The organism is Laribacter hongkongensis DSM 14985 (genome assembly GCF_000423285.1).
Classification (GTDB): Bacteria; Pseudomonadota; Gammaproteobacteria; order Burkholderiales; family Aquaspirillaceae; genus Laribacter; species Laribacter hongkongensis.
In genome coordinates, this window is record NZ_AUHR01000002.1 from 112430 (window position 1) to 168574 (window position 56145).

Annotated in this window: 53 protein-coding genes and 1 riboswitch (2 of these 54 only partly in view); of the genes, 32 read left to right on the plus strand and 21 right to left on the minus strand. The window is 63.9% G+C overall.

All coding sequences use genetic code 11. The features are described from left to right. From G542_RS0102070 to G542_RS0102090, 5 genes are all read left to right on the plus strand, one after another. Positions 1-1087, plus strand: the 3' portion of a protein-coding gene (locus tag G542_RS0102070; RefSeq protein ID WP_012697674.1) for a hypothetical protein. It extends 248 nt beyond the left edge of the window; the window shows 1087 of its 1335 coding nt (coding positions 249-1335); the start codon falls outside the window, past its left edge; the stop codon is at positions 1085-1087. Between the two features lie 12 nt (positions 1088-1099). Further along, positions 1100-1891 carry a TrmH family RNA methyltransferase gene (locus G542_RS0102075; RefSeq protein ID WP_444542961.1) on the plus strand — a complete coding sequence of 264 codons (792 nt, stop codon included), beginning with the start codon at positions 1100-1102 and terminating at the stop codon, positions 1889-1891. A 63-nt stretch (positions 1892-1954) separates the two neighbouring features. After that, a complete protein-coding gene (locus G542_RS0102080) occupies positions 1955-2413 on the plus strand; it encodes a DUF4442 domain-containing protein (protein ID WP_027823252.1) in 459 nt (152 codons plus the stop codon). A gap of 347 nt (positions 2414-2760) precedes the next feature. Continuing rightward, positions 2761-3462 (plus strand): response regulator transcription factor, encoded by a 702-nt coding sequence (locus G542_RS0102085; RefSeq protein WP_027823253.1) that lies wholly within the window; start codon positions 2761-2763, stop codon positions 3460-3462. Continuing rightward, the gene (locus tag G542_RS0102090) at positions 3459-4925 is read left to right on the plus strand and encodes a sensor histidine kinase (RefSeq protein WP_027823254.1); all 1467 of its coding nucleotides are present in this window, start codon (positions 3459-3461) and stop codon (positions 4923-4925) included. The genes G542_RS0102085 and G542_RS0102090 overlap by 4 nt, the downstream gene beginning before the upstream one ends. Here G542_RS0102090 and G542_RS0102095 read toward each other — a convergent pair. The 4 genes from G542_RS0102095 to G542_RS0102110 all read right to left on the minus strand — a co-directional run bounded on the left by G542_RS0102095 (position 4861) and on the right by G542_RS0102110 (position 6807). Continuing rightward, positions 4861-5292 carry a hypothetical protein gene (locus G542_RS0102095; protein ID WP_027823255.1) on the minus strand — a complete coding sequence of 144 codons (432 nt, stop codon included), beginning with the start codon at positions 5290-5292 and terminating at the stop codon, positions 4861-4863. The genes G542_RS0102090 and G542_RS0102095 overlap by 65 nt on opposite strands. A gap of 13 nt (positions 5293-5305) precedes the next feature. Continuing rightward, positions 5306-5629 (minus strand): hypothetical protein, encoded by a 324-nt coding sequence (locus tag G542_RS0102100; RefSeq protein WP_012697668.1) that lies wholly within the window; start codon positions 5627-5629, stop codon positions 5306-5308. A gap of 111 nt (positions 5630-5740) precedes the next feature. Then, positions 5741-6202 carry a DUF2799 domain-containing protein gene (locus G542_RS15640; RefSeq protein ID WP_012697667.1) on the minus strand — a complete coding sequence of 154 codons (462 nt, stop codon included), beginning with the start codon at positions 6200-6202 and terminating at the stop codon, positions 5741-5743. Further along, positions 6199-6807, minus strand: coding sequence for an arylesterase (locus tag G542_RS0102110; RefSeq protein WP_027823256.1), 609 nt, complete (start codon positions 6805-6807; stop codon positions 6199-6201). Before G542_RS0102110 ends, G542_RS15640 begins: the two co-directional genes overlap by 4 nt. On the opposite strand from G542_RS0102110, the gene G542_RS0102115 reads away from it, so the two are divergent. The 9 genes from G542_RS0102115 (at position 6806) to G542_RS0102155 (ending at position 15457) form a co-directional block, all read left to right on the plus strand. Further along, entirely contained in the window at positions 6806-7507 is a 702-nt protein-coding gene (locus G542_RS0102115) for an ABC transporter ATP-binding protein (RefSeq protein WP_027823257.1), read from the plus strand. The two genes, G542_RS0102110 and G542_RS0102115, sit on opposite strands and share 2 nt — an antisense overlap. Then, positions 7504-9981 (plus strand): ABC transporter permease, encoded by a 2478-nt coding sequence (locus G542_RS19405; RefSeq protein ID WP_034984864.1) that lies wholly within the window; start codon positions 7504-7506, stop codon positions 9979-9981. The genes G542_RS0102115 and G542_RS19405 overlap by 4 nt, the downstream gene beginning before the upstream one ends. A 27-nt stretch (positions 9982-10008) precedes the next feature. Beyond that, positions 10009-10719: a TIGR01621 family pseudouridine synthase gene (locus G542_RS0102125; protein ID WP_027823259.1), complete on the plus strand. Its 711-nt coding sequence runs from the start codon at positions 10009-10011 to the stop codon at positions 10717-10719. Between the two features lie 62 nt (positions 10720-10781). Further along, a complete protein-coding gene (gene rnk / locus G542_RS0102130; protein ID WP_027823260.1) occupies positions 10782-11189 on the plus strand; it encodes a nucleoside diphosphate kinase regulator in 408 nt (135 codons plus the stop codon). Positions 11190-11211: 22 nt separating this feature from the next. Then, entirely contained in the window at positions 11212-11838 is a 627-nt protein-coding gene (scpB, locus tag G542_RS0102135; protein ID WP_012697661.1) for an SMC-Scp complex subunit ScpB, read from the plus strand. After that, on the plus strand, positions 11816-13927 hold the full coding sequence (locus G542_RS17310) for a pseudouridine synthase (RefSeq protein WP_051189857.1): 2112 nt from the start codon (positions 11816-11818) through the stop codon (positions 13925-13927). The genes scpB and G542_RS17310 overlap by 23 nt, the downstream gene beginning before the upstream one ends. A 95-nt stretch (positions 13928-14022) precedes the next feature. Next, complete coding sequence (locus G542_RS17315) at positions 14023-14499, plus strand: copper resistance protein NlpE (protein WP_155826584.1); 477 nt, start codon at positions 14023-14025, stop codon at positions 14497-14499. 138 nt (positions 14500-14637) lie between these two features. Continuing rightward, a complete protein-coding gene (gene greB / locus G542_RS0102150) occupies positions 14638-15129 on the plus strand; it encodes a transcription elongation factor GreB (RefSeq protein ID WP_034984913.1) in 492 nt (163 codons plus the stop codon). A gap of 43 nt (positions 15130-15172) precedes the next feature. Further along, positions 15173-15457, plus strand: coding sequence for an acylphosphatase (locus G542_RS0102155; protein ID WP_027823262.1), 285 nt, complete (start codon positions 15173-15175; stop codon positions 15455-15457). A 164-nt stretch (positions 15458-15621) separates the two neighbouring features. Here G542_RS0102155 and G542_RS0102160 read toward each other — a convergent pair whose 3' ends face one another. Beyond that, entirely contained in the window at positions 15622-16197 is a 576-nt protein-coding gene (locus G542_RS0102160) for a TMEM165/GDT1 family protein (protein WP_027823263.1), read from the minus strand. A gap of 6 nt (positions 16198-16203) precedes the next feature. After that, positions 16204-16383: riboswitch (yybP-ykoY riboswitch) on the minus strand. A gap of 116 nt (positions 16384-16499) precedes the next feature. Here G542_RS0102160 and serA point away from each other — a divergent pair. Continuing rightward, a complete protein-coding gene (gene serA / locus G542_RS0102170; RefSeq protein WP_012697655.1) occupies positions 16500-17729 on the plus strand; it encodes a phosphoglycerate dehydrogenase in 1230 nt (409 codons plus the stop codon). 130 nt (positions 17730-17859) lie between these two features. Here the strand turns inward: serA and hslO are convergent, their stop codons facing one another. Beyond that, on the minus strand, positions 17860-18735 hold the full coding sequence (gene hslO, locus G542_RS0102175; RefSeq protein WP_027823264.1) for an Hsp33 family molecular chaperone HslO: 876 nt from the start codon (positions 18733-18735) through the stop codon (positions 17860-17862). A 26-nt stretch (positions 18736-18761) separates the two neighbouring features. After that, on the minus strand, positions 18762-19334 hold the full coding sequence (locus tag G542_RS0102180) for an Ntn hydrolase family protein (RefSeq protein ID WP_027823265.1): 573 nt from the start codon (positions 19332-19334) through the stop codon (positions 18762-18764). 82 nt (positions 19335-19416) lie between these two features. Here G542_RS0102180 and G542_RS0102185 point away from each other — a divergent pair, with 82 nt between their 5' ends. The 6 genes from G542_RS0102185 (at position 19417) to G542_RS17790 (ending at position 22701) form a co-directional block, all read left to right on the plus strand. After that, complete coding sequence (locus G542_RS0102185; protein WP_027823266.1) at positions 19417-20049, plus strand: glutathione S-transferase family protein; 633 nt, start codon at positions 19417-19419, stop codon at positions 20047-20049. A 72-nt stretch (positions 20050-20121) separates the two neighbouring features. Then, on the plus strand, positions 20122-20892 hold the full coding sequence (locus G542_RS0102190; RefSeq protein WP_012697651.1) for a class II glutamine amidotransferase: 771 nt from the start codon (positions 20122-20124) through the stop codon (positions 20890-20892). A 128-nt stretch (positions 20893-21020) separates the two neighbouring features. After that, entirely contained in the window at positions 21021-21293 is a 273-nt protein-coding gene (locus G542_RS0102195; protein ID WP_012697650.1) for an HU family DNA-binding protein, read from the plus strand. Between the two features lie 78 nt (positions 21294-21371). After that, the gene (locus G542_RS0102200; protein WP_027823267.1) at positions 21372-22016 is read left to right on the plus strand and encodes a DUF7168 domain-containing protein; all 645 of its coding nucleotides are present in this window, start codon (positions 21372-21374) and stop codon (positions 22014-22016) included. Between the two features lie 227 nt (positions 22017-22243). Continuing rightward, complete coding sequence (locus G542_RS19580) at positions 22244-22396, plus strand: transposase (RefSeq protein ID WP_081666710.1); 153 nt, start codon at positions 22244-22246, stop codon at positions 22394-22396. Between the two features lie 32 nt (positions 22397-22428). Then, a complete protein-coding gene (locus G542_RS17790; protein WP_081666711.1) occupies positions 22429-22701 on the plus strand; it encodes a transposase in 273 nt (90 codons plus the stop codon). 371 nt (positions 22702-23072) lie between these two features. On the opposite strand, the gene G542_RS0102215 is transcribed toward G542_RS17790, so the two are convergent. Beyond that, positions 23073-23975 (minus strand): LysR substrate-binding domain-containing protein, encoded by a 903-nt coding sequence (locus G542_RS0102215; protein WP_027823269.1) that lies wholly within the window; start codon positions 23973-23975, stop codon positions 23073-23075. 102 nt (positions 23976-24077) lie between these two features. Here G542_RS0102215 and G542_RS15655 point away from each other — a divergent pair, with 102 nt between their 5' ends. The 3 genes from G542_RS15655 to G542_RS18920 all read left to right on the plus strand — a co-directional run bounded on the left by G542_RS15655 (position 24078) and on the right by G542_RS18920 (position 27682). Continuing rightward, positions 24078-25313, plus strand: a complete 1236-nt coding sequence (locus G542_RS15655; protein ID WP_034984869.1) for an MFS transporter — start codon at positions 24078-24080, stop codon at positions 25311-25313. 405 nt (positions 25314-25718) lie between these two features. Beyond that, positions 25719-26945, plus strand: a complete 1227-nt coding sequence (locus tag G542_RS0102225; protein WP_012697642.1) for an argininosuccinate synthase — start codon at positions 25719-25721, stop codon at positions 26943-26945. 386 nt (positions 26946-27331) lie between these two features. Then, the gene (locus G542_RS18920) at positions 27332-27682 is read left to right on the plus strand and encodes a hypothetical protein (RefSeq protein ID WP_190273244.1); all 351 of its coding nucleotides are present in this window, start codon (positions 27332-27334) and stop codon (positions 27680-27682) included. A 25-nt stretch (positions 27683-27707) separates the two neighbouring features. Here the strand turns inward: G542_RS18920 and aguB are convergent, their stop codons facing one another. After that, positions 27708-28580, minus strand: coding sequence for an N-carbamoylputrescine amidase (gene aguB, locus G542_RS0102235; protein ID WP_012697640.1), 873 nt, complete (start codon positions 28578-28580; stop codon positions 27708-27710). 179 nt (positions 28581-28759) lie between these two features. Here aguB and G542_RS0102240 point away from each other — a divergent pair, with 179 nt between their 5' ends. The 3 genes from G542_RS0102240 (at position 28760) to G542_RS0102250 (ending at position 34532) form a co-directional block, all read left to right on the plus strand. Then, positions 28760-30067 (plus strand): NAD(P)/FAD-dependent oxidoreductase, encoded by a 1308-nt coding sequence (locus tag G542_RS0102240; RefSeq protein WP_012697638.1) that lies wholly within the window; start codon positions 28760-28762, stop codon positions 30065-30067. A gap of 50 nt (positions 30068-30117) precedes the next feature. After that, positions 30118-31104: an NAD(P)H-quinone oxidoreductase gene (locus G542_RS0102245; protein ID WP_012697637.1), complete on the plus strand. Its 987-nt coding sequence runs from the start codon at positions 30118-30120 to the stop codon at positions 31102-31104. Positions 31105-32645: 1541 nt separating this feature from the next. Continuing rightward, positions 32646-34532: a methyl-accepting chemotaxis protein gene (locus G542_RS0102250; RefSeq protein WP_027823270.1), complete on the plus strand. Its 1887-nt coding sequence runs from the start codon at positions 32646-32648 to the stop codon at positions 34530-34532. Positions 34533-35166: 634 nt separating this feature from the next. On the opposite strand, the gene G542_RS0102255 is transcribed toward G542_RS0102250, so the two are convergent. Next, a complete protein-coding gene (locus G542_RS0102255) occupies positions 35167-36078 on the minus strand; it encodes a LysR family transcriptional regulator (RefSeq protein WP_012697634.1) in 912 nt (303 codons plus the stop codon). Between the two features lie 139 nt (positions 36079-36217). On the opposite strand from G542_RS0102255, the gene G542_RS0102260 reads away from it, so the two are divergent. Genes G542_RS0102260 through G542_RS0102270 form a run of 3 tightly spaced genes read left to right on the plus strand, consistent with a single transcriptional unit; the run spans position 36218 to position 39268 of the window. Further along, positions 36218-37537, plus strand: coding sequence for an MFS transporter (locus G542_RS0102260; protein ID WP_244878667.1), 1320 nt, complete (start codon positions 36218-36220; stop codon positions 37535-37537). Between the two features lie 55 nt (positions 37538-37592). Then, a complete protein-coding gene (locus G542_RS15660) occupies positions 37593-38099 on the plus strand; it encodes a cyclophilin-like fold protein (RefSeq protein ID WP_244878668.1) in 507 nt (168 codons plus the stop codon). Between the two features lie 56 nt (positions 38100-38155). Then, positions 38156-39268: an alpha/beta hydrolase gene (locus tag G542_RS0102270; protein ID WP_081666712.1), complete on the plus strand. Its 1113-nt coding sequence runs from the start codon at positions 38156-38158 to the stop codon at positions 39266-39268. Between the two features lie 165 nt (positions 39269-39433). Here the strand turns inward: G542_RS0102270 and G542_RS0102275 are convergent, their stop codons facing one another. From G542_RS0102275 to acnA, 5 genes are all read right to left on the minus strand, one after another. Then, a complete protein-coding gene (locus G542_RS0102275) occupies positions 39434-39853 on the minus strand; it encodes a hypothetical protein (protein ID WP_027823274.1) in 420 nt (139 codons plus the stop codon). A 196-nt stretch (positions 39854-40049) separates the two neighbouring features. Further along, positions 40050-41723: a PAS domain-containing protein gene (locus G542_RS0102285; protein WP_012697628.1), complete on the minus strand. Its 1674-nt coding sequence runs from the start codon at positions 41721-41723 to the stop codon at positions 40050-40052. Between the two features lie 230 nt (positions 41724-41953). Beyond that, the gene (locus tag G542_RS15665) at positions 41954-42898 is read right to left on the minus strand and encodes a DMT family transporter (protein WP_012697625.1); all 945 of its coding nucleotides are present in this window, start codon (positions 42896-42898) and stop codon (positions 41954-41956) included. A 135-nt stretch (positions 42899-43033) separates the two neighbouring features. Continuing rightward, a complete protein-coding gene (ltaE, locus tag G542_RS0102295; protein ID WP_012697624.1) occupies positions 43034-44077 on the minus strand; it encodes a low-specificity L-threonine aldolase in 1044 nt (347 codons plus the stop codon). 72 nt (positions 44078-44149) lie between these two features. Continuing rightward, positions 44150-46840 carry an aconitate hydratase AcnA gene (gene acnA, locus G542_RS0102300; RefSeq protein ID WP_012697623.1) on the minus strand — a complete coding sequence of 897 codons (2691 nt, stop codon included), beginning with the start codon at positions 46838-46840 and terminating at the stop codon, positions 44150-44152. Positions 46841-47086: 246 nt separating this feature from the next. On the opposite strand from acnA, the gene acnB reads away from it, so the two are divergent. Further along, positions 47087-49663, plus strand: coding sequence for a bifunctional aconitate hydratase 2/2-methylisocitrate dehydratase (gene acnB / locus G542_RS0102305; RefSeq protein ID WP_012697621.1), 2577 nt, complete (start codon positions 47087-47089; stop codon positions 49661-49663). Between the two features lie 293 nt (positions 49664-49956). On the opposite strand, the gene G542_RS0102310 is transcribed toward acnB, so the two are convergent. After that, a complete protein-coding gene (locus G542_RS0102310) occupies positions 49957-50625 on the minus strand; it encodes a pseudouridine synthase (RefSeq protein ID WP_027823275.1) in 669 nt (222 codons plus the stop codon). Between the two features lie 187 nt (positions 50626-50812). Here G542_RS0102310 and typA point away from each other — a divergent pair, with 187 nt between their 5' ends. Beyond that, positions 50813-52630: a translational GTPase TypA gene (gene typA / locus G542_RS0102315; protein ID WP_012697619.1), complete on the plus strand. Its 1818-nt coding sequence runs from the start codon at positions 50813-50815 to the stop codon at positions 52628-52630. An 82-nt stretch (positions 52631-52712) separates the two neighbouring features. On the opposite strand, the gene G542_RS0102320 is transcribed toward typA, so the two are convergent. The 5 genes from G542_RS0102320 to glnE form a co-directional block, all read right to left on the minus strand. Further along, positions 52713-53315, minus strand: a complete 603-nt coding sequence (locus G542_RS0102320; protein ID WP_012697618.1) for a TetR/AcrR family transcriptional regulator — start codon at positions 53313-53315, stop codon at positions 52713-52715. After that, positions 53312-54286, minus strand: a complete 975-nt coding sequence (waaF, locus tag G542_RS15670) for a lipopolysaccharide heptosyltransferase II (protein WP_373276914.1) — start codon at positions 54284-54286, stop codon at positions 53312-53314. Before waaF ends, G542_RS0102320 begins: the two co-directional genes overlap by 4 nt. 103 nt (positions 54287-54389) lie before the next feature. Beyond that, positions 54390-54596, minus strand: coding sequence for a zinc-finger domain-containing protein (locus G542_RS0102330; protein ID WP_012697616.1), 207 nt, complete (start codon positions 54594-54596; stop codon positions 54390-54392). 16 nt (positions 54597-54612) lie between these two features. Beyond that, entirely contained in the window at positions 54613-55536 is a 924-nt protein-coding gene (locus tag G542_RS0102335) for a branched-chain amino acid transaminase (protein ID WP_012697615.1), read from the minus strand. A 147-nt stretch (positions 55537-55683) separates the two neighbouring features. Next, positions 55684-56145, minus strand: the end of a protein-coding gene (glnE, locus tag G542_RS0102340) for a bifunctional [glutamate--ammonia ligase]-adenylyl-L-tyrosine phosphorylase/[glutamate--ammonia-ligase] adenylyltransferase (RefSeq protein WP_081433693.1). 2235 nt of this gene lie beyond the right edge of the window; only the last 462 of its 2697 coding nucleotides appear in the window; the start codon falls outside the window, past its right edge; it ends in the stop codon at positions 55684-55686.

Sequence of the window (56145 nt, forward strand, 5' to 3'; positions counted from 1 at the left end):
TCCGTTCTTTACCTCGTTCGGCCAGATGCCGTCGATTGATACCCACCCGGGCATGGTGGCACGGCGCAAGCGTACCGTGGCAGCCCTGCTGGCGCGGGCGCGCATGGCTGCCCTGCTGGTGAAGGACTGGCTGTCGATGATCGACGAGTACCGGGTGGAGGAATATTTTACCGCGGCCTTGCTCTACAACGTGCCGCTGGCCTTTTACGCCATTGACAACGACGTCGAGCTGGAAGGCGATGTCGAGCGGGCAGCCCTGCGGGCGCTGGGCGAACAGTATCCGTTGTTCGTGCGTGACATCCTCGGCGCCACCGGCATGCCGGGCAAGATCCTCGACCTGCTGCTGGGGCAGGACCTCGAACTGTCGCGCCAGCGCCTTCTGCTGCGGCATGCCATCCATACGGCCAATCATCTGGCTGCCGGCTGGTGGACGCAGGAAGTGCAAAGTCACCTGCGGGCCGTGTCCGGGCTGGTGACGCAGCCGGAAGACACCATCTGGCGCAGCGTCATCAACGCCGCACTGTCGCTGGCGCGGGTGCCGTATACCCGCGCCTATGCCGACCCGGCCCGGGTGCTGCCGCTGATTGCCGAGGCACCGCTGGTGTCGGAAAACGATTTTCTGGAGCTGGACTGGCAGTCGGACGACGGCGGTGAAGTGGCGCGCTACAACCTGGCGCTGTCGCAGGCCGTGCGGCGTGTCGCCAGCACGGCCGGGGTGGACCGGGTGATGTTCTTCCAGCTGGATGCCGGCAACGGCCAGCTGGTCAGCCGCTATCACATCGGCGTGGATGTCGGTGATGCGCTGGTCCAGCAGTCGATCGACCCGCTGGCGCCGGGGTTCTTTGCCACGTTCACCACCAAGCCGCAGGCATTCCGGGCCAGTGCCGGGCAGGTGCCGCTGCTGATGGAGCGCTACCCGCATCCCCTGTGGCCCTTGCTGGCTCCGCAGGGCTTCGTGCTGGTGTCGGTGTTCCGCCAGGGACGGCTGGCCGGAGTCATGCTGGTGGATAACCAGACCCGGGGTGCCGGCGTGGACGACCAGGCCTATGCCCGCGTCAAGGCGGCCGTGGCGGCGCTGCCGCTGTAGCCAGCGGCGCGCGTGCTACACTCGCGCGCCATGAAATACCTGACCTCTGCCCAAAACGACACGCTGAAATCCCTGGTCCGGCTGGCCTCCCGGCCGGCAGAGCGCCGCAAGTCCGGCCTCCTGGTGCTGGAAGGACTGCATCTCGTCGATGCCTGGCTGGCCCGCCAGCCGCGCCTGGACCAGCTGTTCGTGCGCGAAGATGCGCTGGCTCATCCCGAAGTGACGGCCTTGCTGGCCCGCCTGTCAGCGGATACACCGGTGGCCGTCGTGCCCGCTGCCCTGCTTGGCAAGGCCAGTGAACTGGCCTCGCCGGCCGAGGTCATCGCACTGGCCCCCATTCCCGTTCCGGCACCGTATCACGGCGGTTCAGTCCTGCTGCTCGATGACGTGCAGGACCCCGGCAATCTGGGCACGCTGCTGCGCACGGCTGCCGCCGCCGACGTGCGCCGGGTCTATCTGTCGGCGGGCTGTGCCGATGTGTGGTCCGGCAAGGCGTTGCGTGCCGGCATGGGCGCCCAGTTTGCCCTCGACCTGCACGAGCGCGCCGTGCTGCCGGCCGTGTTGCAGGCTTTTTCCGGCCGCAAGGTGGTCACCCATCTGGAAGGCAGCGTACCGCTCTGGTCGCTGGACCTGACCGGGGACGTGGCATTCGTGTTCGGCAACGAGGGCGCGGGCGTCAATGCCGCCGTGCTCGACTGCGCGCCGGACCGGGTCATCATTCCCATGCCTGGCGTGGCCGAATCGCTGAACGTGGCCGCCGCTGCCGCCATCTGCCTGTTCGAGCGCGTACGCCAGCGCAGCTAGCGGCCGATTGACGCCGGTCATGCCTTCAGGATAATGCCGGTTTTCAAACGATCGTTTGCTTTCATGAAAATGACTCCGCGGGTGGCCAGACTCGTCATGAACCTGTGGCCGCCGTTTGCCGGCGCCGGCATCCGTATCCAGCGCATCGCACCTGACTGGCACGAAGTCGATGTCGGCCTGCGGCTGCGCTGGTTCAACCGCAACGCGCGCGGCGTCCATTTTGGCGGCAGCCTGTACGCCATGACCGACCCGTTTTACATGCTGATGCTCATGCAGCTGTTGGGGCCGGAATACAACGTCTGGGACAAGGCCGCTTCGATCGAATTCATCAGGCCTGGTACCGGCCGCTTGCAGGCCCGCTTTCGCCTTTCGCCAGAGCAGGTGGAAGCCATCCGCCAGGCCACGGCCCACGGTGAGCGCCATCTGCCGGAATTCACCGTCGATATCGTCAACGAAGCCGGTGAAACGGTTTCGCGGGTACGCAAGACGCTGTATGTGCGCCGTCATCGCCCGCGCGGCTGAATGACCGGTTGTGCCGTGCCCCTGCACGGGGGCTGCGCTCCTGACGGGCAAGGCAAGGAAGGCTCCCGCAGGGCTGTGCGGCTGGTGCACCAGAGGCCTGGGTCCGGTTTCCTGGCGTGCGGAACCGGCACGACCAGCCGGCGCTGGCAGCGTTCGCGTGGGTAGCGGAACTGGCTGGCCAGCGCTTGCCTGACCGGTGGCATGCCCGGTATTTCGCACGTTTTTCCGGCCCTGGTCGCACCGGAGACTTCCGTTCTGGCAAGAGAAAAACGCCACAGCCTGTCCCGGACCTCTGCCCGGGTGCCCTGGTTAGACTGACAGGATGTGCAACCGTGTAGCAAACCGCCATGAACCACATTCTGGTTGTCGATGACGACAGTGATATCCGCGACGTGCTCGGCCTGCTGTTGCAGCGGCACGGCTTTGCCGTGACCTGCGTGGCGGACGGTGTGGCGGCACTGGACCTGCTGGCCCGGCAGCACGTCGACCTGCTGGTGCTGGATGTCAACATGCCCGGCCCTGACGGTCTTGAGGTATGCCGGCAGTTGCGTGAACGGGCTGCCGTACTGCCGATCCTGTTCCTGTCGGCGCTGGGGCGCGAGGCCGACAAGGTGGCCGGGCTGATGGCCGGGGGAGACGATTATCTGGTCAAGCCGTTTTCCTCGGCCGAACTGGTGGCCCGCATCACGGCGCAGCTGCGCCGGGTCAACCGCTTTGCTCCGGCTGCTGCGGTGCCGGACAATCCGCAATGCCTGCGGGCGGGAGTCCTGCAAGTCGATCTGGACACCTGCCGGGTCCGGGTGGCAGGCCAGCCGGTCACGCTGACCGAGCGCGAATTCCGCCTGCTCGCACTGCTGGTGCGCCGGCCGGAACGGGTGTTCAGCCTCGAGGAACTGCACCAGGGCGCCTGGGACAATCATGACCCGGTGGCGGACAAGACCATCATGGCGCACATCTCCAACCTGCGGCACAAGCTGGGAGCGGCAGGCGGGGCCGGTCTGGTCGAAACGGTCTGGGGCTTTGGCTACCGCCTGCGGAGCACGACATGAAACGCTGGCTGCTGCATTCGCTGCTGGGCAGGTTTTTTGCCCTGCTGACGGTTTCGGTGGCGGCCGGGCTGGCCAGCTTCGCGTTGCTGCACCAGCTGATGTCACCATGGACCAGCGCCATCCAGCAGCAGATCGTGGAATCAGGCACACGCTGGCTGGAGCAGTACGCCGCGCTCAAGGACGAAGTCGAACGCCTGCCGGCCGGGCTGACCCCGCCGCAGGCCCGGCAGCTGGCGCAAAAGATCACTGCCGACCTGGCGCCGTTCGAATCGGTCGAAGTGTCGGTTTACAGTCCGGATTCTGTCTGTCTGGCCGGCTGCACGCCGCGGGCGCGTCCGGGCAAGTCGCTGTTGCTGTCGATCCAGGGGCTGGCCAATGCCCACTGGGCCTTCCGCAGCGATTTCGGCCGGGGCAGCTGGGTGGTGGTCGACCGGCCCAACCGGGGTGCGGCACCGGCGATCCGTTTGCTGCTGGACCGTTTCAACCTGCTGGTAGCGCTGGAAGTGCTGCTGGCAACCGCCGTGGGCCTGACCGTACTGGCCTCGGTCATGCGCCGCTCGATCCGCCGGCTCAACCGCATTTCCTCGTCGCTGGACAAGCTGCCGGGAACCGGCCAGGACGTGGAATTGCCGGTACGCGGGCAGGACGAACTGGCGAGCCTGGAAACCAGCGTCAACCGCATGGCGGCGCTGTCGCGGGACAAGGCCGAGGCCGAGGCCCGGCTGGCCCGGCAGCGCAGCGAAATGGTGACGGCGGTGTCGCACGACCTGCGCAGTCCGCTGACCGGCCTGCTGGGTTATCTGGAGCTGGCCGAAGGCGAGGACGATCCGGCCCGGCGCAACCGCTACCTGGCGATGGCACGGCAAAAAACCGATGCCATGCGTGACCTGGCTACCCGCTTGCAGGAGTACGCCAGTCTGGCCGACCCGGACCGGGTGCTGGCCCTGCGCCTGCAACCGGCGTCAGTCAGCGCCATCGTGTGCCAGCGCTGGTTTGAAACCGCACTGATGCTGGAAGGGCAGGGCGGCATGACGGCGGACAGCGGGCTGGAAACGGACTGCATGGCGCTGGTCGATCCTGAATACTTCAGCCGGGCCGTGGGCAATGCCATCGACAACGCCACCCGCCATCTGGCGCCCGGTGCCTGCCTGCAGATCCGGCTGACGCGGGAAGCCGGGCAGATTGTCGTGGCGGTCAGCAATGTCATGACCGAAGCGGCGCAGGCCGGTATTGACGCAGCACTGGCAGCGTTTGCTGCGGGAGCGCCGGTGCGGCGTGCCAGTGGCGGCTACGGGTTTGGCCTTGCCATCAGCCGCCAGATCATGCGCCGCATGGGCGGAGACTACTGTCTGCAACGTGACGGTGCTCTGCTGACGGCGCGTCTGAGCGTGCCGGAGCTCACCACGGACGGGTGCTGCGTTCCAGTTGCTGGCACTGGCGATAATCCAGCCGGGCACCCATGAAGCGTCCGCTGCGGCGGGTGTGGTCGCGTGTCTCGTGTGCCAGTCGCTGCTGGTGGCCGGGCAACAGGTGCATGGCATTCCGGGCATGCTGGCCGGCCAGCCGGTAACGGGCGGCGCGTGCCGGTTGCAACGTGCTGCACCATTGCATGGCACCGGAATAGGCGCCGATGCGCCGGGCGCGCAGGTCACTGCCGTGGGCGGCCACCGGCTGGAGTGATGTGGCAGCCGGGACAAGACCCGCTGCGGGTGATGCAAAAAGGCTGGTGCCTGCCGGCATGACCGGCTTACCGGCCAGGGCCGCAGGGCTGGCGGCCAGCCCCAGGGTAGCAACCCAGCCCGCAGCAAAGACAGAGCGGATCGGTGTCATGTGCAGGCTCCGGTCAGCGGGCGCGATAGTATTCGCGGGCGATTTCGCGGCGGGCCTCGCGTTTTTCCTGCATCACGTCCCGGTAGGCCCGGGCCTTGGCCTGATTGACCTCGCGGATGCCCTGACGGATGGCGCGGCGCTTTTCGCGCGGGGTGTCGGCCTCAAGGTAATTGCGGGTTGCCTCGCGGCGTTCCTGCAAGACTTCGCGTGCACCTTCGCGCTTGGCGCGCTCGACTTCATGGATGCCTTCGCGGATTTCGTGGCGCACCCCCCAGGACGAAGCCATGGCAGAGGTGGCAGTCAGGCCGAGCATCAGGGCGATCAGAACGGATTTCATCAGGCAGCTCCTGCATCAGTGGTGTCGATGGCAGGAGTGTGCCGGTCAAAGTTTGGGATTTTTCCTAGGGCAGCCGGGAAAAGCCGCCGGTGTGAAAAAACGCACGCTGTGTCAGCAGCCGAAGGCCGGCGGCGGGCCGCCCCAGCCCCACGGCGAACCCCAGCCCCAGCCCCAGCCGCCGCGCCAGCGGTTGTAGCAGCTTTGCACCCGGTAGAGCCGGTAAGCCGGCCGGTAGGCGGCCAGGAAATCCGGCTCGCTGGCCGCCGGGCAGGTGCCGGGGACGTAGGGTTGCCCGGACAGGCCGGCCGCCTCGCCGCCTTGCGGGGTGCAGAACTCGGCCAGTCCCTGCCGGTAGCCCTGCATCCATGCCTGCTCGTTGAACGGTACGCCGTATTTGGCGCAAGCCTGTACGCGCGATTGCAGGCGCGCCAGGGTGTAGCCGTTGCTGCCATCCTGCAGACCCAGTTGCTCGGGTGAATCGGTACGGCATTCCTGCGCGTTCATCACCGCGCAGCCCGACAGGGCCGACACCAGCAGGAGCGGTGTGAGGAAGGAGGCTTTCAGGACGGTCATCGGGCATCTTTCAGTAAAGGCTGCAAGGCCGGTTTCACTACCGACAGCATGCGGGGCTGGGCCGCGGCGATCGGATGGATGGCATCCGGCTGGAACATGCTGCGGTCCGCACCGAAACCTGCAATCAGCGAAGGCACCAGCGGCAGCTTGCGGTTACGTGCCACCTCATCATAGACAGCGGCAAATTCGCGCGTGTAGCGCGGGCCGTAGTTGGGCGGCAGCTCGATGCCCACCAGCAGCACCCGTGCCCGCCGGGCCCGGGCCAGCTCCACCATGCGGTCAAGGTTGTCGCGCAGCTCCGCCGGCGGCAGGCCACGCAGGCCGTCGTTGCCACCCAGTGCCAGGATCAGGACATCCGGTTTATGCTGTTGCAGTGCAGCGGGCAGACGCGTCAGCCCGCCGGCCGAGGTTTCGCCCGATACACTGGTGTTGATGACCCGGTGCCGGGGAGCAAGCTCGCGCGCCAGCAGGCTGACCCAGCCTTCACCCGCTTTCAGGCCATAACCGGCCGACAGCGAATCGCCGAACACCATGACGGTTGCCGCCAGTGCCGGCACGCATGCCAGACTGGTCCAACCGGCCAACAGCCAGAAAACATAACGCATGATCGCCTCCGAAAACCGTTCCGTCATTCTGCAAGCCCGCGACCTGTCGCGACAAGTCGTGTTTGGCGGCCAGCCGCTGGTCATCCTTGCGGGCATCAACCTGACCCTGCACGCCGGAGACACGCTGGCCATCGTCGGCCGTTCCGGCTCGGGCAAATCCACCCTTCTCGGCCTGCTGGCCGGGCTGGACCTGCCAAGCCACGGTGACGTGCTGCTGGCCGGACAATCGCTGTCGGCCCTCGACGAGGACGGCCGCGCCCGCCTGCGCCAGCAGCAGATCGGCTTCGTGTTCCAGAATTTCCAGTTGCTGCCGGCGCTGTCGGCACTGGAAAACGTCATGCTGCCGCTGGAGCTGGCCGGCACGTCCGATGCCCGGGCACGGGCTGTGGCCATGCTGGAGCGGGTCGGCCTGGCCGATCGGCTGGCACACCGGCCGCAGGAACTGTCCGGTGGCGAACAGCAGCGCGTGGCAGTGGCCCGTGCCTTTGTCTCCCGGCCGGCCTTGCTGCTGGCCGACGAACCGACCGGCAACCTCGACGGCGACACCGGCCTCCTCGTGGCTGACCTGTTGTTTGAACTCAACCGCGAACAGGGCACGACGCTGGTGCTGGTCACCCACGACACCGAGCTGGCACGCCGCTGTTCGCACCAGGTACGGCTGGCCGGTGGCCGGCTGGTGGAGAAGGAGCAGTCAGCATGACCGGACTGGTATGGCGCCTGGCCTGGCGCGAGTGGCGTGCCGGCGATCTGGCAGTGCTGATGAGCGCGGTGGCCGTGGCCGTGGCGGCCCTGATGAGCGTGGCCCTGCTGTCAGACCGGGTGAACAGTGCGCTGGCGCGCCAGGCCAGCGAATTGCTGGCAGCCGACCTGTCGCTCAATAGCGACCGGCCGCCGTCGTCCGCCCGCCTGACGGTACTGCGCGGACTGGGACTGGACGTAGGCCAGAGTGCCAGCCTGCCGTCGATGGCCTTTGCCAGTGCCGGCGGCCGGCTGGTCAACCTCAAGGCCGTGTCGGCCAACTGGCCCCTGCGCGGTGAAGTCACCTTGGCCACCGCCGGCGGCGAGCAGCGCGGCCGGCTGGCACCGGCCCGCGGCACCGTCTGGGCCGATGCCAGGCTGCTGGCGGCGCTCGGGGTGCGGACCGGCGACCGGCTGACACTGGGCGAACGTGAGTTCGTCATTGCAGCCGAGCTGGTGCGCGAGCCTGACGGGGCGCTGGACCTCTACAACTTCGTCCCGCGCGTGGTGATGCCGATGGACGACCTGGCTGCCACCGGGCTGGCCGGTGAAGGTGCCCGGGTACGCTGGCGCCTTCTGGCCGCGGGTGAGCCGGCGCAGGTGACGTCGGCCGCCAGCCTGCTCAAGCCGCAGCTGGCGCGCGGCGAGCGGCTGGAAGACATCCGCGAGGCGCGTCCCGAACTGCGGGTGGCGCTGGAGCGGGCCGGGCGCTTTCTGGGGCTGACGGCGCTGGCTACCGTGGGCCTGGCCGCTGCGGCCGTGGCCCTGGCGGCTCGTCACTGGCTGGGGCGGCATACGCGCATGGCGGCCGTGCTGGCCACGCTGGGCGCCACGCGGCGGTTGCGGCTGGCCGTGTTTGCCGGCCAGCTGTTGCTGGCGGCGGGTGCCGCGGCCCTGCTGGGGGCACTGGCAGGGGGCGGGGCGCAGATGTGGCTGGCAGCACGACTGGCGGCATGGGCCGGCGTGACCCTGCCGGCGGCAGCCTGGCCGGTATGGCTGCTGGCACCGGCGCTGGGGCTGGTGCTGGTACTGGGGCTGACCGCACCGTATCTGCTGGCCCTGACCCGGACGCCGGCGCTGGCCGTGTTGCGCGAGGACGTGCAGCAGACGCCGGCCGGCTGGGCCGTGGCCGGGGTGGCGCTGGCCTGCCTGATGCTGCTGGCGTGGCCGCTGATCGGTGACGCCACGCTGGCGTGGGTCGGCATGGCCGGCTTTGCCGGCTTTGCCCTGGTGGTAGCGGTGCTGGTGCGGCTGGCACTGGCGGGTCTGGCCCGCTTGCCCAGCCGTGGCGTGGGCGTGGGATTCGGCCTGCGCCTGCTGGCGCGGCGACCGTGGCTGGCCGGATTGCAGGCCATGGCGCTGGCAGTCGGCGGCATGGCCCTCCTGACGGTGGCGCTGGTGCGCGGTGACCTGCTGGATGCCTGGCGCGGCCAGCTGCCGGCCGATGCGCCCAACCGTTTTGCCATCAACATCCAGCCCGCCCAGGTCGGGCCGCTGTCGGCCATGTTCCGCGAGCTGGCGCTGCCGGTACCGGAGTTTGCGCCGATGTACCGGGCCCGCCTGACTGCGATCGGTGACCGGCCGGTGGTGCCGGAGCAATACCCGGACCAGCGGGCGCGCCATCTGGCCGAGCGTGAATTCAACCTGTCGTGGCGGGCGGCGCTGCCGCCGGCCAACCGGGTTACGGACGGACGGTTCTGGTCCGGCGGTGGCCAGGAGGCGGCGTTTTCGGTCGAGGCCGGACTGGCCCGTACACTGGGCATCCGCGTGGGTGACACGCTGTCGTTCGATCTGGCGGGCCGGACGGTCCGGGCGCCGGTGACCAGCCTGCGCGAGGTGCGCTGGGATTCGTTCCGGGTCAATTTCTTCGTGCTGGCGAGCCCTGGCCTGCTGGCTGGCGAACCGGCCAGTCTGGTGTCGAGCTTTTACCTGCCGCCCGACCGGCTGGTGGCGTTCGAGCAGGCGCTGGCGCGTTTTCCCGGCGTGACGGTGGTGGATGTCACTGCGTTGCTCAACGAGGTGCGCCAGCTCACCGACCGGCTGGCGCAGGCGGTGGAATTCCTGTTCGGCTTCACGCTGGCGGCCGGTCTGGTCACGCTGGTGGCGGCGACCGTGGCCACCCAGGCCGAACGTGCGCGCGACGCGGCATTGCTGCGCACGCTGGGGGCGACCCGGCGCCAGTTGCTGGCGGTGCTGCTGGGCGAGTTCCTGTGGCTGGGCGTGCTGGCCGGCGTGCTGGCTGCGCTGGGCGCGGGGGCACTGGGCTGGGCGGTGGGCTTCTGGGTGCTGGACCTGACCTTGCTGCCCAGTCCGTGGCTGTTGCTGGCCGGTGTGGGGCTGTGCGGGCTGGCGGCGTTGCTGGCCGGCGGCTGGGCGGTCCGGCGCGTGCTGGCCGAACCGCCGGCGGCGCGCCTGCGGGCGCTGTCAGCCGTATAATCCGGCCCTTTTTCCAAGGAGGATGCCATGTACCGGCTGGTGGACGAGCAGGCGGCGTTTCTGGTGATCGACAAGGCGCCGGGTACACATGTGCACCGTGACGGCGAGGCGACCGGGCTGATGGACCGGCTGCGGGACGATACCGGCTGCGATACGCTGCATCTGGTGCACCGGCTGGATGCAATGACTTCCGGCCTGCTGCTGGTGGCGCGCTCGGCAGAAGCGGCGGCCGCGCTGGGGCAGGCTCTGGCCGCCCGGCAGGTGGAAAAATTCTATCTGGCCCTGTCGGACCGCAGTCCGCGCAAGAAGCAGGGCTGGGTGATCGGCGACATGGAGCGCAGCCGGCGGGCCAGCTGGAAACTGCTGCCGACCCGGCAGGATCCGGCAGTCACGCAGTTTTTTTCGGCGGCAGCGGGTGACGGCCGGCGCCTGTTCCTGCTGCGTCCGCGCACCGGGCGCACGCACCAGCTGCGCGTGGCGCTCAAAAGCCTGGGCGCACCGATCTGGGGCGATTCGCTCTATCATCCGCAAGAACCCGGCCGTGAGACCCCGGACCGCGGCTATCTGCACAGCTACGGAATCGGTTTCGTGCTGGACGGCCGGCTGTGGCGCTATGTGTCGGCACCTGAGGCCGGAGCCTGCTGGCCGGTCTTGCCCGAGGCGTGGAAACAGCCCGCCCTGTTGCCATGGCCCGGTGGCTCCGTGCCCGGTTTGCAGGTAGAATGCGCCGCAGAATGACGGGTTGCCGCGGGGCAGCCCGTTTTTGCTTGTCTGGCTGAATTTTTTACGGAAATCGCACCATGACCCAGCCCTCCCTGACTATTTCGAGCCTTGACCTCGATCGCCTGGAAGATCTGCTCGAGCAGGTCGACCCCCGCGAGTTTCCGGCTGCCCGCCAGCTGGAAACCGAGCTTGCCCGTGCCGATGTGGTGGACCCGCAGGACATGCCGGCTGGCGTGGTGACGATGAATTCGCGTGTGCGCTTTGCCGATGCGGCCGGTGCCACCCGCGAATTCCAGCTTTGCTATCCGAAGGACATGACCGGTTCGCCGGACCAGCTGTCGGTGCTGGCACCGGTCGGTGCCGCCTTGCTGGGCCTGTCGTCCGGGCAGGCCATCGACTGGCCGCTGCCCGACGGCGGCCATACCCGGCTGACCGTGCTGGATGTCGTGTGGCAGCCGGAAGCCGCCGGCGAACTGCACCGCTGACCGGTTGTCCTGCAACACTGGCATGAGTACGATCACCGACCTCAAATACCTCAAGACCGTCATCGAAACGGCGCTGCTGACCGCGACCGACCCCCTGACGGTGCACGACCTCAAGCGGCTCTTCAGCGAACCCTTGCAGTCCGGGCTGATCTACGAGATGGTCGAGGAAATCCAGGGCGAATGGCGCGGTCGCGGCATCGAACTGGTCAAGCTCGCCAGTGGCTGGCGCTTCAGGGCGCGGGCCGAATTCAAGCCCTACCTTGAAAGGCTCAACCCGGAAAAACCGCCGCGCTACTCGCGGGCCGTGATGGAAACCATCGCCATTGTGGCCTACCGCCAGCCGGTGACCCGTGGCGACATCGAAGCGATCCGCGGAGTCAGCGTATCAAGCCATGTCATGCAGACCCTGTCCGAGCGCGGCTGGGTTGAAGTGATCGGCCACAAGGACGTACCCGGCCGGCCAGGGCTGTACGCCACCACACACAAGTTTCTCGATGACCTGGGGTTGAAGTCGCTCAAGGACCTGCCGCCCCTCGCCGACCTGGGCACCCTCGTATTGCCCGAAGCCATGAATACCGCGACCGGCGCCGAAGCGGCGGCCGCAGACATACAAGAAAGTTCCGAACATGTCGAAACCGAAACACAGTAACCAGAACACCGCGCGCCAACCCGTCGCGCGGACCCGCCGTGACCAGCCGCAAGGCGGGTTCGGCCAGTCCGGCAGCGGCGACAAGCGTTCGTTCACCCCGCGTGGCGAGGGTGGCTACAACCGCGGCCCGAAGCCGTTCGGCGGCAACGACGAGCGCCGTGGCGGCGACCGCGGTCGTTTCGAACCGCGTGAAGGCGGTGGTGACCGCAGCCGGTTTGAAAACCGCGAAGGTGGCAACCGTGGCCGTTTTGATTCCCGTGACGGTGGCGACAAGCGCCCGTTCACTCCGCGTGGTGAGGGCGGCTACAACCGCGGCCCGAAGCCGTTTGGTGGCAATGACGAACGCCGTGGCGGTGATCGCGGCCGTTTCGAGCCGCGCGAAGGCGGCAACCGTGGCCGGTTTGATGCCCGCGACGGTGGCGACAAGCGCCCGTTCACGCCGCGTGGCGAGGGTGGCTACAACCGTGGTCCGAAGCCGTTTGGCGGAAATGACGAACGCCGTGGCGGTGACCGCGCTCGTTTCGAGCCGCGCGAAGGCGGCGGTGACCGCAGCCGGTTTGAAAACCGCGAAGGCGGTAACCGTGGCCGGTTTGATGCCCGCGACGGTGGCGACAAGCGCCCGTTCACGCCGCGTGGCGAGGGTGGCTACAACCGCGGCCCGAAGCCGTTTGGCGGCAACGATGAACGCCGTGGCGGTGACCGCACTCGCTTCGAGCCGCGTGAAGGCGGTGGTGACCGTAGCCGGTTCGACAACCGCGGCCGGTTTGATTCCCGTGACGGTGGCGACAAGCGCCCGTTCACGCCGCATGGAGAAGGTGGCTACAACCGCGGTCCGAAGCCGTTCGGCGGCAACGACGAACGCCGTGGTGGTGATCGCGGCCGCTTCGAGCCGCGCGAAGGCGGTGGTGACCGTAGCCGGTTCGACAACCGCGAAGGTGGCAACCGTGGCCGTTTTGATTCCCGTGACGGTGGCGACAAGCGCCCGTTCACGCCGCGTGGAGAAGGTGGCTACAACCGCGGCCCGAAGCCGTTTGGCGGCAATGACGAACGCCGTGGCGGTGATCGCGGCCGTTTCGAGCCGCGCGAAGGCGGTGGTGACCGCAGCCGGTTCGACAACCGCGAAGGCGGCAACCGTGGCCGGTTTGATTCCCGCGACGGAGGCGACAAGCGCCCGTTCACCCCGCGTGGTGAGGGCGGCAAGAAGCCGGCTGCACCGGTACCGTTGACCTCGCGAGCCAAGCGCATGCCGCAGCGTCACCTGTCGGACAAGATTGAAAACAAGATGCAGAAGCTGCGCGAGCAGCGCATCGACCCCAGCGTGTCGCTCAACGAAATGCGCCTGCAAAAGGCACTGGCGCTGGCGGGCCTCGGCTCGCGGCGCGACATGGACGAGCTGGTGGCGGCCGGTCGCGTCAGCATCAATGGTGCCGTGGCCGAGCTGGGCGCACGGGTCAGGCCGGGTGACAAGGTGCGGGTTGACAGCAAACCGGTGCTGATCCGCTGGCCTGACCGTCTGCCGCGCGTGATCGTCTACCACAAGCAGGAAGGCGAAATCGTCACCCGTGACGATCCGGAAGGCCGGACCACCGTGTTCGACCGCCTGCCGCAGACCCGCAGCAGCAAGTGGGTGGCGATCGGCCGCCTGGACGTCAATACGTCCGGCCTGCTGATCTTCACCACCTCGGGTGATCTGGCCAACCGCATGACGCACCCGAGCTTCGAAGTCGAGCGCGAGTACGCCGTACGCGTGCTGGGCAAACTGACGCCGGAGCAGATGAAGGAAACCACGGCCGGCGTGCAGCTGGACGACGGTCCGGCCAGCTTCCAGTTCATCCGCGAGGATGACGACAAGGAAGACAGCGTCAACCACTGGTACCGGGTCGGTATCCGTGAAGGCCGCAACCGCGAAGTGCGCCGCATGTTCGAGCATTTCGGCCTGACGGTCAGCCGCCTGATGCGCGTGCGCTTTGGCATCGTGACGCTGCCAAGCCGCCTCAAGCGTGGCCAGTTCTACGAGCTGAACGAGCTGGAGGTCAGCAAGCTGATGCACTGGTCCGGCCTGACCATGGCCGGTACCCGCGCCGATTGACGGTGTTCCGGTACCGCCAGTCTGCCTGTTCAGCCCGGGACAAGGCAGCTGCGGCAGACTGTGTGGTACGTCAACGTGATTACCAGAACCTGCTCATGAAAGTTTTGTCCCTGCGTCATGCTGCGGTACCGGTGCTTGCCCTGGCCATCCTGGCCGGGTGCGGGCAGTCAGAGCCGGCGCCGCAGCCGGTGGCTGCTCCGGCACCTGTTGCCGTTCCTGAACCGGCCGTTCCGGCGCCCGGTGCCGGCAGCCGGGCCCGCTTTGTCGGCGAGTTCCGCGGCCTCTTGCCGTGTGCTTCGTGTTCCGGCATTGATACCCGGCTGTCGCTCCTGGCTGACGGCAGCTTTACGCTGCATGAAACCTATGAAGGTGCCAGGGACGAAAACGCCAGTTTCACCACCAAAGGGGCATGGAAGCTGGTGCCGGATGATGCCAACAGGATCAAGCTGACTGTGGCCAATGCACCTGATGAGACACGTTATTTCGAGTTGGTGGGCGTGAACCTGGAAATGCTTGACCGGGAAGGACGCAAGGTCGAAAGTCAGCTTGATTACACCCTCAAGCGCCAGTAGGCGCTGGCTGTCCGGTATGCGTGCGCCGTTGCCCTGTCAGGCAGCGGCGCAGCCTTTTGCGAAAGACGCTGCATGAGCAAAGCCTTTACCCGCGAAGACGACGAACAACCTGATGACGACCTGCCGGCCGAGCAGCGCCTGCCCCGGTCGACCAAGAACTATCTGACGCCGGCCGGCTGGCAGCGCATGAAAGACGAGCTGTACCGGCTCGTCAATCACGAGCGGCCGGAAGTCACGCAGGTGGTCAACTGGGCTGCCGGCAATGGCGACCGCTCGGAAAACGGCGATTACATCTACGGCAAGCGCCGGCTGCGTGAAATCGACCGGCGCATCCGCTTTCTGACCAAGCGGCTGGAAATTGCCGAGGTGGTCGATCCGGAGCGGCGCGAAGCCACCGACCAGGTGTTTTTCGGTGCCACGGTGGTGATGCTGCGCGGTGATGGCAGCGAGCAGACCGTGTCCATCGTCGGCGTGGACGAACTGGACCTGAGCCGGGGTCACATCAGCTGGATTTCACCGATTGCCCGCACGCTGCTCAAGGCGCGTGAAGGCGATGTGGTGTGGTTCCGCGGCCCGGACGGCGAGGAAGAAATCGAAATTCTTGAAGTGCGCTACGAGCGCATAGGTTAGGTGTCAACGCCCCGCATCCGGGGCCAGTCGTACAGGAAAGAAAATGGCAAGCAAACTATTGCGGATTCACGGCAAGGTGCAAGGTGTCTACTACCGCGACAATACCGTGGCGATGGCCCGGGCAGCGGGCGTGGCAGGCTGGGTACGCAATCGCAGTGACGGAACCGTCGAAGCCCTGGTCGAAGGCTCGGCCGAGCAGCTCGAGCGCATGCTCGCCTGGGCGCATCGCGGCCCGGAGGCCGCACGGGTGGACCGGATCGACATCAGCGAAGGACACCAGGCCGGAGAACCGGTCTGCATGCCGTTCGATCGGCTGCCGACCCTGTAGCCAGCCCTCCCGGTTCAGACAAAACGCCCGGCCAGTGTGCCGGGCGTTCTGTCTGGTGCTGTGCAGGCCACAAGGCTTGCCGTACCGGTTTTGTCCGCCTGCGGCAGCCGCAACGGCACGAAACCGGTACGGCGGGATTGCCGCAGACGGGCATGGTGGTCGTGTCACATCCCGAACGAGACGCCCAGCGCGGCGGCAATGCCGAGCAGGGCGAAGAGACAGGACGACACCACGTTCACCGTGCGCCGGGGCAGTGCGGTGGCAGCCCGGTGGCCCAGCCACACGGCCGGTACGTTGGCCAGCATCATGCCCAGCGTCGTACCGACGACTACGGCCATCAGGGAATCGTACTTGACGGCCAGCATGACCGTGGCGATCTGGGTCTTGTCACCCATCTCGGCCATGAAGAACGCCAGCAGGGTCGCCATGAAAACGCCGGCATTGTCGCGGATCTTCAGCTCGTCTTCGTCGATCTTGTCGGGAACCAGCATCCAGGCAGCCATGGCGATGAACGAGACGGCCAGGAGCCAGCGCATCGTTTCCGGTGCCACCAGCGTGACCAGCCAGGCGCCAAGACTGCCGGCGATGGCGTGGTTCAGCACGGTGGCCACGAAAATGCCGGCCACGATCGGCCATGGTTTCCGGAAACGGGCGGCCAAGAGCAGGGCCAGCAGCTGGGTTTTGTCACCGATTTCGGCCAGCGCCACAATGCCGGTGGACATCAGGAGTGCGTAAAGCATGAGGACATCCCGAGGCTCGTGACGGACACCATGACGCACGCGGCCGAGCCTCGATGAGAGCCGGCGTGCATCATGGGTCTTGCCGCAGTCCGTTCGGGACTGTTGCGCGCCATGGTCGCAGACCAAGTGTGTTGACGCGCACCTGCGGCCATCAAGCCGCGCCGGCTACTCCCCCAGGACGGAAGAAAAGCGGGGCGGATTGTAGCGGCGGTGGCGCGTGAGGTCAAAGCCGGCATTCAGGTCGTGTTTGCACAAGGCATAATTCCTGAGTAAATTGCTCGGAAATAACCGGAGAGGCTGTCATGAACAAACTGTCGCTGGACAAGAGCCGCATCAAGATCGTTCTTCTGGAGGGCATTCACGACAGCGCCGTGCGGGCGCTGGCCGCCGACGGCTACACGCAGGTCGTGCGTCATGCCAGGTCGCTGACCGGTCCGGCCTTGCAGGAGGCGCTGGCCGACGCACATTTTGTCGGCATCCGCTCGCGTACCGGCCTGACCGAGGAAGTCCTGGCTGCGGCTCCGAAGCTGACCGGCGTGGGCTGCTTCTGCATCGGCACCAACCAGGTCGACCTGGCTGCGGCTGCCCGGCGGGGCATTCCGGTGTTCAACGCACCGTTTTCCAATACCCGGTCGGTGGCCGAGCTGGTGATTGCCGAAGCCGTCATGCTGATGCGCGGCATTCCCGAACGCAGTGCACTGGCGCACCGCGGTGGCTGGCAGAAATCAGCCGATGGCAGTTTCGAGGTCCGCGGCAAAACGCTGGGCATCGTCGGCTACGGCCATATCGGCACGCAGGTCGGCATCCTCGCCGAGGCGCTGGGCATGCGCGTGACGTATTTCGATGTGGAAGCCCGGCTGCCGCTGGGTAATGCCAGTGCAGCCGCTTCGCTGGACGAACTGCTGGAAAACGCCGATGTCGTGACCCTGCATGTGCCGGAAACACCGGCCACCCACAACATGATCGGTGCAGCGCAGCTGGCCCAGATGAAGCCCGGCGCGCGCCTGATCAATGCGTCGCGCGGCACGGTGATTGATCTTGAGGCACTGGCCGTGCTGCTGCGCGAAGGCTATCTGTCAGGTGCGGCCATCGACGTTTTTCCGGTCGAGCCCAAAGGCAATGACGATGAATTCGTCAGCCCGCTGCGGGGGCTGGACAACGTGATCCTGACTCCGCACATCGGCGGCAGCACGGTGGAGGCACAAGCCAATATCGGTGCCGAGGTAGCGGCCAAGCTGATCCGCTATTCCAACAACGGCTCGACCCTGAGTGCGGTCAATTTTCCCGAGGTATCGCTGCCCGAGCAGCGCGGGCACACCCGCCTGTTGCACATTCACCGCAATCAGCCCGGCGTGCTGGCGGCCATCAACGACTGCTTTGGCCGGCAGGGCATCAACATCGCGGCCCAATACCTGCAAACCTCGCCGGAACTGGGCTATGTGGTGATTGATACCGACAGTCCGGTGCCGGAGTCGCTGCTGGCCGGGCTGGAGGCGCTGGACGGCACCTTGCGCTGCCGCCTGTTGTACTGAGGAACCGCGCGGGATGCAAAAAGCCGGGTCCGTGCGACCCGGCTTTTTCCGTCGAACCCGCCCGCAGTACCCGTCGGTACCGTGTGGCGGGCTGGCGTTGCCCGTTGCCAGACCGGGCCGCAAAGGCCGATCAGTGGCGGGTGGCCTGGCCGTCGTCTTCCCCGGCCGGTTCGCTGAACATGCCGGCTGCGTCTTCCTCGTCAAACACATAGGACTGGCGGCAGAATTCGCAGGCGATTTCCACGCTGCCCTGTTCGGTGATGATGCTGTCCACTTCTTCGCGCCCCAGCAGTTTCAGCATGCCGCCGACGCGCTCGCGCGAGCAGCTGCAGGCAAAGCTGACGGCTTCGGGCTCGAACACCCGCACGTCTTCCTGATGGTACAGGCGGTGCAGGATGTCGGTAGCGGCCAGTTGCCGCAGCTCTTCGGCCTTGAGGGTTTCGGTCAGCTGCACCACGCGCGGCCAGCCGTCTTCGTCGCCGTGTCCTTCGGGCAGGCGCTGGATCAGGATGCCGGCAGCGCAATCGGTACCGGCAGCGAGCACCAGACGGGTATCGAGCTGCACCGAGGCCTGCATGTAGTGCGTCAGCAGGCTGGCAACCGAGCCGCCTTCCAGTCCGACGATGCCCTGGTACGGCTCCTGGCCATTGCCGGGATCCAGTGTCAGCACGCACTGGCCTTGGCCTGCCAGCGTGGCCAGGTCGGCTTCGGGCGGGATGTCACCCTGCCAGCGGGCGGTGGCGCGCAGGGTCCGGTTGGCGGCGTCGATTTCCACCACCAGCAGCGTGACCGGGCCGCTGCCCTGGACTTGCAGGATCAGCTGGCCGTCGAACTTGAGGTTGGCCGCCAGCAGCATGCCGGCCGCTGCCAGCTCGCCCAGACGGTCACGCAGGGCCGCAGGGTAGGGGTGACGCGCCAGGATTTCGCGCCAGCTGTCGTCAAGGCGCACATGGGCGCCACGAGCCGGAGCGGAGTCAAAGAGGAAGCGTTGCAGGGAATCTTTCATTCACGGATCTTTCTGTCGTACCGGACCTACTCGGCAGCGAGCCGGGTGGTGAAAAGCGTCATGGGCAGGCTGGTGCCGACGTCGAATTCGCAGCCGGCCTGCACGCCCAGCTGGGCGATTTCTGCGGCACCTTCCAGCTGCGGCCAGGCGGCCCACATGGCGCCTACGGCGTAGTCGCGGCCGGAGCCGATGGCCCAGAACTGGTTGAATTCATACACTTCCCGCATCGAATAGACGGCGAAGATGCCGTGCGGATTGGCAATCAGCACGGTCATCTGGCTGGATTCGTACGGGTCATCCTCTTCTTCTTCCGTCTTGAGGAAGAAGTCGTCTTTCAGTTTGGGATGCAGTTTGCGAAACGTCTCGAAAATCGCCGGGCGGCTGTCGAACTGGCGGCTTTTCAGTCTGGACAGTGCGGCCTGCAACACGAGGTCGTGCGCAGCCGAGCCGGAAATGGCAAAAAAACTGCCGTCGAGTTCAAAAATCTTGTTCGAGCGGGCGTCGTGCGTGGCGGTGAGGCGGGTGTCGCCGAAGGTGGATTGGCAGTCTGCGGCAATCGCTACCTCGCGGCCTTTTTTCACCACGGTGATCGTGGTCATGGCTGGCTTTCGGGCGGAGGCAAAGCGGGTAAGATAGCGCCTTAACGACAAATTACAAGCCGCCAGGGCAAGGGAGCGTGACATGAAACTGATCATCGGCAACAAGCGCTATTCTTCATGGTCATTGCGGCCGTGGCTGGGCCTCAAGGTGGCCGGCATCCCGTTTGAAGAAGAGCTGCACGACATCTACGATCCCGGTGCTGCGGCCGACCGGGCCCGCTGGTCGCCCACCGGCAAGGTGCCGCTGCTGGCGGACGGCGAGCTGCTGGTGTGGGACACGCTGGCGATTGCCGAGTATGTGGCCGAGCGGTTTCCTGACCGGGGCCTGTGGCCTGCCGGTCGTGCTGCCCGAGCCATTGCCCGCGCGGCTTGCGCCGAAATGCATTCGGGCTTTGTGGCACTGCGTTCGGCTCATCCGATGGACATGAAAAAACGCGTGCAGGCCGAAGCCAGCCCGGCGGTCTTGGCTGATCTGGCCCGGCTGGAGGCCTTGTGGGCAGATTGCCGCGCACGTTTCGGCACTTCGGGACCGTTCCTGTTTGGCGGTTTCTGCTGGGCGGATGCCTTTTTTGCCCCGGTGGCCAGCCGCTGCCTGAGCTACGGCCTGCCGCTGTCTGCGGACTCGCAGGCATATGTCACGACGCTGGCCGGGCTGCCGGCTTTCCGTGAATGGGAAGCCGCCGGCCAGGCGGAAACCTGGCTGGCACCTTACTGACAAGGTGTGCCAGGGGCAGGCCGGCAGGTGCGGGCCTGCCGTGGATGAACCCGGACAGGAGCCGAATCTTTCATGTGCCAATTGCTCGGCATGAACTGCAATACCCCGACTGACATTGCCTTTTCTTTTGAGGGCTTTCGCCGGCGTGGCGGCCTGACCGACCATCACGCCGACGGTTTCGGCATTGCCTTTTTCGAGGGGGCAGGGGCAAGGGTGTTTCTGGATGTGGAGCCGTCAGCCCATTCGCGGGTGGCGGACTTTGTCCGTGATTACCCGATCAAGAGCGAAAACGTGATTGCCCACATCCGCAAGGCAACGCAGGGTGGCGTGAACCTCGTCAATACCCATCCTTTCCAACGTGAACTGTGGAGCCGCTACTGGGTGTTTGCCCACAACGGCAACCTTGAGGGATTTTCTCCGCCGGAGGGGCGCTATTACCGGCCGGTGGGGTGTACCGATTCCGAGCGGGCGTTCTGTTTCCTGCTGGATACCTTGCGCCAGCGTTTCGAGCATGAGCCGCCGTTCGTGGAGTTTTACCGGGTGGTGAGCGACACTGTCGGCTGGATCCGCCGGCATGGCACGTTCAATTTCATCCTCAGCAACGGCAAGTTCATGCTGGCGCACTGCTCGACCCGGCTTTACTACCTGACCCGGCAGGCACCGTTTGCCACGGCCCATCTGGTGGATGACGACCTGAGCGTGGATTTTTCCGAGCTGACCACCAGTAACGACCGGGTGACAGTGATTGCCACCCAGCCCCTGACCGACAACGAAAGCTGGACGGCATTCCAGCCTGACGAGCTCAGGGTGTTCAAATATGGTGCACTGCTGAAATCCGGCTGAACGGCCGGATGTGTCAAATTTACTGCCCTGCGGAGATGCGTGGGACCAAGGCTGCCGGTATGCTTGGCAACTGGCAGGGCCACAGTGTCCACGCTGCCCGACCGAACCCGAACAAGGATTGTCGAATCGTGACCAAACAGGAACTCATTCAGCGCCTGGCCGAACGGGCCAACGTCGGCAAGGTGGAAACCTTGCTGGTGGTGGATGCGCTGGAACAACTGATCCGCGAAGAACTGGCAGCCGGTGGCGAGATTCCACTGGCACGTACCGGCAAGTTCCGCCTGCGTGAACAGGCTGCCCGCATGGGGCGCAACCCGAAAACCGGCGAGTCGGTCATGATCCCGGCCCGGCGCAAGATCGTGTTTACACCAGCCAAGGCACTGAAGGATGCCGTCGGCTGAAGTGCTGCAAGGCAGGGTATCGGGTTGGAAACTGCTGTCTGATGGCTGTACTCGTGTTTGGTGTCTGTGTTTTGCCTTATGAATCGCCCCCTTATTCTTGAACACTTTGAAAAAAGCCTGTCGCGTTGCTCCAACGAGGACGAGGCCGTTGCCGCATTGCTGGATGCGCAATCGGTCGCCGCACCTTCCGGTGCCGGCGACATTCTTGAAATACGTGCCAAGGCCGGGGCCAAGTCTGTTCCGGTAGTCTGGGAAAGCGAACTGGCCGCAACCTGTGCCGCAGCCTTTGCCTCCCGCGTGCTGTTTGCCACCACGGCGGAAGGCGGTTTCTGGTGCTTTGTCGGTACCAGAGGAACCGTCGGCTGGGCCATGCATGCCTTTGTCGGCCTCATGCGCCTGCTGAAACGCGAGCGCAGCCGTTTTGTGGCCCAGACCTGTGACGCAGACTTGCCGAATGCCGCCAAGACCCGCCGGGCAGACATGTTTTGCCGGACCTGGGTCGGCATGCTGAAAAGCCGCCTGCCGGTCATGACCGTGTGCGGGGACGTGCAGGCATACCTGCAAGAGCACTATCCGGCCCTCGACACCCTCGCCGCGCGCGACCGGAACGATCTTGCCCTGTCGGCCCGGCGCAAATCCAGGGCCACAACGGACGAGGGCACACCGGCTCCGGCTGAAACACCTCCGGACGGCGTTCCGCCGTTACTGGTGTGGGAAGTGTGAAAAAGCTGCCTGATGGCGGCTTTTGCCTTACTGCACCAGCCGCAGCTCGCTGAGCTGCCCGGCAATATTCTTGAAAATCTCTTTCAGTTGATCGCCGCCGGGGGCATGACAATACGCCTCGCCACCAACTGACCCGAATACAACCGCAGCCAGCAGAACCGGAGCAACCTGACGGTATGGCGGTTACCCGACACGCCCAGGCCGGAGGCGGAGCCAATTGACGTCCGCTGGTCTGCACCGACACCACCATTCAAGCGGTACTGACGCTGAAGGTGTTGTTTAAACTGGGCTTGCGGCAAGCGTGGGGCTTGGTTTGCCGCCTGTTGAAGCTGCCCGGACTCGACTGGCTGCTACCCTGTTTCAGTACGGTCAGTCGGTAGCAGGCCACCTTGACCGTCAACATTCCGGTCCGATGTCGGGCCGAACTGTTGCACCTCCTGTCGACCGCACCGGCCTCAAGATTTGCGGCGAGGGAGAGTGGAAGGTCAAACGGCATGGCGCCGGCTACCGCTGGGCATGGCGCAAGGTCCATCGGATCATTGATGCCACCACCCTGGATGTCCGGGTAGTGGAGATGACCGACCACCGACAGGGCGATGCCGCTCAAGCAGAAGAACTGCTGTCGCAACTGGAGCCGGCAGAGTCGTTGGCGAATGTCAGAGGTAACGGCGCTTGCGATACCTAGGGTTTCTACCGGGCGGTTCATGTGCGGGGTGCAGAGGTCATCGTGCCACCGCGTCGGTTTCACGCAGGCTCGGAATGCCGCCTTGGCCGCTGTCCGGCATTTGGGCTGGTGGTCATGGAAAAAGTGGAGCGGTGATCTCCGGCGCAGCATGGTCGAATCCAGCATGGACACTTGAAGTTGCTGAGGGAGTGACTGGCGGCTTGCCAGCCGGAGCGGTCGGTGGCCGAGGTACATGTGTACTGCGCGATTCTGAATGCCTTCAACCGGCTCGGCAGGCCGGTGACAGTCGTACCAGCCTGAAATCCGGCTGAGGCAGGGGTAACCTGGCCCGAGCCCGGGTTATGCACAACACCGCCTTTTATTAATGTCAATCAGTCTGTCTTTTTTTGGCTATGGAGAACGGCGATGCGCAGCCATTCCTGCACGATCCGGTTGTTGTCAGCCTGCCGGCAGGCCAGTGCCATGGATACGACGGCATTGTCATCGTGGATCGGAACGTGAACGGCGCCCGGCAAATGCACGCTGGCGAGCTGCTCGGGCAGGATGGCGACCCCCATGCCGGCGGCTACCAGGCCGATCTGGGTGATGGCTTCGGTTGACTCCTGCTGGATCAGCGGCTCAAAGCCGGCTTCGTGGCAAAGTTGCCGGATCAGCCGCCGCAGGCCCGAGCCGGTTTGCGGCGGGTGAGCAATGAAGGCTTCACCGGCCAGCTCGGCCAGGCTGATGCCGGGGCGATGAGCCAGCGGATGCTGGCTGGGCAGCACGGCGTTGAGCCGGTCACGCTGTAGCGGGATCAGGGCCAGACCGGCCGGTGCCTGCAATCCGGTATCGCGGACCAGGCCGACGTCCAGTTCGCGGTGCAGCAGGGCATCGAACTGGCGGGTGGTAAACAGTTCGCTCAGCGACAGCCGTACTTGTGGCCGGCTGGCCCGGAATGCCTGTAGCAGACGCGAGAGCAGGGGCATCAAGGGTGCTGACGAGGTAAAGCCGATGCGAAGTTCACCGCTTTCGCCGCGGGCGATGCGTGCGGCTTCGGCCGCAGCGGCATCACAGTCGGCCAGGATGGCGCGGGCGCGCAGCAGGAGGTGTTCGCCCGCCGGGGTCAGGCTGACACGACGCTGGGTGCGCTCGAACAGTGACGCACCGATTTCCTGTTCCAGTGCCCGGATCTGCTGGCTGAGTGGTGGCTGGCCGATATTGAGCCGCTGGGCGGCACGGGTGAAATGCAGTTCTTCGGCAACGGCAATGAAATAACGTAAATGGCGCAGTTCCATTGAGAGCTTAAAAGTATCAATAAGGCGTCCAATATATATTGGACTACCAGTTATGCCGAGGGGTACCCTGCCGTCATCCGTCGTGTTTCGCAGGTTTTTTCCATGACTGCCCTGGCTTCTCCGGTGCTGGCCGCTGCGCCGATCGATGCGGCTCATCCGCATTACCGCTGGATTTCACTGGCCATGTTTGCCGGCGGCTTTGCCACGTTTTCGATGCTGTACAGCGTGCAGGCGCTGATGCCGCTGTTTGCCCAGACTTTTCACCTTTCAGCAGCGGCAGCCAGCATGACGCTGTCGGCCAGCTCGCTGACGCTGGCACTGTGCATGATCCCGGCCGGGATCCTGTCAGACCGGATCGGCCGCAAGCCGCTCATGCTGTTTTCGCTCGTGGGGTCTTCGTTCCTGACCCTGCTGGGATCGGTCAGCCCGGGGCTGGAAACGCTGATCCTGTCGCGGGCCCTGCTGGGCGTCACGCTGGCCGGCCTGCCTGCCGTGGCGATGGCCTATCTGTCCGAGGAGCTGGAGCCGGTTGCACTGGCCAGGGCGCTGGGGCTTTACATTGCCGGCAACGCGCTGGGCGGGATGTGCGGCCGCTTTGCCTCGGCCTGGATGGCCGAGCATGCCGGCTGGCGCATGGCGCTGGTGATGCTGGCCGTGGTCGGGCTGGCGTGCAGCGTGATGCTGTGGCGCTGGCTGCCGGCATCGCGCCGTTTTGTGGCCCAGCCGCTGGTGGTGGGCCGGCTGTTGGGTGACGGGCGGCGCATGCTGGGGGATGCGGTGCTGCCGTGGCTTTTCGTGCTGTCGTTCCTGCTGATGGGCTGCTTTGTCAGCCTTTACAACTACCTTGGGTTCCGTCTGATGGCCGGGCCTTTCAACCTGTCGGCCGGGCAGATCGGCTGGGTATTCATGCTGTACGTGATAGGCATGTTCTCGTCGGTAGGCAGCGGCCGGCTGATTGGTCGTTTTGGCCGTCCGACGGTGGTGGTGGCGATGCTGTCGTTGATGCTGCTGGGGCTGTTGCTGACGGTGCCGGATGTGCTCTGGCTGGTGCTGGTCGGGATGGCACTGCTGACGTTCGGCTTCTTTTGCGCGCATGCGGCGCTGTCGGGCTGGGTGGGGCTGCGGGCAGCGCAGGGGCGGGCTTTGGCTTCGGGGATTTACCTGTTTGCCTATTACATGGGCAGCAGCCTGCTGGGGACGGTCTCCGGTCTGGCCTGGGGGCAGGGAGCATGGCTGGCAGTGGCAGGCTTTCTGGCCGTGTTGCTCGGACTGGCGTTGCTGATCGTCTGGCGTTTGCGGCAGCAGGTTCGCACGACCTTGACGCAGGTCGGGGCATAGTCCGGGCGGGCTGTTGTTTGTGGCATTGCAGCAGCCTGACGGATGGCGTGATTCGTATGATGACCGTGAAGTCAGGATTGCGACGCATATTTTCAATAAAAGCACTTGCACCCATCCGGCATTTGCGTTAAAAATGACGCTTGTCCGTGCTGTGCGATGCAGTATGTGCGGCGCAACAAACCGGCAGACAAACAGATTACAGAAATGACCGCTTCCTCCTTCTCTTTCGAACTCAACGCGCTGCGACGTCGCTGCGCGACCGGCGCCCGACGAGTGCGCCGTGCTCGCGGCTGTCCGGATGCGTCGATCGGGGGCGAGGCTTAAAGCCAGCGCTCATCTCCACCCAAACCGGGCGACGCACATCCAGATGCGTCGCCCGATTTTTTTACCGGACGGGAAACTGCAATGCATGAAGTGAAGAAAGTCGTACTCGCCTATTCTGGCGGGCTGGATACTTCGGTCATTCTGAAATGGCTGCAAGACACCTATCAATGCGAAGTGGTGACGTTTACCGCTGACATCGGCCAGGGCGAAGAAGTCGAGCCGGCACGCAAGAAAGCACTGGCGCTGGGCATCAAGCCTGAAAACATCTTCATTGACGACCTGCGCGAAGAATTCGTGCGCGACTTCGTGTTCCCGATGTTCCGCGCCAATGCCGTCTACGAAGGCGAATACCTGCTTGGTACCTCGATTGCCCGTCCGCTGATCGCCAAGCGCCAGATCGAGATCGCCAACATGGTGGGAGCCGAGGCCGTCAGCCACGGTGCCACCGGTAAAGGCAACGACCAGGTCCGCTTCGAGCTGGGGTACTACGCCCTCAAGCCGGAAGTGAAAGTGATCGCTCCGTGGCGCGAATGGGACCTGCTGTCGCGGGAAAAACTGCTGGCCTACGCCGAAACCCACGGTATCGACATCAGCAAGCGCAAGAGCGGTGCCAGCCCCTATTCGATGGATGCCAACCTGCTGCACATCTCCTACGAAGGCCTCGCACTGGAAAACCCGGCCGCCGAGCCCGAAGAAGACATGTGGCTGTGGAGCAATAGCCCGGAAGCCGCCCCGGACGAGGCCGAATACATCGAGCTGGAATACAGCCAGGGTGACATCGTCGCCGTCAACGGTATGGCGATGAGCCCGGCCCAGGTGCTGACCAGACTCAACCAGCTGGGCGGCAAGCACGGCATCGGTCGCCTCGACATCGTGGAAAACCGCTACGTCGGCATGAAGTCGCGCGGCTGCTACGAAACTCCGGGGGGCACCATCATGCTCAAGGCCCACCGTGCGATCGAATCGATCACCCTTGATCGTGAAGTGGCGCACCTGAAAGACGAGCTGATGCCGAAGTACGCCAAGCTCATCTACACCGGCTACTGGTGGGCGCCGGAGCGTCGCATGCTGCAAGCCATGATCGACGAATCGCAAAAGACCGTGAACGGCTGGGTGCGTCTCAAGCTCTACAAGGGCAACGTCATCGTCGTGGGCCGCGAGTCGAAGACCGACAGCCTGTTCGATCCGGCCATCGCCACCTTCGACGAAGATGGCGGCGCCTACAACCACGCCGATGCGGCCGGTTTCATCCGCCTCAATGCCCTGCGCATGCGGATTGCCGCCAACGCCCGCCAGCGTCGCGGCTAAGACTGTCCCGTCCGGCAGTCTGGCCCGTCACCCCCGTCCGTTCCGGGCGGGGTTTTTTGCGTCGGCGCGCCCGGCATCTGCGCCCTGCCTGGTCGTGCATTCCGGCCACATGAGGCGCCGGAATTTCTGCGCTCAAGCCACGCGCGCTGCATGCCGGCACTGGCCGTGGCCGTTGTCCGGAGCAGTGGCGAGTGAGTCTTTGCGCGTGAGCTGTCCGGGTGTGGAATGCCACAACAAGCCGGGTCGCTCCTGTACCTCAGCACCGTATTGCGGTTGCCGGTCTGGATGCTGCTGCATGGCTGCGCTGCCGTCGCGATCCTGCGATCTCACTGAGGCATCGCCGACCAACTGTCGGGTGTGGGGAGGACGTGCAATGCCGGTTTGGCATGACGGCCGGCAATGCCGGGTCTTCTGCGCCCACTCATGGCGAACCGGCCCGTGCTGTTCATGGCCTGTCCGGCCCCGGTAAAACCGGATATCCGGCCCGCCGTTTTGTTGCCCGTCAGTCCTGCCTGCATGCGGACGGAGTCTGGACGACGGGAACGCTTAGTGGTGGTTTTGATGCCTTGCCGGAGATGCTGGCGCAAGACCGGGACGACCGGTTTTCGCAGCTGTGCGCAACCCATTTTCTGGTGTCGGCCCCCGAGCGGCTCAATCCGGTCCTGCCGGGGTGTCACAACCACTGCGATGACCCGGCTGCCGGCACGGGTGGCTGTCCGCAGCCCGTGCCCGGGTGACTGCCGGCTTCTGCCCGGATAGGGCTCAGCGGATCGTTCCGTCGAGCGTGGTCAGCACCCGGTAGTACTCCGGGCGCCGGTCGCGGAAGACTCCCCAGGCGCGGCGCTTTTCGGCAATCGCATCCAGGTCGAACTCGTGCACGAGGATTTCCTGGCGGTCGGCCGAAGCCTCGGCCACCAGCTCGCCTTCCGGGCCGGCTATGAACGAGCGGCCGTGAAAGGTGTCGCTGCCGTTGTCCATGCTTTCGGTGCCGATGCGGTTGCTGGCGATCAGCGGCATGATGTTGGCGGCAGCGTGCCCCTGCTGGACACGGATCCAGTGGTCTGCCGACTGGATGCCGGCGTCGTGCGGCTCGGTACCGATGGCGGTGGGGTAGAACAGCATTTCGGCACCGAGCAGCGCCATGGCGCGGGCACACTCCGGAAACCACTGGTCCCAGCAGATGGCTACGCCGATGGTGCCGTAGCGGGTTTTCCAGACCTTGAATCCCGTGTCGCCGGGGCTGAAATAGTATTTTTCCTGATAGCCGGGGCCGTCGGGGATGTGCATCTTGCGATAGCGGCCCAGCAGGGTGCCGTCTGCATCGATGACGGCTACGGCGTTGAAAAAACTCTGCCCGGCACGTTCGAAAAAGCTGACCGGCAGGACAACCTCCAGTTCGCGTGCCAGTGCCTGAAAGCGCGGCAGCCAGCCGTGCTGTTCAAGGGGCTGGGCCAGGTCGAACAGTCCGGCTTTCTGGTCGATGCAGAAGTAGGGCGTTTCAAACAGCTCTTGCAGCAGGATAATGCGGGCACCCCGGCTGGCCGCCTCGCGTACCAGTGCTTCAGCGTTGGCAAGGTTTTGCTCGCGGTTCCAGCTGCACGCCATCTGGGTGGCGGCGACGGTGACGGTACGCATGGACGGCTCTCCGGTGCGGTATCAACATAAAGCGCAATTATCGCGCGAAGCGGCTATTCCGGGCGGAAGATGCAGGGGCCACTATTTGCCAGTCCGGCCGGCTTGCGGCACGCTTGAGGGTTTGATGCCGGGCTGGCTTGCTGACCGGCATGGCCCTGACTGCAAATAGAAGGTTTTGCATGCCCTCCCTGCTCGCCTGTGATCGCCAGCCCCATGCCGCATCCTGCTACGCGTACTGCGCGGAAGGACTGCCTCTTCGAGCACCACTGGCAGGTGAAGTCACCACCTCCGTTTGCGTGGTGGGCGGTGGCCTGTCCGGCCTGTCGGCAGCCCTGGAGCTGGCGCTGGCCGGTGTGCCGGTCATCCTGCTGGAAGGTTCGCGACTTGGCTGGGCTGCCAGCGGCAGAAACGGCGGACAGGTCATCAATGGTTATGCCTGCGGCCAACCCTGGCTGGAGGCACAACTGGGCCAGGATGATGCGCTGCGGATGTGGCGCTGGTCGCTGGAAGGGGTGGAAATGATCCGCCAGCGCTGCCGCCGTTACGCCATCGACTGCGACCTGCAGTTCGGTTACGTGCAGGTTGCCAACCATCCCCGGCACATGGATGCCCTGATCGACCAGGTCGAGCAGATGGAATCGGCCTACCAGTATCCGGAACTGACGCTGATGGATCGTGGCGCCTTGCGTTATCACGTTGCCAGCGACCGCTATCTCGGCGGCATGTTCGACAACTGTTCCGGCCACCTGCACCCGCTGCGCTATACGCTGGGGCTGGCGCAGGCGCTGGAGGAAGAAGGCGGGCGGATCCATGAAGGTTCCTGCGTCCGCAACCTGGATTTCACCGGGGGCAAGGTGCGGGTGGAAACCGCCGATGGCGTGGTGCGCTGCGACCAGGTCGTGCTGGCCGGCAATGCTCACCTGGGCCGGCTGGTGCCCGAGCTGCGGCGCAAGATCATGCCGGTCGGGACATACATGATCGCCACCGAACCCCTGGGGCGGCGGGTGTACGACGTATTGCCGACCGGCGCAGCCGTCTGTGACAGCCGCCATATCCTTGATTATTTCCGCCTGTCGGCGGAAGGACGGTTGCTGTTCGGCGGCAAGGTCAGCTATTCCGGGTGGACGCCCTGGCGGGTGCAGCAGGGCTTGCGGCGCAACATGCTCAAGGTCTTTCCGCATCTGGCTGACGTGCGGATCGATCATTGCTGGGGCGGGCTGGTGGACATTTCGCGCTCGCGGGCGCCGCATCTGGGCCGGTTTGCCGCAGGCCGGGCATTCTACATGCAGGGATTTTCCGGACATGGCGTGGCCTTGAGCGGTCTGGCCGGCCGCGTGATCGCCGAGGCCGTCCAGGGCAAGGACCGGCGGCTGGCCGTGTTCGAGCGCCTCCGGCACGCAGATTTTCCGGGAGGCAGCCTGCTGCGCCGGCCGGCCCTGATGGCCGGCATGTGTGCTTTCCGCCTGCGCGACTGGCTGCCCGGATAGCCGACAGACGGCTACACTGCATGGCATGCCCCTGAATGAAGGAGACTGCCATGAAAGCTGTTGTGCAATCCTGCCCTGGAGCAGCCGATACCCTGAGCCTTGGCGATATGCCGATTCCCGAGCCCGGTCCTGGCCAGTTGCGCCTGCGCGTGCGTGCGGCGGGGGTCAACCGGGCTGATGTCATGCAGCGTGAAGGCCATTACCCGCCACCGCCCGGAGCTTCTGCCATCCTCGGGCTGGAGGTGGCGGGCGAGATCGACGCCATCGGTGCCGGCGTGACGGGATTTGTGCCGGGCGAGCGGATTGCTGCGCTGGTGTCGGGTGGCGGCTACGCCGAATTTGCCCTCGTGTCGGCCAGCCTCGCCATGCGCCTGCCGGCCGGAATGGGTTTTGTCGAGGCTGCCAGCCTGCCCGAAGCGTGGATGACGGCGTGGCTGAACCTGCGAGAGCTGGGCGACCTGCACGTGGGCCAGCGGGTGCTGATCCATGCCGGTGCCAGCGGTGTGGGAGCCGCCGCCATCCAGCTGGCGCGCCTGAGCGGTGCCACCGTGCTGACCACGGCCGGCAGTGACGGGAAATGCGCGTTCTGCGAAAGCCTGGGCGCCAGTCTGGCCATCAATTACCGGACTACCGATGTGGCCGGGGCCGTGCGGGCGGCGGGCAAGGTGGACCTGATCCTCGATCCGGTCGGTGGTGCCACGCTGGGGCCGAACCTCGCCTGCCTGAACCAGGACGGCAAGCTGGTACTGATCGCCTTCATGGCCGGCCGGTCAGCCGAACTCGACCTTGGTCAGTTGCTGATGAAGCGGCTGACCGTCATCGGATCGACGCTGCGTAACCGTGATCCGGTTACCAAGGCACGTCTGGCCGCCCGGGTGCAGGACACGGTGATTCCGGCCATCGTGGCCGGCGATGTCCGGGCCACGGTGGACCGGACGTTTCCGCTGGCTGAAGTGGCGGCGGCCCACCGCTATCTCGAATCCAACCAGAACCGCGGCAAGGTGGTGCTGACCGTCGCAGCAGCCAGCACGGTCTGAGAACGATGCACCCCGTCACCGGAATGACGGGGATGCTGGCCGGTTGCGGGAGCGGGGCAGCTGCGTTCAGCTTGATCCGGTATGCTGCCGGCTTCCGGGCTGTGGCCGGACGGGACATGGCGCACTGGGCATGATCGAATGGAAACAGGCCGGCTTCCTGTTTTGCAATCACCGGCAAGGCGGAGCCCCGGTCGTGCATCCCCGCGCCAGTCACGTGCCGGTGAGAGGCATGTGTGGCCGGGTCAGGAGTCCGGTTCTCCCGGTTTGTGAAGGCTGGCTGCCGGGCTGCGACTGCCAACCGGCATCGTCGTGGTGTGCGGCACCCCGTTGCCTACCGCGCACCCCCCATTGTGCGTTACCCCTGTCCGCCACCCGGACTACCCCGTTCGCTTTCGCGGGCCTGGCTACGAAGATGCCCTCGATTGAACTCAGGGCTTGTTCGTCGAAGGATGGCCGGATACAGCCTCATCCATGGGGTGTTTTCAAAATGGGTCTGCGCGCTCAACCACTTCAAAAGATGCCGTGTGCTGCCATTCAGGATGTCCATGGCAGCCTGTCTCTAGACTGTTGTGACAAAAGGCGTTGAGCCATACGATTCAAGTTCCTGTGCACACAGGATCACGTTATCGCGAGCCGGTACCGTGGGCCAAATGTGGGGAAATCTCACATTTGAGCATGTGGTGGAGTGAGCAAACCGCACTTCATGGAGCCGCTGATTCGGTGCCTCAGGTCGAGGCTCATCGGGAACCCCGGTTTGGGGTGGCCAAGAGGTTCCGGTCTGCCTTTCGTTACGCGTGATTCCAGTTCGCTTTCACGAGGCTGGATACAGGTTTATACAAGTAATGCTGGCTTGCCGGCAAGTTTTTGATTTGAAGGTAAATTGCAAAATTACGCCATAAAAATTCATTGTTTTATTTAATTTTAACCGAATAAGAATTATTGTTACAATACTATGATTGTATTTGATTCTTGAGGTCGAAATTAATTAACTGATTCGATAAATCACTGGCGCTATCCACGCCAAATGCCAGAAATTACGGCAGCTGATGGCCGGGCGGTGATGGTCCGTCACGCTGAAATGCTGCGCCGTCAGCAAGGCAAGCAATCTATCGTGATAGAGTTAAAACTTTAACAGTATTTAGTTTTTTGCATACTGTTTTTCAATTCAAAATCAATATTCAATTTTTCAAGAAAACATTAAAAATCAATAGCTTCTATCTTGGATGCAGGCCATTGCTTGCTGATTAACAAAACTGAAACATGCGAATTTTTCTGTGTGAAGTGGAGCGTGTGGTCTAAATGCTTTCCTGCCTGGGATTTTTTCCGATCTAGTTATGTTGGCTCATAAAAATATGTTGTTTACTTTACAGGTATTGATTGGCTAGGTTGCCGTAAGTAGCTGTATAAAACCGTATTAAACAGTCATTGATTCTTATGACATAAATTGTTTGTGCCAGATCATGTATTTCAAATTTGGCCATCACTTATATTTTGCAGTTCAGTAATCTGTCGCGCTTCAACGTAACGACAGGTTGCAGGTCATGCGGACGCTCAAGGCACGCATTCTGGTGTGGAATACGGTTTTTCTGGTGGCGCTGGGCGCCCTGATGGTCGGGGTGGCATTCTGGCAGATGCGCACCTCCCTGCTTTCCACGCTGAACCAGGAAATCCATACGCTGGTCCAGGGGCAAACCCGGACGCTGGAATCATGGTTGCAGGACAAGGAACGCGTACTGACCGGCATCGCCAGCCAGAACGAGCAGGGAGAAATCCCGCTGCGTGACCTCAAGCAGGCGGCAGCAATCGGCAATTACCCGGCAGTATTCGTTGCCTGGCCTGACGGACGCAGCCTGTTTTCTGACGGCTGGCAGGCACCGGCCAGCTGGGTGCCCTCCGAACGGCCGTGGTACCAGCCGGCGGTCAAGAGCAAGCAGGTCATCGTGACCGATCCCTTTACCAATGCCATGAACGGCCACAACATCGTGACGTTTGCCTACGCACTGCGGCAGGACGGCGTGTTGCAAGGCGTACTGGCGGCAGACATGGACATGGAAGAGATGGTCAAGGCCGTGCTGGGCAACATCGACATCCGTGGCGGGGGCTACATGTTCCTCGTGGACGAAAAAGGCATCCTGCTCTCGCATCCTGACAAGGAACTGGTGCTCAAATCCATCACGGCTTCAAATGCCAGCCTGACGCCAGAGCGGCTGGCGGAGTGGGCCGGTCGGGACCGGTTTGTCGAATCACCCCGCAATGACGGCGCCGACATGCTGCTGATGTGGGAGAAGGTGCCGGGTACCAACTGGTATCTTGGCGTGGCTACCTACAAGGAGGCCGTGCTGGCACCACTCGACACCCTGCTGCTGATGCTGGCCGGCAGCGGTGCACTCCTGATTGCACTGGTGGCGGCCATCAACTCCTGGCTGACCCATCGTTCACTGCGTGGCCTGGCGCAATTGCAGCACACCATGACCGCCATTTCGCAGGGCGAGGGCGACCTGACCGTCCGCCTGCCTGAAGAGGGGCAGGATGAACTGGCTGAAACCGCCCGGGCCTTCAATGTCTTTATCGGGCGCCTGCACGAGATGTTCCGCAACCTGCGGGAAGAGGCATCCGGTCTGGTGGACGACATCCAGCGCATCAACCAGCAGATGAATGGCATCGCCGGACGGTCGCGGCAAATGGCTGACCTTTCGTCGTCGAATGCCGCCACGCAAGAGGAAATCTCGGTCAGCATTGCCCACATTTCCGGTAATGCCGGCGATACCGACCAGCACGTCCGGGCCACGCACCGGCAACTGGAGCAGACGGCCAGTGACATCGAATCGCTGGCACACGGCATGGAGGCAACCATGCAGGCCGTGCAGGGCCTGCGGACGGTGCTGGACGGGCTGGACCAGCGTTCCGGGGAGATTTCCGGCATTACCGGCGTCATTCGTGACATTGCCGACCAGACCAACCTGCTGGCGCTGAATGCGGCCATTGAAGCTGCGCGCGCAGGGGAACAGGGGCGCGGTTTTGCCGTGGTGGCCGACGAGGTCCGCAAACTGGCCGAGCGGGCCGGTGCGGCCACGCAGGAGATCACCCTGATGATCAGCGCCGTGCGTCAGGAAACCGCCCAGGCCGTGCACGACATGGGCGCCACCGTGGAGTCGGTCAGCGCCGGGCTGGAGCAGACGCAGTCGGTAGTCGGTACCATCCGCGAAGCGCGGCATGCAATGGAGGAGGCCGTGGGCAAGGTGGCGGAAATCACCGATTCGACCCAGGAGCAGCAGAATGCCAGCACCCTGCTGGCGCAAAGCACCGAGTCGATGAACAGCCATATCCTCGAAAACGACCGCAATCTCCAGGCGATCAGTGAAACGGTGGCGGGAGTGGACCAGGCCGCCCAGCATGTGGGCGACACCTTTGCGCGTTTCCGGTTGTAGGCAATGCCAAGGTTTGTTGACGCCAGGCCTGGCCACAATGGAAACAAGATGGTCATGGCTGCCAGTACAACTGGCTTGTATACCTTTTTCAGATGCCGGTTCTGGCCGGTTGGAAGTGCGCCAGCACCAGCAGACAGGCCTGTGATTTTTACCATCTCAAACACAAAATAAAGAAAGAACCCGCCCGCAACTCCGGCATCCGCTCCAGACAAGGCTTTCAACCATGCGTTGCGGGGAGGGGGCGGGTACTTTTCCTATGCAGGGGGTTTTTTCCCGTTCTCGTCTCCGGCTGGCGTGGCATACATATGGTAAGTGCGCCTGATGTTTTTCCCGGCCTGACGTGTCCATCCGCTTTTCCTGCGATCCATACCCGTGAAACCTGCGTGTAGATACAAAACAAGGTGTAACGGTGTTAAAAATGTCTGAAATCCATGCCAGGCAAGGGTGTGGCTGTTACACCGCTGTCACACTCGAGGGCTTTCCATGTGTGACACTCCAGATTTTCCACAAATCCGGCAAAGCTGCCCTCTTGGATTCCGCCAGCCAAAGGTTGGCCAGAAAACCCTGCATTTGACCAGGACATGAAGTCAGAAAATCTCGATTCATGGTTTTAACGGCCTTCTTCATCATCCGTTCACCGGGTCAATCTGGACGAATCCCCCGTGCGAAGTGCACTCAAAACAAGCGAGAAGGCAGGTGATAGCTGTCGGCGGCTCGGGTAATACAGGTAATACCCTGAAAACGCAGGGCACCAGTCCTCCAGTACACGCACCAGTCGTCCCGCCTCAACATGCGGGGCAAACTCCTCCTCGGGCAAGTTGGCAATCCCCAGCCCTGCCACGGCCGCATCCACAATCCCGGGTGAGGTGTTGAATACCAGTTGCCCGTCCACACGTACGCTGAGGGTCTGGCCCTGGTGACCGAAATCCCAGGTGTAAAGCCCCCCTGCAGTCTGCATGCGCATGTTGATGCAATTGTGCCCGAGCAGGTCACTCGGCGTTTCCGGCATCGGGTGCTCCATGAAGTACGCTGGTGAAGCCACCACTGCCATACGCAGGGGAGGGCTGATTGGCAGCGCGATCATGTCCTTGTCTATGGAGTCTCCAAGACGCACGCCGGCATCAAACCGGTCTGCCACGATGTCCCTGAAACCGTAGTTGACGTCAAATTCGATGTTGATGTCAGGGTATTCCCGCAGCAAGGGAGCAAGCCTGGGCAGCAGGATGCTATGCAAGACATGCTCGCCGCAGGTGATCCTGACGGTGCCGGCCGGTTTGTCCCGCATGCCGGTCAGTTCATCCAGCCCCGCCTCGATTTCGTCCAGCCGATAGCCGACCGTATCAAGCAGGCGCTCTCCGGCTGCGGTGGGTGACACGCTGCGTGTTGTACGCGTCAGCAGCCGGATGCCAAGCCGGGCTTCCAGGCCACTGATGGCCTGGCTGAGTGCGGATTGCGTGATGCCCAGCAGGGAAGCTGCACGGGTAAAACTGCCCTCACGTGCCACTGTCACGAAATAGAGCAGATCATTGAGATTGCGTTTGGCCATGTCCTCCAGTGTCTCACGGATGATTGATTAGTACACCTGATAAGATTTGTAAGTATTCATTAGCTAGTTAATCCGTGCCCGAATAGTGAACATTCAGGGCATGAAAAGCCCACGCCAATTTGGACACCATGGCCCGGCCATGCTGTCCGCACAAAACCCGAACCTGCCGGTGTCGTCTGGCCCTGCATACGACAAGGCCGCAGCCGGCGTTTCTGCGCTGCGCCATTCCGGCTCCGGCATCCGGCCCGAACCGGTCAAACACCGGCCATCAGATTCCTCGCGACAAGAGCCTGATACGCAGCGTGCCAACTGGAGCGGCGTGTTTGCCATGTCGCTGTGCGTATTTGCGCTGATCGCTTCTGAATTCATGCCCGTCAGTCTGCTGACACCAATCGCCACAGACCTGCACGTCACCGAAGGCATGGCCGGGCAAGGTATTGCCATTTCCGGTGCCTTCGCTGTCCTCGCCAGCCTGTCGATTGCATGGCTGGCCGGCGACCTGGACCGCAAGATGCTGCTGCTGGGGCTGACAGGCCTGATGGCAGTATCTGGCGCCGTGGTGGCTCTGGCCCCCGGCTATGCGGTTTATCTGACGGGCCGCGCACTGATCGGTGTCGTGATCGGCGGGTTCTGGTCCCTGTCGGCCGCGACCGCCATGCGCTTGGTCCCTGCCGACCGGGTGCCTCGTACCCTGGCAATCTTCAATGGCGGCAATGCACTGGCCACAGTGATCGCCGCCCCCTTGGGCAGCTATCTGGGAGCGGTGATGGGCTGGCGCGGTGCATTCCTTTGCCTCGTCCCGGTCGCGGCGCTCGTGCTGGTCTGGCAATGGACCAGTCTGCCCGCCATGCCGCCGCAGGTCCGTAATCCGGGTCCGGGCACTGTGTTCCGGATGCTCAAAAGCCGTTTCATCACCTTGGGCATGGTGGCATGCGGCACCTTTTTCATGGGCCAGTTTGCGCTGTTTACCTATGTCCGCCCGTTTCTGGAAACGGTAACGCAGGTCAACGTGTCTACGTTGTCACTGATCCTGCTGGCCACCGGCGTGACCGGTGTCATCGGCACCATCCTGATTGGCCCGGCTCTCAAACGCAGTCTGTACGGCACGCTCGCCGTCATCCCGGTCTTGATGGCCGTCATCGCCCTGGGGTTGCTGCCGCTGGGGGCAAGTACCGGTGCCGTACTGGTACTGCTTGGATGCTGGGGTCTGCTGGCCACATCGGCTCCGGTGGGCTGGTGGAGCTGGATTGCCCGCGCCATGCCTCACCACGCCGAGGCCGGAGGAGGCCTGATGGTGGCAGTGATCCAGCTGTCCATTGCGCTGGGTTCAACCACAGGAGGCTTGTTGTTCGACGCCGCCGGCTACCAGGCCACCTTTGCGACCAGTGCCGCCATTCTGCTGCTGGCGGCCTTATTGGCCGCAATGACTGCGCGCTCGCAACTCCGGGTGCCCGCCTGAACCTCGCTACCACAGGAGATACATCATGGAATGCACGGCCTGCCCACAAGACCGCATGTCAGCTTTCGATACGCACCATCGTCAAAACAGCTGCTGCCTTCCAGCTGCACACCTGCTGGTCAGTCTGTTCATGCTGGTCGCCAGCCGTGCAGCCGTATCCGGGCCGGATGGCCCGGCGGCACCTGTCCTTGATGCGCCAGAGACATCCCGTGTGGAAATGACCATCGGCCAGGCCGGCTTCACGGTCACCCTTGCCGATACTCCGGCCGCCCGGGCCCTTGGGGCGCATTTGCCCTTGCTGATCGACATGGCCGAGCTGAACGGCAACGAAAAACATGCTGCACTGCCGCAACCCCTGCCGGTCAGTGCCAGCCGGCCCGGCACGATCCGCTGTGGCGACATCATGCTGTACGGATCAAGCACCCTGGTCGTTTTCTACCGGACGTTCAGCTCACCCTATGCCTACACCCGCATCGGCCGTGTCGAAGATGCAACCAATCTGGCCCGGGCGCTGGGTGCTGGCCACGTACGTATCCGGTTTTCCAGGCCGGCAGCCCCCTGAGGCGATGCCGGTCTGCTCTTTGAAAAGCCCTTCACCATTCCCCGCAGGAGATTCTCATGCATACATCCACTTTGCCGGCCCAGAACCCCGGACAGCAACCACGCCTCAAAGAACTTGTCCGGACCACGATCCTCCTCGCCCTGGGGTCCGTGCTTGGCACCGCGGCGGCACAGGCAGCCGCACCGGCTTCTGGTCTGACGACAGGTGCACTGCCCCTCACACAGGAATGGGACAAGGTCTTTCCCAAGAGCAGCAAGGTCGAGCAGCGCAAGGTTACTTTCAAGAACCGTTACGGCATCACGCTGGCCGCTGATCTCTACCTGCCTAAAGAGCGGACAGGCCAGCCTTTGCCGGCCATTGTCGTGAGCGGTCCGTTTGGTGCGGTCAAGGAGCAGTCCTCCGGGCTGTACGCCCAGACCATGGCCGAGCGCGGCTTTGTCACGCTGGCGTTCGATCCGTCCTACACCGGAGAAAGCGGTGGCGAGCCGCGCAACGTGGCTTCGCCGGACATCAATACCGAGGACTTCAGTGCAGCCGTGGATTTCATCGGCCTGCAACCTTTCGTTGACCGTGAGCGGATCGGCATCATCGGCATCTGTGGCTGGGGCGGCATGGCGCTGAATGCGGCAGCGGTGGACAAGCGCATCAAGGCGGTCGTCACCAGCACCATGTACGACATGACCCGCGTGATGTCCAAAGGCTACAACGACAGCATGACGGCCGCGCAGCGCACGCAAACGCTGGCACAACTCGGACAGCAGCGATGGAAAGATGCCGAAAGCGGGACACCCGCCTGGCAGCCGCCGTACAACACCCTGCGTGGCGGTGAACTGCAGTTTCTCGTGGATTACCACGATTACTACATGACACCCCGCGGCTACCATCCCCGGGCCGTCAATTCCGGCAATGCATGGACCGTGACTACGCCGTTGTCGTTCATGAACATGCCGATTCTGAGCTACATCCGGGAAATCTCTCCGCGCCCGATCCTTTTCATCCACGGTGAAAACGCGCACTCGCGCTATTTCAGTGAAACCGCCCATGCAGCTGCCGCGCAGCCGAAAGAGCTGCTGATCGTCCAGGGCGCAAACCACACTGACCTGTACGACCGGATGGACAAGATCCCGTTTGACAAGATGGCTGCATTTTTTGAGCAACATCTGGACTGATCCCGCAATAAATGAAGATCAGGTTTGCGGTGATACATTCCCTGCTGTGCGATCGCAGCAGTTAATCAGCTGGCAATCTTGGCCAGGTCAGACCAAAGCAGTGGTGTAACAGGTGTTACAAGAGAAGCCCTTTCCGGACAAGGACTTCAGAGACTTGTAACACCGTTACACCTTCTTTCTACGCATGTGTGGTTTTTGTTTCTGGCCCAGATCGCTGGATAGCCACGAATTTTTAGAAATGCATCGGAGCATGTAGCCCAGGTTCCCGTGTACTGACGTAGCTTTGCTCCCTGAACCAGCTTCCGGCATCCCGAACCTGGCATACACCCTGGCCGCATTGGCCGGGTCGTGGCCCCGTGCGATTTCATCGCGCAACACGCTGGGACTGACCAACCAGACCACACGCCCGCCCGGCTCCCGTTTCCGGGAGCCCGCACAGTTCGGCACGTTAGGTTCCCGGTCATCCGGGGCGGTAATGTCGATAAAGCGGCTCCAGCCATGCAGGGCAAACCAGCCTTCGGCCTGCTCGATGATCTGTACATCCTCGCGGTTGCCCGGTCCGTAGCGGTCAATCCATTCCGCCATGCAGCCGGTGACCGCGGCTTTCCCTTAGCCGGCTTCCCAACCGGTCAGCCCGGCTTCGGTGGCCAGCTTCAGTGCCTCACCGATCAGGACAAAGCGGGATTGGTAATGATTTGGGCTGGTTGTTGAGCATCCCATTCCGTATCGGGATGTATCAGTCATGCGGAGGCGCAATCTGCCGGCATTGCGGTGCCTGGTGCTAGACGTCCAGACTGGCCGGCTGCGTCAGCAGCGGGCGGTGGTGCCACTGGGCGTCGGTCAGCTCAAAGCGTGACACCAGCCGGCGCAGCTCCCGTGACGTGTGCTCCAGCAGTTCCGATGCCCGCCAGGCATTCTGCACGGCCGTCCGGCTGGTGGCGATCTGGCCGGCGATGTCGCGTACCTGGGCTTCGGCTTCGGCGGCATGCTGCTGTGCCTGCTCAAGGGTCGGGTGCAGGTTGTCTGCTGCCAGGGGGGCAGTATTGCGCGCATGCAGCAGTCCGCTGGACATGACGGAGATTTCGTCGGCAATCTGGAGCAGGACAGTACCGGTCCGGCCGACGTGGTCATGTTGTTGCTCGGCATGTTCGACCACTTGCCAGAGCAGGTCCTTGAGGCGCAGGCACTGGGTATCCATGTGGCGGGAAAGCTGGCTGATTTCATCCAGCATGACCCGCAGGTGCAGCTGCATGGTGGTGCTGGCACGGTTCAGGCGACCGGTTTCGCCAGCGCCCTCAAGGCAGATGTCACCCGCCAGATGACCCTGGGCAATGCGGTCAAGGCGGCCGATGGCATCGTTGAGCGGGTCGATGATGTGGGTCAGGTACAGGCGGCCGACGCGTACCACGGCCAGGATGCACATGCCAATACCGAGGATGGCCAGAAGCTGGATCAGGTGGTTGCGCTGGCTGGCCGTACGGTTTTCCTCGAGTGCGGAGGCACCCAGCCGGTTTTCCAGGACTTCCAGTTCGCGTTCGGCCTGTTCGGCCAGCGGGAGCAGCTTGTTGCTGAGCAGGAACTGCAACTGGCTGGCTGACTGGTTGGCCAGTGCTTCGCTGACCGGCAGCAACCCTTCTCGTTGCAGGCTGGTGAGGGTTTTTTGCAGGTCCTGCAGGCGTTCACGGGTGGTTGTGTCCTGTAGCCGGTCGGACAGCAGTTGCAGGTCGGCCTGCATGGACTGGCCGCTCTGGGCAAATGCCGTCTGGCGCCGCTCGGCCTGCGAGAGCGGTTCTTCGTAGGACAGGTCATGGCGCAAGCCTTGCAGGTTGCGCTGGATGTCGGCCAGCGTCCGGCCAAGCCGCGCACTGACCTGTAGCGGTTCGACATACTGGCGGGTCAGGATGTCTCCGGTCCGGTTGGCCAGCAGCAGGCCGCCAATGCCCAGGATACCGCCCGCCAGCATGGCTGCCGTGACGAATCGCGTACCCAGTTCGATGCCGCGGCGGATGCCGATGCGGTGGGCCATGCGCTGTTGCCAGCCGGTGGCCGGGGTGTCTTCTCCGTTCATGAGGCGCCGGGCAGCGGCAATCGCGTCCGGACTGGCTGCCTGCCGTACCGACATGTAGCCGATGGTGCAGTCGTGCTGGCGCACCGGCACCACGCAGGTGTCGACCCAGTAGAACGCTCCGTCCTTGCTGCGGTTTTTCAGCGTACCGCGCCAGGGCTCGCCCTTGTGCAGGGTGTACCACATGTCGGAAAACAGCATGGGGGGCGTGTCAGGGTGCCGCACGATGTTGTGCGGCTGGTTCAGGAGTTCTTCGCGGGTAAAGCCGCTGACCGATACGAAGGCATCATTGGCATAGATGATGACCCCCTTGAGGTTGGTGCGCGAAACCAGCACGAGGCCGGGCGGGACGACGGTTTCACGGTCAAGTACGGGCAGGTTGTGCTTCATGCCGTGGGTGCTCCTCCGGCCGGACACCGCGTCTGTCGCCTTGCCCGGATGCAGCCGGATGCACACAAGAAACGGACGGGACGGACATTCGCCGGAGCAATGCAAAGCATGGTCAGTACCTGAAAATGGTCAGGCCGTCATTTCGCCATAAAAAAACATCGTCATAAAGCGATTGCCAATTGATTTTTTACGGTTTGCCGGTTTTTGTGATAGGTGCCGGCAGAAACAGGTCAGGTACTGTGCAGGTGCGGCAAACAACGGGCGGCAAATCGTGCCGCCTGACGGCTGGAGGCCAGCCAGAGTCCGCCCAGGATCAGGACCATGCCGGCCATGTGGTAGGGCAGAAAGGCTTCGCCAAGAAAAACGGCTGATTCCAGTGCTGCCAGCCCCGGCATCAGGTTCATGAAGGCACCCGCCCTGGCACCCCCCAGCTCGCTGACCGCCCGGTTGTAGAACGCATAGGCCAGCAGCGACAGGCAGATGCCGACATACATCACCGCCGTCCAGCCACCCGGCCCCAGGGTAGGCAGGCCTTCCAGCCACAGGCTGCCGATCGCGACCGGCAGCAGCATCACCACCGAAATCGCCATCAGCGCCACCATCAGCACCATGGGATGCAGCCGTCCGCGCAGACGGCGCAGCAGCAGGGTATAGGCCGCCCAGGCCATGCCGCTGATGATGACGAAAATGTCACCACGGTTGAAATCCAGCGCCAGCAGGCTGGCCAGCTGCCCTTGCGTCACGATGACCAGCGAACCGGCGATCGACAGCGCCAGGCCCGCCAGCTGCACCGGCATCAGCCGCGTGCCGCTCAGGCAGACGGCCAGCATGATCCACGCCGGTGTCAGGCTGAGGAGTGCGGCGGCATTGGTGGCGGTGGTATCGGAAAGGCCGACATACAGGAACACGGTGTTGGCCACGAATCCGCTGAAAGCCAGCCACAGCAACGGGCGACGGTTGGCATACAGGCGCGGCCAGGCAGCCCGCACGGCCGGCCACAACAGCGGCAGCGCCACCGCCAGGGCAATCACCCAGCGCAGCCATGACAGCAGCCACGGCGAAATGGCGTCACCCATGGCCCGCACGATCACCACATTGCTGGACCAGAAGCCGATGGAGGCAACCAGCATCAGGACGGCACGGGTGGCCGGGCGCAAGGAAGGAAGGGCGGGCATGATGAGGCTGGCAGCAGGAGGAAGATGGCGGACGCGATTGTAGCGCGCTCGCTATTTTTCAGAGATAACAGACTGTATTTTTGCAAAAAAACAGTCTGTTATGCTGTATTTTGTTTTTATTTAAGATTTTTAATCTTAGATTTTTTGATTTTTCAATACAAAATCTTTTATCGCTGAAACGACCTGTTCGCAGGCGGCCCGGTCGACCTGCCAGTGCGTCACCAGCCGCATCCAGCCTTCTTCCGGCGGATTGGCCTTGATGCCGGCCTGTCGGAGCGCCTCCATCAGGGCTGCCGTATCCACCGGCCCGGTGAAGCGGAACCACACCATGTTGATCTGCACGCTGTCCCGGTCCAGCTCGATGCCCGGCAGGGCTTGCAACTGGCCGGCCAGCCATTGCGCATTGGCGTGGTCTTCGGCCAGACGCTCGCGCATGACCGTCAGGGCCAGGAGGCCCGGTGCCGCCAGTACGCCGGCCTGGCGCATGCCGCCGCCCATCAGCTTGCGCAGCCGCCGGGCCCTGGCGACAAAAGCGGCCGGTCCGGCCAGGATCGATCCGACCGGAGCGGCCAGCCCCTTGGACAGGCAGCACATCACGGTATCGACGTGACGGGTGATCTCGCGCACGTCGCAACCCAGTGTCGTGGCAGCATTGAAAATGCGGGCGCCGTCCAGATGTACCGGCACCTGCCAGCGGCGGGCAACGGCGGCGGTGTCGGCCATGATGTCGAGCGGGATGACACGGCCGTTGGAATGGGCGTTTTCCAGGCAGATCAGCCCGGTGCGCGGCCAGTGGATGTCTTCGCCCTTGCGGATGCGGGCCTCGATCTCGCCGGGCGGCAACACGCCGCGGTCACTGGCGATGGTGCGCAGCTGCACGCTGGCCAGCACGGCAGCGCCGCCGGTTTCGTGCCAGACGATATGGCAGTCGTCGCCCAGGATGACTTCATCGCCGCGCTGGCAATGCGTCATCAGCGCCAGCTGGTTGCCGAAGTTGCCGGTCGGCACGAACAGGGCGGCTTCCTTGCCGAGGATGCCGGCGGCCAGGGTTTCCAGCTCCTGCACGGTCGGATCGTCACCGTAGACGTCATCGCCGACCTCGGCATGGAACATCGCCTCGCGCATGGCAGGGGTCGGTTGGGTAACGGTATCGCTGCGGACGTCGATCCAGCGGGTCATGACAGGGCTCCAGTACAGGCAAAAAACGTCTGCCAGTATGCCAGAGCCCCGTGGTTGCGGACGCCTTCTGCCTTATCCGGCCAGCAGCTGCCGCAGGACGAACGGCAGGATGCCGCCGTGGCGGTAGTAATCCGCCTCGATCGGCGTGTCGATGCGTGAAAGCACCGGCCGCCTGAGCACGCTGCCGTCGGCGCGGCCGATCACCAGCGTCAGCTGCGCCTGCGGTACCAGCACGTCGCCTTCGACGGCATAGGTTTCCGTGCCGTCCAGCCCGAGGGTTTCGATGCTGTCGCCGGCGGCAAACTGCAAGGGCAGCACGCCCATGCCGACCAGATTGCTGCGGTGGATGCGCTCGAAGCTTCGGGCGATGACCGCCCGCACGCCCAGGAGATAGGTGCCCTTGGCTGCCCAGTCGCGGCTGGAGCCGGTGCCGTATTCCTCGCCGGCCAGCACCACCGTCGGGATGCCTCGGGCCTGGTACTGCATGGCAGCGTCAAACACGGTGGCCTGCCGGCCGTCCAGCAGGGTGAAGCCGCCCTCGGTGCGGCTGCCGTCGGCTCTGGGCGGCAGCATCAGGTTCTTGATGCGCACGTTGGCAAACGTGCCGCGCATCATTACTTCGTGATTGCCGCGGCGGCTGCCGTAGCTGTTGAAATCCGGCCGGGCCACGCCGTGTTCCAGCAGGTAGAGTCCGGCCGGAGTGGCCTCGCCAAACGCGCCGGCCGGGCTGATGTGGTCGGTGGTGACCGAATCTCCCAGCAGCAGCAGCGCGCGCGCACCGGTGACGGCCTGCAAGGGCGGCGGCTGGTCGGTGAAGTCCGAAAAGAACGGCGGCTCGGCAATATAGGTGGAAGGCGGCCAGTCATAGGTCTCGCCGGCCGGGCTGGTGATGCTGTTCCACAGGTCATGGTCGCGGGTGAAGTCCGCGTACTTTTCACGGAACACGGCCGGGTCCATGGCGAGCGGCAGCAGGCGGGCGATTTCGTCCGAGCCCGGCCAGATGTCGCGCAGGTAAACCGGCAGGCCGTCGGCACCGAGGCCCAGAGGTTCTTGGGTCAGGTCGATGTTGACGCGTCCGGCGATGGCAAAGGCCACCACCAGCGGCGGGCTGGCGAGATAGTTGGCACGCAGGTTGGGGTGGATGCGTGCCTCGAAGTTGCGGTTGCCGGACAGCACGGCCGCACAGACGAGGTTGCGGCTGGTGATGGTGTCGTTGATTTCCGGTGCCAGGTCGCCCGAGTTGCCGATGCAGGTGGTGCAGCCGAATGCCGCCACGTTGAAGCCCAGTGTATTCAGCGCATCCATCAGGCCGGCGGCTTTCAGGTATTCCGGCACCACGCGCGAGCCGGGGCCGAAACTGGTCTTGACGCGCGGGTGGACCGTCAGCCCCTTGGCGACGGCTTTTTGCGCCAGCAGCCCGGCCGCCAGCAGCACGCTGGGGTTGGAAGTGTTGGTGCAACTGGTGATGGCGGCAATCAGCACGTCGCCGTGGCCGATATCTTCGGCTTCACCCGCTACGACGTGACGCTCGCCCAGTTCCGCCTCCGGGCGGCCAAAGCCGCCTTCGGCCGGCGGGGCTGACAGCAGGTGCTCGAAGCGCTCGCGCATGTCCGGCAGGGCGATCCGGTCCTGCGGCCGTTTGGGGCCGGCCAGCGAGGCCACGACGCTTGAAAGGTCGAGCAACAGCGTGCGCGAATAATCGATTGCGCCTGCCTGAGGGACGCCAAACAGCTGCTGGGCGCGGAAATAGGCTTCAAACAGGGCCACTTCGTCCGGGGTACGGCCGGTGCCGGCCAGATAGGCCACCGTTTTGTCGTCCACCGGGAAGAAACCCATGGTGGCGCCGTACTCCGGTGCCATGTTGGCGATGGTGGCGCGATCGGTCACGCTCAGGCTGGCGGTGCCGCTACCGAAGAATTCGACAAAACAGCCGACGACTTTTTCGCGGCGCAGCATTTCAGTCAGGGTCAGCACCAGGTCGGTGGCGGTGATGCCTTCGTTCAGCTGGCCGGTCAGTTCAACGCCGACCACGTCCGGTGTCAGGAAATAAACCGGCTGGCCCAGCATGGCCGCTTCGGCTTCGATGCCGCCCACGCCCCAGCCCACTACGCCGACACCGTTGATCATGGTGGTATGGCTGTCGGTACCGACCAGCGTGTCCGGATATGCCATGCCGTCGCGCTGGTGCACGCCGCGAAACAGATATTCAAGGTTGACCTGGTGGACGATCCCCACGCCCGGCGGTACCACCTTGAAGGTGTCGAATGCCTGCATGCCCCATTTCATGAACTGGTAGCGCTCGCGGTTGCGCCTGAATTCCAGCTCCATGTTGTGGTGCAAGGCGTCCGGGCTGCCGTAGGCATCAATGGTGACCGAGTGGTCCACGACCAGGTCGACCGGTACCAGCGGCTCGATGCGTTCCGGGTCGATGCCGCGGGCGGCGGCCGTGCTGCGCATGGCGGCGAGGTCGCACAGGAGCGGTACGCCGGTGAAATCCTGCAACACCACACGCGCCACCGTGAACGGGATTTCTTCCGTACGCGGTGCCGTGGCCTGCCAGTTGGCCAGTGCCCTGACGTGTGCAGACGTGATCTTGTCGCCGTCGCAGTTGCGGTAGACCGATTCCAGTACCAGCCGGATCGAGACCGGCAGGCGGGACACCGGGCCGATGCCGGCAGCCTCCAGTGCCGGCAGGCTGGCCATGTGCAGGGATGAATCTGCCGCATTCAGCGGAACAAACGGTGGCAGGTCGGGAAGGGACATGATCGGACTCCGGCAATGACACAGGATTCGACAGGCTTACCCTAGGCAACATGGGGCAGATTGGCAGGCGGCGCAAGGACGTATTGCTGCTTGACCGATATACCAAGCAGTTGCTTGGTTCGCTTCACAGGGGCAAGTGCTGACGATAGAATGCGTTTGTCTTGCGGTGCCGCAAGCAGTACGCGGCGCGTGTGCCGTCCGGGGGTTTGCCCCGCGCCCATTAGAAAGAGAAGAGAGGATAGAGTCGTGCTTGAAGCATATCGTCAGCATGTCGCAGAACGTGCAGCCCTGGGGATTCCGCCGCTGCCGCTCAACAAGAACCAGGTCGCCGACCTGGTCGAGCTGTTGAAAAACCCGCCGGCCGGGGAAGAAGCTTTCCTCGTCGACCTCATTACCCACCGCGTGCCACCGGGCGTGGATGATGCAGCCAAGGTCAAGGCCTCGTTCCTTGCCGCCGTGGCCGAAGGCACGGTCAAAAGCCCGCTGGTCTCGCGCGCCAAGGCGACCGAGCTTCTGGGCACCATGCTGGGCGGCTACAACATCCAGCCGCTGATCGACCTGCTGGACGACGCCGAAGTGGCCCAGGTGGCTGCCAACGGCCTCAAGAAAACCCTCCTGATGTTCAATGCCTTCCACGACGTGAAGGTCAAGATGGACCAGGGCAATGCCTTCGCCCGTGAAGTGGTGCAATCGTGGGCCGATGCCGAATGGTTCACCTCGCGTCCCGAAGTGCAGGAAAAGATCACCGTCACCGTTTTCAAGGTGCCGGGCGAAACCAATACTGACGACCTGTCGCCGGCACCGGATGCCACCACCCGCCCGGACATCCCGATGCACTATCTGGCGATGCTGAAGAACACTCGTCCGGATGCGGCCTTCAAGCCGGAACAGGACGGCGTGCGCGGCCCGATCCAGTTCATCGAAGACCTGAAGAAAAAAGGCCATCTGGTTGCCTACGTCGGCGACGTGGTCGGCACCGGCTCCAGCCGCAAGTCCGCCACCAACTCGGTGGTGTGGGCGACCGGCCAGGACATTCCGTTCGTGCCGAACAAGCGCTTTGGCGGCGTGACGCTGGGCGGCAAGATCGCACCGATCTTCTTCAATACCCAGGAAGACTCCGGCTCGCTGCCGATCGAAGTCGACGTGTCCCGGATGGAGATGGGCGACGTGATCGACATCTATCCGTACGCCGGCAAGATCGAAAAGAACGGTGAAAAGATCGCCGGCTTTGCCCTCAAGAGCGATGTGCTGCTGGACGAAGTGCGTGCCGGTGGCCGTATCAACCTGATCATCGGCCGCGGCCTGACCGCCAAGGCCCGCGAAGCACTGGGCCTGCCGGCCTCCACCACTTTCCGCCTGCCCAAGGCCCCGGTCGACAGCGGCAAGGGCTTCTCGCTGGCCCAGAAGATGGTCGGCCGTGCCTGCGGCCTGCCGGAAGGCCAGGGCGTGCGTCCGGGCACCTATTGCGAACCGAAGATGACCACCGTCGGCTCGCAGGACACCACCGGCCCGATGACCCGCGACGAGCTGAAGGATCTGGCCTGTCTGGGCTTCTCGGCCGACCTCGTCATGCAGTCGTTCTGCCACACTGCCGCTTATCCGAAGCCGGTCGACGTGCGCATGCACAAGGAACTGCCGGCCTTCATCAGCACCCGTGGCGGCGTTGCCCTGCGTCCGGGCGACGGCGTGATCCACAGCTGGCTCAACCGCCTGCTGCTGCCGGATACCGTCGGCACCGGCGGCGACAGCCACACCCGTTTCCCGATCGGCATTTCCTTCCCGGCGGGCTCCGGTCTGGTGGCCTTTGCCGCTGCAACCGGCGCCATGCCGCTCGACATGCCGGAATCGGTACTGGTGCGCTTCAAGGGCCAGATGCAGCCGGGCGTCACCCTGCGTGACCTGGTCGGCGCGATCCCGCTGTACGCGATCAAGCAGGGCCTGCTGACCGTGGCCAAGGCCGGCAAGAAGAACATCTTCTCCGGTCGCATCCTCGAAATCGAAGGCTTGCCGGACCTGAAGGTCGAGCAGGCATTCGAGCTTTCCGATGCCGCTGCCGAGCGTTCGGCTGCCGCCTGCGCCATTGCGCTGGACAAGGCTCCGATCGTCGAGTACCTGAAGTCGAACATCACCCTGATGAAGTGGATGATTTCCGAAGGCTATCAGGATGCCAGGACGCTGGAACGCCGCATTGCTGCCATGGAAGAGTGGATCGCCAAGGGCGAGCTCCTGAAGCGCGACGACGATGCCGAGTACGCTGCCGTGATCGAAATCGATCTGGCCGACATCAAGGAGCCGATCGTGGCCTGCCCGAACGACCCGGACGACGTGAAGTTCATGTCCGAAGTGGCCGGCACCAAAATCGACGAAGTGTTCATTGGCTCGTGCATGACCAACATCGGTCACTTCCGTGCCGCTTCCAAGCTCCTGGAAGGCAAGCAGGACATTCCGGTGCGCCTGTGGATGGCTCCGCCGACCAAGATGGACGCCAAGCAGCTGACCGAAGAAGGCCACTATGGCGTGCTCGGCCGTGCCGGTGCCCGCATGGAAATGCCGGGCTGCTCGCTGTGCATGGGCAACCAGGCACAGGTGCGTGAAGGTGCGACCGTGATGTCGACTTCGACCCGCAACTTCCCGAACCGTCTGGGCAAGAACACCAACGTGTTCCTCGGCTCGGCCGAACTGGCCGCCATCTGCTCGAAGCTCGGCAAGATCCCGACGGTCGAGGAGTATCAGGCCAACATCGGCATCATCAACGAGAAGGGTGCCGAAGTTTACAAGTACCTGAACTTTGACCAGATCAAGGACTACAGCGAAGTCGCCTGAATCCTGACTGGCAGGAACGGTCGCCCGGGCGCGAGCCCTTGCGGGGTAGCCGGCCAGGCCGTGCTGCTCCGGCAGGCGCCGCGGTGGTTTGACTGCACCGGGTGAAACAGCAACCCCGGATCTTCTGGCGTGAAGATCCGGGGTTTTTCTTTTGGTGAATGGCTGTTGCCAAGCCATGCGGCAGCCAGACCGGGCTTGTTCATCCTTGGTGAGGCCCGGGCTGGCGGGTGTGTTGCCGGCTTGTGTCAGGAAGGCTGGAAAACGAGATGGCAGGCAGGAGCCAGACCGGCAGTTCAGAACGGGGCCGGGCAGTACCACCGGCACGGCTCACCGTTATCCGGATGAGGAAGTGCCAGATGTTCCGCATGCAACAGCAGACGGGGAGCTGCGGACTGGCTGGACGGCGTGCCGTACAGCGGATCGCCGAGGATGGGGTGGCCGATGGCATCCAGATGCACGCGCAGCTGGTGCGTGCGGCCGGTGACCGGCTCCAGTTGCAGGCGGCTGCATGGCAAGGGGTCCGTCAGGCTGGCCAGCACCAGATACCGCGTCAGTGAAGGCTTGCCGGTTTCGGCGTCGATCTTCTGCCGCGGGCGGTTGGGCCAGTCGGTGATCAGGGGCAGGTTGATGTCGCCCCGGTTTGCTGGCGGGCAGCCGGCCACCACAGCCACATAACGCTTGTCGACCTGGCGCTCGGCAAAGGCGCGCATCAGGTTTTTCTGGTGCAGCAGTCCGCGGGCAAACACCACGAGTCCGGAGGTGGCCATGTCCAGCCGGTGGACGATTTCCGCATCGGGAAAATCTGCGCGTACGCGGGTCAGCAGGCAGTCCTGCTTGTCAGGGCCGCGTCCCGGTACAGTCAGCAGCCCGGCCGGCTTGTCGACAACCAGCAAGGCTGCATCCTGATGCAGGTAATGCAGTGGTGCCGGAGCAGGCGGCAGGTAGGGCAGGCTGGTGGGCATGGAGGACGGGACGGGGGAAAAGGACCGGCACCTTGCCACGCACCGGAACGGCTTTCAAGCGAGGGCGTGCAGGTCATGAAGCCAGAGGTCCTGTCCAAGGCCATTAAAAACAGTCGGTTATGCCGGCATGGCAAAACTCGTGCTAGAATCCGCGCCTTCCAGTAGCGTTCCGAAAAGCGTTCTTTCAATGTCCCGCAATCTCCGCAACATCGCCATTATTGCCCACGTCGACCACGGTAAGACCACGCTGGTTGACAAGCTCCTGCACCAGGCCGGCACTTTCCGTGACAACCAGCACATCGCCGAGCGGGTGATGGACTCGAATGATCTTGAACGCGAGCGTGGCATTACCATTCTCGCCAAGAACACCGCCGTCAACTACAACGGCACCCACATCAATATCGTTGACACCCCGGGACACGCCGACTTCGGCGGTGAAGTCGAGCGCGTGCTCGGCATGGTCGATGGCGTCGTGCTGCTGGTTGACGCCCAGGAAGGCCCGATGCCGCAGACGCGCTTCGTGACCAAAAAAGCGCTGGCGCTCGGTCTCAAGCCGATCGTGGTCATCAACAAGATCGACCGCCCAGGTGCCCGCCCGGACTGGGTGGTGGACCAGACTTTCGACCTCTTCGACAAGCTCGGTGCCACCGATGAACAGCTGGACTTCCCGGTGGTGTATGCCTCGGGCCTGAACGGCTTTGCCAAGATGGAACTGGACGAAGAGTCGGATGACATGCGTCCGCTGTTCGAAACCATCGTCCGGCACGTCGAGCCGCCCAAGGGCAGCCCGGACGAGCCGCTGCAACTGCAGATTTCGGCGCTGGACTACTCGACCTACACCGGCCGCATCGGCGTGGGCCGCGTGGCCCGTGGCCGCATCCGTCCGGGCCAGCAGGTTGTGGTCATGGCCGGTGTCGACGGTCAGCCCAAGGCAGCCAAGGTCAACCAGGTGCTGGGTTTCCAGGGCTTGGAGCGCGTGCAGGTTGAAGAAGCCGAAGCCGGCGACATCATCCTGATCAACGGTATCGAAGACATCGGCATCGGCGTCACCATCTGTGAACGCGACAATCCCGAAGCCCTGCCGATGCTGTCGGTGGACGAGCCGACCCTGACCATGAACTTCCAGGTCAATAACTCGCCGCTCGCCGGCACCGAAGGCAAGTTCGTCACCAGCCGCCAGCTGCGCGACCGCCTGCAGAAAGAGCTGCTGACCAACGTGGCCCTGCGTGTGGAAGATACCGGTGACGCCGACGTGTTCCTGGTGTCGGGCCGTGGCGAACTGCACCTGACCATCCTGCTGGAAAACATGCGTCGTGAAGGCTACGAGCTGTCCGTCTCGAAGCCGCGCGTGGTGATCAAGGAGATTGATGGCGAAAAGTGCGAGCCGTACGAAATGCTGACCGTGGATGTCGAGGATGACAACCAGGGCGCCGTGATGGAAGAACTCGGCCGCCGCCGCGGCGAGCTTCAGGACATGGTGAGTGACGGCAAGGGCCGCACCCGTCTGGAATACCGCATTCCGGCCCGCGGCCTGATCGGCTTCCAGGGCGAGTTCCTGACCATGACCCGCGGTACCGGCATCATGGCGCACGTGTTCGACGAATACGCGCCGATGAAGCCGGACATGCCGGGCCGCCGCAACGGCGTGCTGATCAGCCAGGAAAACGGCGATGCCGTGGCCTACGCCCTGTGGAACCTCGAAGACCGTGGCCGCATGTTCGTCAGCCCGGGCGAGAAGCTCTATGAAGGCATGATCATCGGCATCCACAGCCGCGAGAACGATCTGGTGGTCAACCCGATCAAGGGCAAGAAGCTGACCAACGTGCGTGCTTCCGGTACTGACGAAGCCGTGCGCCTGACGCCGCCGATCCGCCTGACCCTCGAATACGCCGTCGAATTCATCGACGACGACGAACTGGTGGAAATCACTCCGCAGTCGATCCGTGTCCGCAAGCGTCACCTGAACGAACACGATCGCAAGAAGGCCCTGCGCGGCCTGCTGTGATGATGGCCGGGCTGGTGGTGCACACCGGCCCCGGATGCAAAAACCCCCTGAACAATCAGGGGGTTTTTTGTTGCCGGTCTGCTCAGGGCAGTTGGTCGCCGACGGGGGGAGACAGGAAAAACGTCAGGGTTTCCTCGGCCAGTTCAGTGACCGACAAACCGCCGTCGCTCTTGAACCACTGCACGCTCCATTGCAGGGCACCCAGCAGCATCAGGCGCAGCAGGTGCGGATCCCGCGCCCTGACTGCTCTCTGGGCCACGGCTTCTTCCAGCACCTGTTGCCACAACGATTCGTAGCGGTCACGCAGCACGATCAGGCCGGGCTTGTAGGTGTCCGATACGCTGCGCCACTCGTAGAGCATCACCTCCAGTGCGGCCTGGTTGTCGCCCAGCAGCGAGTGCAGGTGGACATGCACCAGCGCCCGGACCCGGTCGGCCGGTGTGCGGGCGGCAGCCAGCGCGCTGGCCAGCTGCTCGGTGGTGTCGGTGATGCCGAGCGCCATGACGGCGACCAGAATCTCTTCCTTGGTCCGGAAATGGTAAAACAGGCTGCCGGATTGCAGGCCGACCGCATTGCCGATGTCGCGCACGGTCGTACGCTCGTACCCGTGGTCGCGAAACAGGCGGGCGGCAACGCGGACCAGTTCGGCCTTGCGGCTGTTATCTTCAGTGACGGGCAGGTTCATGCGGGTTGTCGAGCAATTGCTTGGTTGAGAGCGTCCCATACCATACCCGATTCGAGCTTGTTGAGACAGTCCATGTGCCCCAGTGGGCAGATGCGCTCAAAGCACGGGCTGCATTCCAGACTCAGGGAGACAATCACCGCCCGGTCGGTGAGCGGCGGGGTGAATTCCGGGCTGGAGCTGCCATAGAGGGCCACCAGCGGCAGTCCCAGCGCCGCAGCCACATGCATCAGCCCCGAGTCATTGCAGACAGCGGCCTCTGCCAGTGACAGCAGGTCAATGGCCTGATCCAGCCTGGTGCGGCCGCAGAGGTTGATGACACCGGCCGGGGCCTGGTCCTTGATGGCCTGGGCGATCTCCTGGTCCTTGGCCGAACCGAACAGCCATACCTGCTTGCCTGCCACCAGGCAGCGCTCGGCCAGCGCGGCAAAATGCTGTGCCGGCCAGCGCTTGGCCGGACCGTATTCGGCTCCCGGACAGAAAGCAATGACGGGGCGGGAGGTGTCCAGTCCCAGCGCCTGCACGGCCGCTTTCCGGGTAGCCGGGTCGATGCTCAGGCTCGGGTACGGAATCGGCCGCCGGGGCAGTACGCCCGGTTCTTCGGCTAGGGAGACGAAACGGCCGACCATGTCGGGCAGGGCGTTTTCATCCAGTTTGCGCAGGTCATTCAGCAGTCCGTAGCGCATCTCGCCGACAAAGCCGGTGCGGATTCCGGCGCCGGTGGCAAACGGCGTAAGGGCAGACTTGAGCGAATTCTGGAGCACGATGACCTGGTCGAACTGCTCGCGGGCCAGCTCGCGCCCGAGGCGCAGGCGCTTGACCAGTTCCAGTGCGCCGTGGCCGAAAGGATTGAGGTGGGTGCGGGCCACTTCGGGCATGCGGGCGAGTACCGGCAATGTCCAGCCCGGCGCCAGGACATGCAGTTCGAGCCGGGGGTGCCGTTCGTGCAGACGGCGGTACAGGGGCTGCGCCATGACGGCGTCGCCGACCCAGGCAGGGGCAGAAACCAGTATTTTCATAAGCAAAAAAGGTGCGGTTGATGCCGCACCCCGGTAATCAGGAACAACAGGCTAATCGTCAATGATGGCCGGTCGGCAGCGGTCCGACAAGCTTGTATTCGGTTCCGCAGTACGGACACTTGGCATGGCCGTGCTGCTTGATGATCGGCAGGTAGACGCGCGGGTGGGCATTCCACTTGCTCATCGAGGGCATCGGACACTGCAAGGGCAGGTCGGTGGCGGTGATTTCGATGAAGTTGGCGCGGAGGTCTTTGTGTTCGGTCATGTTCGGGCAGTCCTTGTCATTTGACCCAGGTGAGCCAGTCGCGGTGGGTGCTGTCTTCGCCCTTGACGATGGCAAAGTAGCGGGACTGGATTTCGGCAGTGATCGGGCCGCGGCTGCCGGCGCCGATCTGGCGGCCGTCGAGTTCGCGGATCGGGGTGACTTCGGCGGCGGTGCCGGTAAAGAAGGCTTCGTCGGCGCTGTAGACTTCGTCGCGGGTAATGCGCTTTTCCACCAGTTCCAGGCCCATGTCGGCGAGGATGGTGCAGACGGTGTCGCGGGTGATGCCTTCCAGTGCCGAGGTCAGGTCCGGCGTATAGACCTTGCCGCGGCGGATGATGAAGATGTTTTCGCCCGATCCTTCGGCGACAAAACCGTCCACGTCCAGCAACAGGGCTTCGTCGTAGCCGTCACGGGTGGCTTCGGCATTGGCGAGGATCGAGTTCATGTAGTTGCCGTTGGCCTTGGCCTTGCACATGGTGATGTTGACATGGTGGCGGCTGAACGAACTGGTCTTGACCCGGATGCCTTTCTGCATGCCGTCTTCACCCAGATAGGCACCCCACGGCCATGCTGCCACGATCACGTGCACGTCGTTGGCCGGCGGAGCCACGCCGAGCTTGCCGGAACCGTAAAACGCCATCGGGCGGAAATAGCACGACTTGAGCTGGTTGGCCTTGACGACCTCCAGGTGGGCCGCATTGATCTCGTCCTTGCTGAACGGCAAGCCGATTCCCAAGATATGGGCCGAGCGGAACAGGCGGTCAGTATGGTCCTGCAAGCGGAAGATGGCCGGACCCGATCCGGTTTCGTAGGCGCGCACGCCCTCGAACACGCCCATGCCGTAGTGCAGCGTATGGGTCAGCACATGGGTGGTGGCGTCACGCCACGGCACCAGCTTGCCGTCGTACCAGATAAATCCGTCTCGGTCAGCCATCGACATCTTGATGTTCTCCAGATTCTGAATCTTGTTGGGTGATCATGCGCAAGGATTATAACGCTGTCTTTTTTGGCCCGGGACGGCTGATTGCCACCCCGCCGGGGTTTTCCCCTGGCAAAGCCGGCGATTGCGATGCCGGCCTGCCACGGACTAGCCGAATACCGCCTGCCAGAGCGCCTGCACGTGTGCGTGATGCTGGCGCAGCGTGTCGTCCACGCTGACGCCGCGCTGGCCTTCCAGCCGCTCGGCATGCTGCAGCCGGCGGTAGTGACGGTAGGCATCCTGCGCCTGGCGGGCCATGTCGTGGCCGATCAGGTCGGCGTTGGCCGCCAGCCCCAGCAGGGCGATGTTGCCCAGATTGCCGGTCAGCTCCGGGTAGTAATGGGAATGGGCCAGCACCAGATACTGCACGATGAATTCGACATCCACGAGGCCGCCGCGGGCGTGCTTCAGGCTGGTTTCCTGTGCCGGATGCGTTTCCAGCATCCGTTCGCGCATGGCCAGCACCTCGTCGCGCAAGGTGGCAATGTCACGCGGCGTGGTCAGGACGTCAAAGCGGGTCTTCTCGAAGCGATCGCCGACCTCGCTGTCACCGGCACAGAAGCGCGCCCG

Excerpts from the sequence above, each read along its gene's own strand:
- G542_RS0102155 (WP_027823262.1), top strand. The coding sequence starts at position 15,173 with ATGGCAAGCAAACTATTGCGGATTCACGGCAAGGTGCAAGGTGTCTAC.
- serA (WP_012697655.1), top strand. The coding sequence starts at position 16,500 with ATGAACAAACTGTCGCTGGACAAGAGCCGCATCAAGATCGTTCTTCTG.
- G542_RS18920 (WP_190273244.1), top strand. The coding sequence starts at position 27,332 with ATGACGGCCGGCAATGCCGGGTCTTCTGCGCCCACTCATGGCGAACCG.
- G542_RS0102190 (WP_012697651.1), top strand. The coding sequence starts at position 20,122 with ATGTGCCAATTGCTCGGCATGAACTGCAATACCCCGACTGACATTGCC.
- rnk (WP_027823260.1), top strand. The coding sequence starts at position 10,782 with ATGACCCAGCCCTCCCTGACTATTTCGAGCCTTGACCTCGATCGCCTG.
- G542_RS0102095 (WP_027823255.1), bottom strand. The coding sequence starts at position 5,292 with ATGACACCGATCCGCTCTGTCTTTGCTGCGGGCTGGGTTGCTACCCTG.
- G542_RS0102100 (WP_012697668.1), bottom strand. The coding sequence starts at position 5,629 with ATGAAATCCGTTCTGATCGCCCTGATGCTCGGCCTGACTGCCACCTCT.
- G542_RS17310 (WP_051189857.1), top strand. The coding sequence starts at position 11,816 with ATGTCGAAACCGAAACACAGTAACCAGAACACCGCGCGCCAACCCGTC.
- G542_RS0102330 (WP_012697616.1), bottom strand. The coding sequence starts at position 54,596 with ATGACCGAACACAAAGACCTCCGCGCCAACTTCATCGAAATCACCGCC.
- G542_RS15660 (WP_244878668.1), top strand. The coding sequence starts at position 37,593 with ATGTCAGCTTTCGATACGCACCATCGTCAAAACAGCTGCTGCCTTCCA.
- G542_RS0102160 (WP_027823263.1), bottom strand. The coding sequence starts at position 16,197 with ATGCTTTACGCACTCCTGATGTCCACCGGCATTGTGGCGCTGGCCGAA.
- G542_RS0102080 (WP_027823252.1), top strand. The coding sequence starts at position 1,955 with ATGAAAATGACTCCGCGGGTGGCCAGACTCGTCATGAACCTGTGGCCG.
- G542_RS0102285 (WP_012697628.1), bottom strand. The coding sequence starts at position 41,723 with ATGAAGCACAACCTGCCCGTACTTGACCGTGAAACCGTCGTCCCGCCC.
- G542_RS0102215 (WP_027823269.1), bottom strand. The coding sequence starts at position 23,975 with ATGGAACTGCGCCATTTACGTTATTTCATTGCCGTTGCCGAAGAACTG.
- G542_RS0102310 (WP_027823275.1), bottom strand. The coding sequence starts at position 50,625 with ATGCCCACCAGCCTGCCCTACCTGCCGCCTGCTCCGGCACCACTGCAT.
- G542_RS0102250 (WP_027823270.1), top strand. The coding sequence starts at position 32,646 with ATGCGGACGCTCAAGGCACGCATTCTGGTGTGGAATACGGTTTTTCTG.
- G542_RS0102085 (WP_027823253.1), top strand. The coding sequence starts at position 2,761 with ATGAACCACATTCTGGTTGTCGATGACGACAGTGATATCCGCGACGTG.
- G542_RS0102115 (WP_027823257.1), top strand. The coding sequence starts at position 6,806 with ATGATCGCCTCCGAAAACCGTTCCGTCATTCTGCAAGCCCGCGACCTG.
- G542_RS0102225 (WP_012697642.1), top strand. The coding sequence starts at position 25,719 with ATGCATGAAGTGAAGAAAGTCGTACTCGCCTATTCTGGCGGGCTGGAT.
- G542_RS0102200 (WP_027823267.1), top strand. The coding sequence starts at position 21,372 with ATGAATCGCCCCCTTATTCTTGAACACTTTGAAAAAAGCCTGTCGCGT.
- G542_RS0102110 (WP_027823256.1), bottom strand. The coding sequence starts at position 6,807 with ATGCGTTATGTTTTCTGGCTGTTGGCCGGTTGGACCAGTCTGGCATGC.
- G542_RS0102240 (WP_012697638.1), top strand. The coding sequence starts at position 28,760 with ATGCCCTCCCTGCTCGCCTGTGATCGCCAGCCCCATGCCGCATCCTGC.
- G542_RS0102320 (WP_012697618.1), bottom strand. The coding sequence starts at position 53,315 with ATGAACCTGCCCGTCACTGAAGATAACAGCCGCAAGGCCGAACTGGTC.
- G542_RS19405 (WP_034984864.1), top strand. The coding sequence starts at position 7,504 with ATGACCGGACTGGTATGGCGCCTGGCCTGGCGCGAGTGGCGTGCCGGC.
- scpB (WP_012697661.1), top strand. The coding sequence starts at position 11,212 with ATGAGTACGATCACCGACCTCAAATACCTCAAGACCGTCATCGAAACG.
- G542_RS15640 (WP_012697667.1), bottom strand. The coding sequence starts at position 6,202 with ATGACCGTCCTGAAAGCCTCCTTCCTCACACCGCTCCTGCTGGTGTCG.
- G542_RS0102335 (WP_012697615.1), bottom strand. The coding sequence starts at position 55,536 with ATGTCGATGGCTGACCGAGACGGATTTATCTGGTACGACGGCAAGCTG.
- G542_RS0102245 (WP_012697637.1), top strand. The coding sequence starts at position 30,118 with ATGAAAGCTGTTGTGCAATCCTGCCCTGGAGCAGCCGATACCCTGAGC.
- G542_RS17790 (WP_081666711.1), top strand. The coding sequence starts at position 22,429 with ATGTCGGGCCGAACTGTTGCACCTCCTGTCGACCGCACCGGCCTCAAG.
- G542_RS0102260 (WP_244878667.1), top strand. The coding sequence starts at position 36,218 with ATGCTGTCCGCACAAAACCCGAACCTGCCGGTGTCGTCTGGCCCTGCA.
- typA (WP_012697619.1), top strand. The coding sequence starts at position 50,813 with ATGTCCCGCAATCTCCGCAACATCGCCATTATTGCCCACGTCGACCAC.
- G542_RS15665 (WP_012697625.1), bottom strand. The coding sequence starts at position 42,898 with ATGCCCGCCCTTCCTTCCTTGCGCCCGGCCACCCGTGCCGTCCTGATG.
- G542_RS0102270 (WP_081666712.1), top strand. The coding sequence starts at position 38,156 with ATGCATACATCCACTTTGCCGGCCCAGAACCCCGGACAGCAACCACGC.
- G542_RS0102125 (WP_027823259.1), top strand. The coding sequence starts at position 10,009 with ATGTACCGGCTGGTGGACGAGCAGGCGGCGTTTCTGGTGATCGACAAG.
- G542_RS0102180 (WP_027823265.1), bottom strand. The coding sequence starts at position 19,334 with ATGACCACGATCACCGTGGTGAAAAAAGGCCGCGAGGTAGCGATTGCC.
- ltaE (WP_012697624.1), bottom strand. The coding sequence starts at position 44,077 with ATGACCCGCTGGATCGACGTCCGCAGCGATACCGTTACCCAACCGACC.
- waaF (WP_373276914.1), bottom strand. The coding sequence starts at position 54,286 with ATGGCGCAGCCCCTGTACCGCCGTCTGCACGAACGGCACCCCCGGCTC.
- G542_RS0102185 (WP_027823266.1), top strand. The coding sequence starts at position 19,417 with ATGAAACTGATCATCGGCAACAAGCGCTATTCTTCATGGTCATTGCGG.
- G542_RS0102255 (WP_012697634.1), bottom strand. The coding sequence starts at position 36,078 with ATGGCCAAACGCAATCTCAATGATCTGCTCTATTTCGTGACAGTGGCA.
- G542_RS0102090 (WP_027823254.1), top strand. The coding sequence starts at position 3,459 with ATGAAACGCTGGCTGCTGCATTCGCTGCTGGGCAGGTTTTTTGCCCTG.
- aguB (WP_012697640.1), bottom strand. The coding sequence starts at position 28,580 with ATGCGTACCGTCACCGTCGCCGCCACCCAGATGGCGTGCAGCTGGAAC.
- acnA (WP_012697623.1), bottom strand. The coding sequence starts at position 46,840 with ATGTCCCTTCCCGACCTGCCACCGTTTGTTCCGCTGAATGCGGCAGAT.
- G542_RS17315 (WP_155826584.1), top strand. The coding sequence starts at position 14,023 with ATGAAAGTTTTGTCCCTGCGTCATGCTGCGGTACCGGTGCTTGCCCTG.
- G542_RS15655 (WP_034984869.1), top strand. The coding sequence starts at position 24,078 with ATGACTGCCCTGGCTTCTCCGGTGCTGGCCGCTGCGCCGATCGATGCG.
- hslO (WP_027823264.1), bottom strand. The coding sequence starts at position 18,735 with ATGAAAGATTCCCTGCAACGCTTCCTCTTTGACTCCGCTCCGGCTCGT.
- G542_RS0102275 (WP_027823274.1), bottom strand. The coding sequence starts at position 39,853 with ATGGCGGAATGGATTGACCGCTACGGACCGGGCAACCGCGAGGATGTA.